A 56826-nucleotide genomic window follows, 5' to 3' on the forward strand; every position below is an offset into this window, starting at 1 on the left:
CCAGGAGCGCGACTGGCTCTTCCCCAGCTACCGCGACACCCTCGCCGCCGTCGCCCGCGGCCTCGACCCCGTCCAGGCCCTGACTCTGCTGCGCGGCGACTGGCACACCGGGTACGACCCGCGCGAGCACCGCATCGCGCCCCTGTGCACGCCGCTCGCGACCCAGCTGCCGCACGCCGTGGGTCTCGCGCACGCCGCCCGCCTCAAGGGCGACGACGTGGTGGCGCTCGCCATGGTCGGCGACGGCGGCACCAGCGAGGGCGACTTCCACGAGGCGCTGAACTTCGCGGCCGTGTGGCAGGCGCCGGTCGTCTTCCTCGTCCAGAACAACGGCTTCGCCATCTCCGTGCCGCTGGCCAAGCAGACCGCGGCGCCGTCCCTGGCCCACAAGGCCGTCGGGTACGGGATGCCGGGCCGCCTGGTCGACGGGAACGACGCGGTGGCGGTGCACGAGGTCCTCTCCGACGCCGTGACCCGCGCGCGTGGGGGTGGTGGTCCGACGCTGGTCGAGGCCATCACGTACCGGATGGACGCGCACACGAACGCCGACGACGCGACCCGCTACCGCAGTGACGCCGAGGTCGAGGCGTGGCGCGCGCACGACCCGGTCCTGCTCCTGGAGCGGGAGCTCACCGGGCGGGGCCTGATCGACGAGGCCGGTGTCCGGGCGGTGCGCGAGGACGCCGAGAAGATGGCGGCCGCGCTGCGCGAGCGCATGAACCAGGACCCGGCGCTCGACCCGATGGACCTGTTCACCGACGTGTACGCCGAGCGGACCCCGCAACTGCACGAACAAGCCGAGCAGTTGCGCGCCGAGCTCGATGCCGAGGCGGAGGCCGAAGGCTTCCCGGAAGGGGGCCGGGCATGACCACCGTCGCCGACCGGCGGGCCGCGAAGCCCGCCACCATGGCGCAGGCCCTCGGGCGAGCGCTGCGGGACTCCATGGCCGAGGACCCGACCGTGCACGTCATGGGCGAGGACGTGGGCACGCTCGGCGGTGTCTTCCGCATCACCGACGGGCTCGCCAAGGAGTTCGGCGAGGACCGCTGCACGGACACGCCGCTCGCGGAGGCCGGCATTCTCGGCACCGCCGTCGGCATGGCGATGTACGGGCTGCGGCCGGTCGTGGAGATGCAGTTCGACGCGTTCGCCTACCCCGCCTTCGAGCAGCTGATCTCGCACGTCGCACGGATGCGCAACCGCACGCGCGGTGCCGTGCCCATGCCCATCACCGTGCGCGTGCCCTACGGCGGCGGCATCGGCGGCGTCGAGCACCACAGCGACTCCTCCGAGGCGTACTACATGGCGACGCCGGGCCTGACCGTCGTCACGCCCGCCACCGTCGCGGACGCGTACGGGCTGCTGCGGCAGTCGATCGCCTCCGACGACCCGGTGGTGTTCCTGGAGCCCAAGCGGCTGTACTGGGCGAAGGATTCCTGGAACCCCGAGCAGCCGGCGCACGTTGAGCCCATAGGTACGGCAGTGGTGCGCCGCCCCGGGACCAGTGCCACGCTCATCACGTACGGACCGTCCGTGCCCGTCTGCCTGGAGGCGGCCGAGGCGGCCCGCGCGGAGGGCTGGGACCTCGAAGTGGTCGATCTGCGCTCGCTGGTGCCGTTCGACGACGCGACGGTCGCCGCGTCCGTGCGCCGCACCGGGCGCGCGGTCGTCGTGCACGAGTCGGGCGGCTTCGGCGGCCCGGGCGGGGAGATCGCCGCGCGCGTGACCGAGCGGTGCTTCCATCATCTGGAGGCGCCGGTGCTGCGGGTGGCCGGGTTCGACATTCCGTACCCGCCGCCGATGCTGGAGAGGCACCATCTCCCGGGTGTGGACCGGGTGCTGGACGCGGTCGCACGGCTCCAGTGGGACCAGTGAGGGGAGCGGGGCTGATGGCGCAGGTTCTGGAGTTCAAGCTGCCCGACCTCGGGGAGGGGCTCACCGAGGCGGAGATCGTGCGGTGGCTGGTGTCGGTCGGTGACGTGGTCGCCGTCGACCAGCCGGTCGTCGAGGTGGAGACCGCCAAGGCGATGGTCGAGGTGCCGTGTCCCTACGGTGGTGTGGTCACGGCCCGCTTCGGAGACGAGGGGTCGGAACTGCCGGTCGGCGCGCCCCTGTTGACCGTGGCGGTCGGGGCCACGGAGCCCCCGGCGGACGGCGCCGCGCCCAAGGAGTCCGGCACTGGGTCCGACACGGGGTCAGGCACGAGGTCCGACACGGGGGCAGGCACGGAGTCCGGCACGAAGCCCGTCACCGAGTCCGAGGGCTCGGGGAACGTGCTGGTGGGATACGGGACCGCGGCCCCGCCGGCTCGGCGCAGGCGCGTACGGACCGGCTCCGCCGGGGATTTTGGTGGCGCCGGGCAGGTGTCGCCCGCGCGTCCCGCACCTGTGGGTTCGGCGTCGACCGGCGCGCCGTCCCCGGCCTCGTCGCGCACGCAGCCGTCACCCCCGGCCCCGTCGCGCACGCAGCCGTCACCCGCGGACCGGTCCTCCCTGCGCCCCTCACCGTCCCGCCCGTCCCCCGCGCGTCCGGCGCCCGCGGCACCCGAGCCGGTGCGCCCCGACGGCCCCGTCGCCGTCATCTCCCCGCTCGTGCGCAAGCTGGCCCGTGAATCCGGCCTCGACCTGCGGGAGTTGACCGGGTCGGGCCCCGACGGGCTCATCCTGCGCTCGGACGTGGAGCGTGCCATGAAGGCCCGTGCCGAAGCGTCCGCCGCGACGGCCCTGCCCCCGGCCCCCGTCGCAGCCGCCCCGGCCGCGGCCCCCGCCTCCGCGCCGCAGGGGCACCGGACCCCTCTGCGCGGTATCCGCGGCGCCGTCGCCGACAAGCTCTCCCGCAGCCGTCGCGAGATTCCCGACGCGACCTGCTGGGTGGACGCCGACGCCACGGAACTCATGCACGCGCGCGTGGCGATGAATTCCGCCACCGGTCCGTCCGCCGGGCCGAAGATCTCCGTCCTGGCGCTGCTCGCCCGCATCTGCACGGCGGCCCTCGCCCGCTACCCGGAGCTCAACGCCACGGTGGACGTGGAGCGCCGCGAGATCGTGCGGTTCGACGAGGTGCACCTGGGCTTCGCCGCGCAGACCGAGCGCGGCCTCGTCGTGCCGGTCGTCCGCGACGCCCACGCGCGCGGGGCCGAGTCGCTGAGCGCCGAGTTCGCGCGGCTCACCGAGGCGGCACGGACCGGCACGCTGACGCCCGGGGAACTCACGGGCGGCACCTTCACGTTGAACAACTACGGGGTGTTCGGGGTCGACGGATCCACGCCGATCATCAATCACCCCGAGGCGGCCATGCTCGGCGTCGGCCGGATCACTCCCAAGCCATGGGTGCACGACGGGGAGCTGGCGGTCCGTCAGGTGGTCCAGCTGTCGCTCACCTTCGACCACCGGGTGTGCGACGGCGGCACGGCGGGCGGCTTCCTGCGTTACGTCGCGGACTGCGTGGAGCGGCCGGCGGTGCTGTTGCGCACGCTCTGACCGGCCACAGGGCGGGTCTTGACCGGCCACAGGTCGGGCCCGATCGGCCACAGGGCGCGCCCTGACAGGCCGTCCCGTCGTCGTGCACGCTCTGCTCACAGGATCCGCCACCCCCGGCCCCGCGCCGCGGGGGTGGCAATGATCGCCCCTGCGCCCATACTCGGGGGATGACCGAAGCCCCCGGGCCCCACCCCGCCGACCCCGCGCGCGACGACCCGGTGCACGGCGACGCGTACGACGCCGTCGTCCTCGCAGGAGGCGCCGCGCGGCGGCTCGGCGGTGCGGACAAGCCCGGGGTGCGGATCGGTGGCCGCGCGCTGCTCGACCGGGTGCTCACGGCCTGTGCCGGGGCCCGCGCCACCGTCGTGGTCGCCGGGCCGCGCCCGACCGCGCGCCCGGTCTCCTGGGCGCGCGAGGAGCCGCCGGGCGGCGGACCGCTCGCCGCGCTGGACGCGGGAGTCGGGGCCCTCGGCCCGGGAGCGGAGAGCGTCGTCGTGCTCTCCGCCGATCTGCCGTTCCTGGGGGAGCGCACCGTCCACCTGCTGCGCGACGCGCTCGCCGCGCGGGACACCGACGGCGTGCTGCTCACGGACGCCGACGGACGCGACCAGCCGCTCGTCGCCATGTACCGGGCGGCCGCCCTGCGCCGGGTCCTGGCCGCCCTGCGCACCGAGCACGGGGCGCTCACCGGTCTGCCGCTGCGGCTGCTGGTCCGGAATCTGGAGCTCGCCCGCATCACCGACCCCGTCGCGTCCTTCGACTGCGACACCTGGGACGACATCGCCGCCGCCCGGTCACGTATCAGGGAGCATGGTCACGTGTTGGATGAATGGATCTCCGCAGCCAAGGACGAACTGGGCCTCGACCTGGACGTCGACACCGGCGTCCTGCTCGACCTCGCCCGCGACGCCGCGCACGGGGTCGCCCGCCCCGCGGCACCCCTGACGACGTTCCTCGTCGGCTACGCGGCGGCGCAGGCGGGCGGCGGCCCCGAAGCGGTCGCCGCCGCCGCCGCGAAGGCCGCCGCGCTGGCCGACAGGTGGGCGCAGGAGGCCGAGTCCGCGACGAAGCCGGGTGACGCCGCGCCGGACGCGGGACGAGACGCGCAATGAGCGGCCCCGACGGGCGGGCGGCCCCGGCCGACTCCATGGACGGCGACGTCGACGAGGCGCTCGCCCTGGCCAACGACAACCGGGGCGGCCCCCCGGCCGGCCGCGGCGGCGCCCCCGCCCCCGCCCCCGGCACGCAGCAGACCCCCGCGTCCCGGCCCGCGGCCCCGCCTGCTGAGCACCACCGGGCGACGGCCTGGCCCGAGGCCCGGCGCATCGCGCACGAGGCCGGCCGCCGCGCCGCGCGGCACCGGGCCCGCGGCGGCGAGGGCCCCGCGCCCGCCACGGATGCGCAACTTCCGTTTCCCGAAGGCCTGCTGACCGGTGTGACGCAGCCCGCCCCGCCACCCGGCGGCGCCGCCCGCGTCCCGCTGGACCGGGCTCTCGGCCTCGTCCTCGCCGCGCCCCTGACCGCCCTGACCGACCTGCCCTCCTTCGACACGTCCGCGATGGACGGCTGGGTCGTGGCCGGACCGGGCCCCTGGGACGTACGGGACGAGGGGATCCTCGCGGGGCACGCGCTGTCCGCCCCGCTGGCCGACGGCGAGGCCGCGACGATCGCGACCGGCGCGCGCGTCCCCGCCGACGCCACCGCCGTGATCCGCAGTGAGCACGGGCACCTCGACGACAAGGGCCGCCTGCACCCGCTGCGCGACGTCGCGCACGGCCAGGACATCCGGCCGCGCGGTCAGGAGTGCCGCAGCGGCGACCTGCTGCTGCCCGCGGGCGGCCTGGTCACCCCGGCCGTCCTCGGTCTCGCGGCCGCCGCCGGCTACGACGAGCTGGTCGTCGTGCCCAGGCCGCGGGCCGAAGTGCTCGTCCTGGGCGACGAGTTGCTGACCTCGGGCCTCCCCCGCGACGGCCTCATCCGCGACGCGCTCGGCCCGATGCTGCCGCACTGGTTGCGCGCGCTGGGCGTCGAGGTGACCGCCGTACGCAGGATCGGTGACGACGCGAAGGCGCTGCTCAAGGCCGTCCGCGCGTCGAAGGCCGACCTCGTCGTGACCACCGGCGGCACCGCGTCGGGCCCCGTCGACCACGTCCATCCCACGCTGCGCGCCCTCGACGCCGAGCTGCTCGTGGACGGGGTCAAGGTGCGTCCCGGCCACCCGATGCTGCTCGCCCGTCTCCACGACGGACAGCACCTCGTCGGGCTGCCCGGCAATCCGCTCGCCGCCGTCTCCGGGCTGCTCACGCTCGCCGAGCCGCTGCTGCGGGCGCTCTCGGGCCGGGCCGGGGACGAGGAGCCGTACGGCGCCCCCCTGCACAGCCCCGTGCACGGCCACCCGCACGACACCCGGCTCGTCCCCGTCGTGCTGCGCGAGGACAGCGGCAGCGGGCACGACTGGGCGGTGCCGCTGCACTACAACGGCCCGGCCATGCTGCGCGGGATCGCCGCCGCCGACGGGCTCGCGGTCGTGCCGCCCGGTGGCGCCCGGGAGGGGCAGGAGGTCGAGATCCTCGATCTGCCCTGGTCCTGGGGCCCGGCGACCGGCGGATCGCTCGGCGTCCTCAACTCCCCGGCGAAGGCGGCGGGAAGCGCAGCCAGGAACCCCACCGCCGGCCAGGCACCCCCGGACCGCACGGCTCAGGACCCGCACGACACCATGGGGCACACGACGCAGCACGACGCGACGTGGCACGGCACGACGCAGCACGACATGACACAGAACGGCGTGGCGCATCACGGCACGACGCAGAACGACACGACGCGGAACGTCATGGCACAGAACCTCATGCGCAACGCACCGGGCAACTCCCCGGGCGACGAAGGGTGTTTCACGTGAAACTGGCCGGCCATGACGCCATGGCGCGCCACGCGGACGAGAAGACGACGACCTACCGGGTGAAGCTGCCCCGGCAGATCGTCGAGCGTCCGCTGCGCCAGGTCGCCCGCCGGGTCCTGATGGCCCTCGCCGTGCTCGTCGTGACCGCGCTCCTCGTGTGGTTCGACCGGGCCGGCTACAACGACAACTCCGACGGCAGCGTCGATCTCCTCGACGCCTTCTACTACGCGACCGTCACCCTCTCCACCACGGGATACGGCGACATCACGCCGGTCAGCGACGGGGCGCGGCTCACCAATATCTTCGTCATCACGCCGCTGCGTGTGCTCTTCCTGATCATCCTGGTCGGCACCACGCTCGAAGTCCTCACCGAACGGACCCGGGAGGAATGGCGCCTGAACCGCTGGAGGTCCAACTTGCGTGACCACACTGTCGTCATCGGCTTCGGGACCAAGGGCCGTAGCGCGGTGGAGACCGTCTGCGCGACCGGTCTGAAGCCCGAGCAGGTCGTGGTGGTCGACCCCAGCAACAAGGTCATCGAGGCGGCCAACAGCCTCGGCTACGCGGGCGTGATGGGCGACGCGACCCGTAGCGACGTCCTCTCGCGCGCCGAGGTGCAGCGCGCCCGCAAGATCATCATCGCCACCCAGCGGGACGACACGGCGGTCCTGGTGACGCTCACCGCACGGCAGTTGAACCGCAGCGCGAAGATCGTGGCCGCGGTGCGCGAGGAGGAGAACGCGCCGCTGCTGCGGCAGTCCGGCGCCGACGCCGTGATCACCAGCGCCAGCGCGGCGGGCCGCCTGCTCGGCCTGTCGGTGCTCAGCCCGCACGCGGGCATGGTGATGGAGGACCTCATCCAGAAGGGCAGCGGCCTCGACCTGGTCGAGCGGCCGGTGATAAAGGCCGAGGTCGGCCTGAAGCCGAAGGAGACGGAGGACCTGGTCGTCAGCGTCGTGCGCGGACACCGGGTGCTCGGCTACGACGACCGGGCCATCGGCACGCTCCAGCTGACGGACCGGCTCATCACCATCGTGCGGGTCACGTCGACGACGCGGGTCGCCCCGGACTCGAAGCCGCTGCCGATGGACTGAGCCCGCGGCCGGTGATCCGCACCCTGGTCCGCCGGGGCCGGCGGAGTAGCCTCGCGGCCATGTATGCGATCACGATCCCGGAACCCGGTGGACCCGAGGCGCTCGTCTGGACGGAGGTCCCCGACCCCGTACCCGGCGAGGGCGAGGTCCTGGTCGAGGTGGTCTCCAGCGCCGTCAACCGTGCCGATCTGCTCCAGCGCCAGGGCTTCTACAGCCCGCCGCCCGGCAGCTCCCCCTACCCCGGCCTGGAGTGCGCGGGCCGGATCGTCGAGCTGGGCCCCGGTGTGGCCGGCTGGTCCGTGGGCGACGAGGTGTGCGCGCTGCTCGTCGGCGGCGGGTACGCCGAGAAGGTGGCCGTCCCGGCCGGGCAGCTGCTGCCGGTCCCGCAGGGCATCGACCTGGCCCGGGCCGCCGCGCTGCCCGAGGTGACCTGCACCGTCTGGTCGAACGTCTTCATGATCGCCCATCTGCGTCCGGGCGAGACGTTCCTCGTGCACGGCGGCTCCAGCGGCATCGGCACCATGGCGATCCAGCTCGCGAAGGCCGTCGGCGCCAAGGTCGCCGTCACCGCGGGCACCAAGGAGAAGCTCGACTTCTGCGCCGAGCTGGGCGCGGACATCCTGATCAACTACCGCGAGCAGGACTTCGTCGAGGAGATCAGGTCGGCCACGGACGGGGCCGGCGCCGACGTCATCCTCGACAACATGGGCGCCAAGTACCTGAACCGCAACGTCGACGCCCTCGCCACGAACGGCCGCCTGGCCATCATCGGCATGCAGGGCGGCATCAAGGGCGAGCTGAACATCGCCACGCTGCTCGGCAAGCGCGGCGCCATCACCGCCACCACGCTGCGGGCCCGCCCGCTCGCGGAGAAGGCGGCGGTCGTCGCCGCGGTGCGCGAGCACGTGTGGCCGCTGATCGAGGGCGGGCACGTGCGGCCGATCGTGGACCAGGAGCTGCCGATGAGCGACGCCGCGCAGGGGCACCGGGTCCTGGAGGAGAGCGGCCACATCGGCAAGGTGCTGCTCACCCGTCCGTAGGAGTCAGCGGCGCAGCCGCAGCGCCAGGAAGCCGATGCCGAGCCCGGTCAGCAGCAGCCCCGCCCCCAGCGGCAGCACGTTCACGAAGGTCACCGTCCCGCGCGCGATCACGGTCTGCCGCGCGGTGGGGGGCCGCTCGGGGCGCGGCGGCGGAGCCGTGGAGGCGGACGGCTCGGCCTGCGGGGGCGGCAGGGGCGCCTCGCTGAAGGTCGGGACGGGCAGCGGCCGTCCCGGCGGTGTCCGGCCCACGCCCGCCCGGCTGCCGGCGAGCGAGCCGTGCGGCGAGGGCTCGGCGGCGTACCCCGGCGGGGCCGGGGCGAGCAGGACGAGCAGCACGAGCGGGAGCACGCTCACCAGAAGCCCGGCCGCCCACCGAAGCCGTCGCATGCCCGTCCCCTTCCCGCTGCTTCCGCTTCCACCCGATGCCTGCGATAAGCCTCACATAGGCCAATAAAACGGGCACGCCGGATTTCGGGCCCGCCAACACGGTGGATCAGCCCGCAACGGGGGCACCACCGAGGTGTGACAGCCCGGTACGAGAGAATGGCGGCATGGAGATGCCGAGGAACGAACGGTCGCCGGAGAACCCGCAGATCTTGGTCGTGGGCCAGGACGGAATGGCCCTGGGCGGCGGAGACGACGAATCCCGCGAGGTCCCGGTGACGGAGATGGTGGAACAGCCCGCCAAGGTGATGCGTATCGGCAGCATGATCAAGCAGCTGCTGGAAGAAGTGCGCGTGGCGCCCCTGGACGAGGCGAGCCGGCAGCGGCTCAAGGAGATCCACGCCAGCTCGGTCAAGGAGCTCGAGGACGGGCTCGCGCCCGAACTCGTCGAGGAACTGGAGCGGCTCTCCCTGCCCTTCACGGACGACGCGACGCCGACCGACGCCGAACTGCGCATCGCGCAGGCCCAGTTGGTGGGCTGGCTGGAGGGGCTCTTCCACGGGATCCAGACGACGCTGTTCGCCCAGCAGATGGCGGCGCGCGCCCAGCTGGAGCAGATGCGCCGCGCGCTGCCGCCGGGCGTCGGCGGCGGCGAGGACGAGGAGGACCCGCGGACCGTCGGCCGCTCGGGCGGCCCGTACCTGTAGGGACGGACGCACGAGAAGGGCCCGGCCCGCGCGAGCAGCGCGGGCCGGGCCCTTCTCGTGCGTGGCGGCGGGGCCGGTCAGCTGGCCGGATTGCCCGTGGACACCTGGAGCTGGATCTTCACGTTGTCCGGGTCGATCTCGGTGCCCGCGGCGGGACTCTGGTTCATCACCGAGCCCTCGCCGTACGTGTTCTCGTCGACGGAGACCTCCGTGGCGATCCACCCGGCGGCCCGGAAGCAGGCCTTCACCGAGTTGATGTTCTTCAGGTAGAAGTCCGGGACCTTGATCTTCTCCTCGTCGTCGGAGCCCTGGTACGGCTCCGTGCACTGGTCCGTCTCGATGGTCTTCGTCAGGTCGGGGCCCTTGTGCCCGGCGACCGCGGAGGTGGACGGCTTGTCCGTGCCGCCGCCCTTGTCATCGCCCTTGCCGTTCAGCGTCAGGGCCGTGACCAGGCCGCCGATGGCGACGAGCGCGACGACGATCGAGCCGATGATCACCGCCTTGTTGCGGTTGCCGCCGCCCGAGCCCTGCACGCTCGTGGTCTGCGGGGACAGGTTGTACGGCGGCGGGGTCTGCTGGGCCTGCTGTGCGTACGGGGACGCGGGCGGCGGCGTCTGGTAGCCGCCCTGCATGTTCTGCTGCGGGTAGCCGTACCCGGCCTGCGACTGCGGGGCCGGGGTCCCGTACGGGTTCGGCGGGGGAGTCGGCTGGTACGGCGTCTGGACCGGGCCCGGCGCCGGCGCCCCGCTCTGGTCGATCGGCGGGAAGACGGCGGAGCCCACGCCCGCGCCGCTCGACGTCTGCGCACCCGGCACGATGCTCGGCGCGACGGAGGCCGAACCGGCGAGCGACTGGGCCACCCGCAGGCACTCGTCGCGCATCGACTCCGCGCTCGGGAAGCGCTCGTTCGGGTTCTTCTTCAGCGCGCGGGCGACGAGTGCGTCGACGGCCGGCGGCAGCGAGCGGTTGATCGAGGACGGAGCCACCGGCTCCTCCTGGACGTGCGCATACGCTATGGCCAGCGGTGAGTCCGCTTCGAACGGCAGCCGCCCGGTGACCAGTTGGAAGAGCATGATGCCGACCGAGTAGAGGTCGGAGCGGGCGTCCACGCCGCGGCCGAGCGCCTGCTCGGGCGACAGGTACTGCGGGGTGCCGACGACCATGCCGGTCTGCGTCATCGACGTGACGCCGGACTGCATGGCGCGGGCGATGCCGAAGTCCATGACCTTGACGACGTTCCGCTTCGTCATCATCACGTTGCCCGGCTTGATGTCACGGTGCACCAGGCCCATCTCGTGGCTGATCTCCAGCGCCGCGAGCACATCGGCCGTGATCTTCAGGGCCTTGTCGACCGGCATGGCGCCGTGGGTCCGCACGTCCTCGTCGAGCACGGAGCCGAGCGGCTGGCCCTCCACGTACTCCATGACGATGTACGGGGTGATGGTCCCGTCGAGCTCGTCCTCACCGGAGTCGAAGACCGAGACGATGTTCGTGTGCGTGAGCTTGGCCACCGACATCGCCTCGCGCTGGAACCGCTGGCGGAAGGCGTCTTCCCGCCCGAGTTCCGTGTGCAAAGTCTTGATGGCGACGGCGCGGTCCAGCCGGGTGTCGTGCGCGAGGTGCACGGAGGCCATGCCGCCCTGACCGAGCAGGTCGCGCAGTTGATACCGTCCGCCCGCCACGGCACGTCCCGCGTACCGGCCCCCGGCGCCGCCGTCTTGGCTCATCTTCTACGTCCCCCATAGCGCCCCGCGTCGGCGCGGCCGGTGATCGAATTCAGCTATTCCCGGCCAAGTCTGCCCGAGGGCACCCGGACGTCAAGTTCGATGCCCGATCCGTGACCGTACGGGCAAGAAGCGTCGCGCAAGCGTTACAGGAAACGGTCATGAACCCGGTGCAGAAATTGCGCGCACGATTTGCAAGGCGTGCACGGCAACGGGTTTGATGTCCGGTCCATCTCGGAACGGAGCCGCCTCGGAAGCCTGTAGCGTGGCCCGACGGAGACCGTAATTCACAACCGCGCGTACTCCGATGCAGGAATCCGGCAGCACGGACAGAAACGACGGCGAGGACTGATGGCACAGCAGCAGCGCGCTCAGGGCCCGTCCGACCCCGAGGCGACTGGCGGCGGTATGTCAGATGCGCCGGAGATGTGGGGTAACGGCGGGCTCGTCGGAGACGGCCGGTACCGGCTGACGCACAGACTCGGCCGGGGCGGCATGGCCGAGGTGTTCGCGGCCGAGGACGTACGTCTCGGGCGCACCGTCGCCGTCAAGCTGCTCCGCTCCGACCTCGCAGAGGACCCGGTCTCCAAGGCCCGCTTCACACGCGAGGCACAGTCGGTCGCCGGCCTGAACCACCACGCGGTCGTCGCGGTCTACGACTCGGGCGAGGACTACGTGAACGGCTCCACCGTTCCGTACATCGTCATGGAGCTCGTCGAGGGCCGCACCATCCGCGACCTCCTCATCAACGCCGAGGCGCCGGGCCCCGAGCAGGCCCTGATCATCGTCTCCGGCGTCCTGGAAGCGCTCGCGTACTCGCACCAGCACGGCATCGTGCACCGTGACATCAAGCCCGCGAACGTCATCATCACCAACACCGGCGCGGTGAAGGTGATGGACTTCGGCATCGCCCGCGCCCTGCACGGCGCGCAGTCCACGATGACGCAGACCGGCATGGTCATGGGCACACCCCAGTACCTGTCGCCGGAGCAGGCCCTCGGCAAGGCCGTCGACCACCGCTCCGACCTGTACGCGACCGGCTGCCTGCTCTACGAACTCCTCGCGCTGCGGCCCCCGTTCACCGGTGAGACGCCGCTGTCCGTCGTGTACCAGCACGTCCAGGACGTTCCGGTGCCGCCGTCCGAGGTCTCGGACGCGACGCCGCCGGAGCTGGACGGCCTCGTCATGCGCTCGCTCGCCAAGGACCCGGACGACCGGTTCCAGACGGCCGAGGAGATGCGCGGCCTCGTCCAGTACGGCCTGCAGATGCTGTACGAGCAGGGCGGCCACACCGGCACGTGGAACACCGGCCCCGTCGACATGCACGAGGGCGGCAGCACCCCGGCGATGGGCATGGCCGGCACCGCGGCGCTGCCGCACCCCGGGGACCACGGCACGGCCGCGCAGCCGATGCTGCGCCCGCCGGGCGGCGACGACGGCGGCTTCGACGGCCACGGGAACCGCGGCGGCGGCCGCGGCAAGATGTGGGTCTTCGCCGTGCTCGCGGTCATCGCGATCGCGGCGGGCGTCGCCCTGGCCCTCAACCTGAGCGACAACGGCGGCGGTGGCGGGGGCGGCACGAAGAAGTCGCCGTCCGCCAGCCAGTCCGAGAAGACGGACGAGCCGAGCGAGTCGTCGGAAGACACCGCGACCGAGGGCGAGACGCAGGATCCGGGCGAGGGCACGGGCGGGCAGAGCCAGTACACCCCGTCGTACACGCCCAGCACGGGCAACGAGACGCCGTCGCAGTCGGCGACGGACGAGCCCACGGACGACCCGACGGACGAGCCCACGGACGACCCGACGGACGAGCCGACCGACGACCCGACGGACGAGCCCACCGGGGACCCGACGGGCCCGACGGGGAGCCCCGTCGGCGGCAACACCGGTCAGCCCGCCACCGACGGCGGAGCCAACGGCGGCTGAGCCGGACAGGCCCTAGCCGCGCCGCACCCGGTCCCGCGGCGCCCGCTGCGCCGATCCGCCCCGCAGTTCGTGCACGGTCACGAACTGCGGGTCCACACGCAGGTACACCGGGTCGAAGAGCTCGTCGTCCGCGAAATGCGGGGTGGGCCCGAAAAGTTCCAGTTCGGCGGTGGTCGGCTCGACCTGCTCGCAGGTGCCGACGCACTGCACCGACCACTGGCCGTCGTCCCCGGTGGTGGGCCCGGCGGCCGGGTTGCCCAGGTTGTCCGCCCCGTACGCGACCACGCTGCCGACGCAGGCCAGGTGGTAGCCGTAGCCACGGTGCAGACGCAGCAGGAGCCGTCCGTTCGCCACGACGTGGCGGGCGGAGGCGAGGAAGGGCAGAGCGCGCATGCTCGTCGCGACCCGGCCGTAGTTCACACGGGCGAGCAGCTCGAAGCCGCGCTCTTGGTCCTGCGGCTGCATCTCGGAGGGCATGTCACCACTCTCCGATGCCGACAGGGTGCCGGGAAAGGGGATCCCGCCCCCAGCACGGGGGACGTAGGTCCCGTGTCGGCGGGCACCCGGGTGAACCGTCAGTGCTGCTTCTCGGCCTGCATGCGCGCCACGTAGGCGGCTGCCTGCGAGCGGCGCTCCATGCCGAGCTTGGACAGCAGGCTGGAGACGTAGTTCTTGATCGTCTTCTCGGCGAGATGGAGGCGCTCGCCGATCACGCGGTTGGTCAGGCCCTCGCCGATCAGGTCGAGGATCTTGCGCTCCTGCTCGGTCAGGCCGGAGAGCCGGTCGTCCTCCTTGCTGCGGCCGCCGTCGCGCAGCCGCTCCAGGACCCGGGCGGTGGCCACGGGGTCCAGCAGCGACTTGCCCGCGGCCACGTCCCGTACGGCCGTGAGCAGCTCATTGCCGCGGATCGCCTTCAGTACATAGCCGGAGGCGCCGGCCATGATCGCGTCGAAGAGCGCCTCGTCGTCCGCGAACGAGGTCAGCATGAGGCACTTGATCGACTCGTCCTGGGAGCGGATCTCGCGGCAGACCTCGACGCCGCTGCCGTCCGGCAGGCGCACGTCGAGCACGGCGACATCGGGCCTGGTCGCGGGGATGCGGACCAGGGCGTCGGCCGCCGTACCGGCCTCGCCGACCACCTCGATGTCGTCCTCCATCGAGAGCAGCTCGTGGACCCCGCGGCGCACCACTTCATGGTCGTCGAGGAGAAATACCGTAATTTTTCCGTCTTCGCGCACGGATTCAGTCTCACACACCGGCTCTTCCCGCGCCCTAGGTGACCGGGATAACGTGCCGGTGTTCCGGCCCCCTGCCAGGCTGTGACCAGTGATCAGTCGCACGGCTGTGACCTGCGGCGCTCCGTCCTTCGTGCGACTACTAGGAAATCCAATCAACGAACTACTTGGAAATCCAAGCAAAATCGCAGGTCAGATGGGGTTTCGCAGATGTGTGACCCACTGGGTAACGTGCTGGGTGAAGGGTGCTTGCCGGAGCACAGGTTTTCGTTCTTTCTAGTCACGCCTGAACCCGGCTCCCCCGCACCCACCCCGTGCGTGGACGGGTCAGGCGAGCCGAGCCGACTGGCCATCCGGCAATCCCGGGGGCCGGACCGACGGAGGAGCACACGTGACCGTAGACAGTGCTGACAGCACTGCCGCCGCGCAGAAGGCACAGTCGCCGCGCAAGCGGGCCGCCACGAAGAAGTCTGCGAAGAAGTCCCCCGGCAGGCCCGCCGCGGCCGGCCGGCCCGAGCTGGTGCAGCTGCTGACGCCCGAGGGCAAGCGGGTCAGGTCCAAGGAGACCGCGGTCTACGACGCCTACGTCGACGCGATCACCGACGACGAGCTGCGCGGCCTGTACCGCGACATGGTCCTCACCCGCCGCTTCGACGCCGAGGCCACCGCCCTGCAGCGCCAGGGCGAGCTGGGCCTGTGGGCGTCGCTGCTCGGCCAGGAGGCGGCCCAGATCGGCTCCGGGCGGGCCACCCGCGAGGACGACTACGTCTTCCCGACCTACCGCGAGCACGGCGTCGCCTGGTGCCGCGGGGTCGACCCGACGAATCTGCTCGGCATGTTCCGCGGTGTGAACCACGGCGGCTGGGACCCGAACAGCAACAACTTCCACCTGTACACGATCGTCATCGGCTCGCAGACGCTGCACGCCACCGGTTACGCGATGGGCGTGGCCAAGGACGGCGCGGACAGCGCGGTGATCGCGTACTTCGGTGACGGTGCCTCCAGCCAGGGCGACGTCCTGGAGTCCTTCAACTTCGGGGCGGTCTACAACGCCCCGGTGGTGTTCTTCTGCCAGAACAACCAGTGGGCGATCTCCGAGCCCACCGAGCGCCAGATGCGGGTGCCGCTGTACCAGCGTGCGCAGGGCTTCGGCTTCCCGGGCGTGCGGGTGGACGGCAACGACGTGCTCGCCTGCCTCGCCGTGACCCGGTGGGCGCTGGACCGGGCGCGCAGTGGCGAGGGCCCGACCCTGGTCGAGGCGTTCACGTACCGGATGGGCGCCCACACCACCTCCGACGACCCGTCGAAGTACCGGGCCGACGAGGAGCGTGTCGCCTGGGAGGCGAAGGACCCGATCCTGCGCCTGCGCACGTACCTGGAGTCGCAGACCGACACCGGCGAGGCGTTCTTCGCGGAGCTCGACGCGGAGAGCGAGGCGCTCGGCAAGCGGGTGCGCGAGGTCGTGCGGGCCATGCCGGACCCGGGACACCTGGCGATCTTCGAGAACGTGTACGCGGACGGGCATGCGCTCGTCGACGAGGAGCGCGCGCAGTTCGTCGCCTACCAGGCGTCGTTCGCGGACGGGGAGGTCTGACGGTCATGGCGGTACAGAAGCTTCCGATCGCCAAGGCGATCAACGAGTCGTTGCGCACCGCGCTGGACAACGACCCGAAGGTCCTCGTCATGGGCGAGGACGTCGGCAAGCTCGGCGGCGTCTTCCGGGTCACCGACGGGCTGCAGAAGGACTTCGGCGAGGACCGGGTCGTCGACACCCCGCTCGCCGAGTCCGGCATCGTCGGCACCGCGATCGGCCTGGCGCTGCGCGGTTACCGGCCGGTCGTGGAGATCCAGTTCGACGGCTTCGTCTTCCCCGCGTACGACCAGATCGTCACGCAGCTCGCGAAGATGCACGCCCGTGCGCTGGGCAAGGTCAAGACGCCGGTCGTCATCCGGATCCCGTACGGCGGCGGCATCGGCGCGGTCGAGCACCACTCGGAGTCGCCGGAGGCGCTGTTCGCGCACGTGCCGGGTCTGAAGGTGGTCTCCCCGTCGAACTCCTCGGACGCGTACTGGATGCTCCAGCAGGCCATCCAGAGCGACGACCCGGTGATCTTCTTCGAGCCGAAGCGGCGCTACTGGGACAAGGGCGAGGTCGACACCGAGGCCGTCCCCGGCGACCTGCACAAGGCCGTCGTGGCGCGTGAGGGCACCGACCTGACGCTCGTCGCGTACGGGCCGATGGTGAAGGTCTGCCTGGAGGCGGCCGCGGCCGCGCAGGAGGAGGGCAAGTCGCTGGAGGTACTCGACCTGCGCTCGATCTCGCCGATCGACTTCGACGCGGTGCAGCGGTCGGTGGAGAAGACCCGGCACCTGGTCGTCGCGCACGAGGCCCCGGTCTTCCTCGGCTCCGGCGCGGAGATCGCGGCGCGGATCACCGAGCGGTGCTTCTACCACCTGGAGGCGCCCGTGCTGCGGGTCGGCGGCTATCACGCGCCGTATCCGCCGGCGCGTCTGGAAGAGGAGTACCTGCCGGGCCTGGACCGGGTGCTCGACGCCGTCGACCGCTCGCTGGCGTACTGAGAGGGCTGGGAGTCATGGCGCGCGAATTCAAGATGCCCGACGTGGGCGAGGGCCTGACCGAGGCCGAGATCCTCAAGTGGTACGTGCAGCCCGGCGACGCCGTCGAGGACGGGCAGGTCGTGTGCGAGGTGGAGACGGCGAAGGCGGCCGTCGAGCTGCCGATCCCGTACGACGGTGTGGTCAAGGAGCTGCTGTTCCCCGAGGGCACGACCGTCGACGTCGGCCAGGTGATCATCTCGGTGGAGGTGGCGGGGGACGCGCCCGCGCCCGAGCCGGAGCCCGTGGCCGAGGCCGCACCCGAGGCCGCACCCGAGACCGAGGCCGCCGAGCCGCAGGGGCGTCAGCCGGTGCTCGTCGGCTACGGCGTCGCCGAGTCGTCGACCAAGCGGCGGGCCCGCAAGGGCGCCGACACCCCGGCCAACGGCACGGCCGCGCCCGCGGTGGAGCGTCCGCTGGCCAAGCCGCCGGTGCGCAAGCTCGCCAAGGACCTCGGGGTCGACCTCGCCACCGTGATCCCGTCGAGCCCCGACGGGATCATCACGCGTGAGGACGTGCACGCGGCGGTGGCGCCCGCGCCGGCCCCCGAGGTCCCGGCACAGGCCCCGGCGCCGGTGCCCGCGGCCCCCGCGCCGGTGGCGGCCGCGGCGTCGTACGACGGCGTCCGCGAGACCCGGATCCCGGTGAAGGGCGTCCGCAAGGCGACGGCCCAGGCGATGATCGGCTCGGCGTTCACGGCGCCGCACGTCACCGAGTTCGTGACGGTCGACGTGACGCGGACGATGAAGCTCGTCGAGGAGCTCAAGGCCGACAAGGACATGCAGGGGCTGCGGGTCAATCCGCTGCTGCTCATCTCCAAGGCGCTGCTCGTCGCGATCAAGCGCAATCCGGAGATCAGCGCGTCCTGGGACGAAGCCAACCAGGAGATCGTCCAGAAGCACTACGTGAACCTGGGCATCGCCGCGGCCACGCCCCGCGGGCTGATCGTGCCGAACATCAAGGACGCGCACGCCAAGACGCTGCCCGAACTGGCGTCCGCGCTGGGCGAGTTGGTGTCCACGGCGCGCGAGGGCAGAACGTCCCCGGCCGCGATGCAGGGCGGCACGGTCACCATCACGAACGTCGGCGTCTTCGGCGTCGACACCGGTACGCCCATCCTGAACCCGGGTGAGTCGGCGATCCTCGCCGTCGGGGCCATCAAGCTCCAGCCCTGGGTCCACAAGGGCAAGGTGAAGCCGCGTCAGGTGACGACGCTGGCCCTGTCCTTCGACCACCGCCTGGTGGACGGGGAGCTGGGCTCCAAGGTGCTGGCGGACGTGGCGGCGGTGCTGGAGCGGCCGAAGCGGCTCATCACCTGGAGCTGATCGTCTCGTGGCCGACTGCGCGGCCGGCCGTGGCCGGCCGCGCAGCTCTCCGCGCCTCTGAGGGGGCGCCCCGTTCCGGGCGCCCCCCGAAGGTCACTTCTTGAAGCCGTAGTCCATGAGCTTCTTGGCGTCCGACGTGCGGGCGCTGACCGACGTCGACTTCAGGACCGTGCCGATGACGGTCTTGCCGCTGCGGGTCGCCGCGAAGACCAGGCAGTAGCCGGCCTCGGGGCCGGAGCCGGTCTTCACGCCGATGGCGCCGGAGTACGAGCCCAGCAGGGTGTTGGTGTTGGACCACGACATGTAGCGGTAGCCGCCGGACTTCGTCGTGACCTTCTGCTTCGTGGACTTCGTCTTCACGACCGAACGGAACGTGGAGTTCTTCATCGCCGACGACGCGATCTTGGTGAGGTCGCGCGGCGTCGAGTAGTTCTTGCCCTTGCCGATGCCGTCGAACGAGTCGAAGTGGGTGTTCTTCAGACCCAGGGACGTGGCGGCCTTGTTCATCTTGCCGATGAAGGACTTCACGCGGGCGTCGCGGGTCGAGCCCGAGCCGAACTTGTCCGCGAGCGCGTACGCGGCGTCGCAGCCCGACGGCAGCATCAGGCCGTACAGGAGCTGGCGGACGGTCACCTTGTCGCCGACGATCAGGCGGGCCGACGAGGCGTTGTTCTTGACGATGTAGTCGCTGTACGCCTTCTGGATCGTGACCTTCGAATCCAGGTTGAGGTTCGACTGGGCCAGCACCACCTTGGCGGTCATGATCTTGGTGGTGGATCCGGTGGATCTGCGGGTGTCCGCGGCTTTGGTGAACAGGCTCGTGCCGGTGCCGTTGTTCATCACATAGCCGCCGGCGGCGGCGATCGTGGGCTTGGCCGGCGCCGTGGCGGCCTGTGCGGAGGTGGTCAGGGCTCCGCTGGTGAGCACGGTTCCCGCGACGAGAACGGCGATGCCCGTTATGCGCTTATTCAAGTTGAACGCTCCAAGTGCCCCTAATGCGCCGCCCTTTGGGCGGGACGCGCACTACTGAGACACCTGAAACGGGCGGGGGGTTGCACGGCGGTGGCGCAAAAGTTGCGCACAGGTGGCAGCGCGCGTCCCGCATGGTGGACGCGGTCCGGCTTGCGTACGTGTTGTATCTATGATGTGCGCATGCCCGCGACCGTCACCGAAAAACGTCCTCCCGCCGCCGACCGTGTCTACGACCATGTGAAGCGCGGTGTGCTCGAACGCCGCTACGAGGGTGGGACGTTGCTCACCGAGGGCGAGCTCGCCGAGGCCGTCGGGGTGTCCCGCACCCCGGTGCGCGAGGCGCTGCTCAAGCTGGAGGTCGAGGGGCTGCTGCGGCTCTACCCGAAGAAGGGCGCCCTGGTGCTGCCCGTCTCGGCGCAGGAGATCGCGGACGTCGTGGAGACCCGGCTGCTCGTCGAGGAGCACGCGGTGCGCAAGGCCGTCCCGGCGCAGCCGCGCCTCTTGGAGCGCCTGGAGGAACTGCTGGACCAGCAGCGCACCCAGGCCGCCGCCGGACTGTTCGTGGAGGCCGCCGCCACCGACCGCTGCTTCCACGCGGAGATCGTCCGCAGCGGCGGCAACGAGATCCTGTCCCGCCTCTACGACCAGCTGCGCGACCGGCAGTTGAGGATGGGCGTCGCCGTGATGCATTCCCACCCGGACCGCATCGCCAAGACCCTCGCCGAGCACGGCGAGCTCCTCGACGCGCTGCGCGCCGGGGACGAGACGGCCGCCGTCGCCGTCGTGCGGCGGCACGTGGGCTGGTTCCAGAACCTGGCGCGGGGTGACGTGCGATGAGCTCCGTGTCCTCCGGTGCCTCCGGGTCCGGTGCGATGTCTCTGCCCGGCGATCCGCCCGGCGGCCGTCGGGCGATCGCCGTGTGGGGCATCGGCGTCTCCGTCTACTTCGTCGCCGTCATCTTCCGTACGTCGCTGGGTGTGGCGGGGCTCGACGCCGTCGAGCGGTTCCACATCAACGCGTCCGCGCTGTCGACGTTCTCGATCCTCCAGCTGCTCGTGTACGCGGGCATGCAGATACCCGTCGGCCTGATGGTCGACCGGCTCGGCACGAAGAAGGTGCTGACGTTCGGCGTGGTCCTGTTCACCGTCGGACAGCTGGGCTTCGCGTTCTCGTCGTCGTACGGGATGGCGCTGGTCTCGCGCGCGCTGCTCGGCTGCGGTGACGCCATGACCTTCATCAGCGTGCTGCGGCTGGGCACCCGCTGGTTCCCGGCGCGGCGCGGGCCGCTGGTCGCGCAGCTCGCCGGGCTCGTCGGCATGGCGGGCAACCTCATCTCGACGCTGGTCATCGCGCGGCTGCTGCACGGGATCGGCTGGGAGGCCGCGTTCGCCGGCAGCGCGCTCGCGGGCGTCGTCGTCCTCGTCCTGATGCTGCTGTTCCTGAAGGACCACCCCGAGGGGTTCGAGCCGGCGCCGATGCCCGCCACGCACAAGGGTGCCGCCTATGTGCGCGGGCAGATCGCGGCGGCCTGGCGGGAGCCGGGGACGCGGCTCGGGCTGTGGGTGCACTTCACGACGCAGTTCCCGGCGATGGTGTTCCTGCTGCTGTGGGGGCTGCCGTTCCTCGTCGAGGCGCAGGGCCTGTCGCGGGGGACCGCGGGTGAACTGCTGACCCTCGTGGTGCTGGCCAACATGGTGGTGGGCCTGGTGTACGGGCAGATCGTGGCCCGGCACCACGCGGCGCGGCTGCCGTTGGCGCTCGGCACGGTCGGGGTGACGGCCCTGCTGTGGGCGGCGCCGATCGTCTGGCCGGGGCGGGCGCCGATGTGGCTGCTCGTGGTGATGTGCGTGGTGCTCGGGGCGTGCGGGCCCGCGTCGATGATCGGGTTCGACTTCGCGCGGCCGGCGAATCCGCCGGAGCGGCAGGGGACCGGGTCGGGGATCGTGAACATGGGCGGGTTCGTCGCCTCGATGACGACGCTGCTGGCGGTGGGGGTGCTGCTCGATGCGACCGGGGACGACTACCGGGTGGCGTTCTCGGCGGTGTTCGTGCTGCAGGCGCTCGGGGTGAGTCAGATTCTGCGGTTGCGGAAGCGGGCGGCTCGGGCCGAGCGGGAGCGGCTGGTCGCTTCCCGGGTCACTTCCGTGCACGTGCCTGCTTGAGCCGTGCCGGGGTGGCCGCTTCTCTTGGTGCGCGTCCGGTGCCGGGGCTGTTTTGCCGGGCTGGGGTGGCGGCCCTCTTTGATGCCTGCTCGGCGCTGGGGACCGCCTAGCCGGGTTCTGGTGACCGCCCCTCGTGGTGCCTGACCGGCGCTGGGGGGCCGCCTTGCCCACCCTGCCGCCCCAGGCGGCAGATTGCCCAAGGCGGGGGCGGCGGCGGGGCGGGCTGGTTTGCCTGGCGGCAGATTGCCCGAGGCGGCGGTGGGTTTGCTGGGCGGCGGGGTGCCCGAGGCGGCGGCGGGGCGGGTGCTGGGAGGGGTTACGGGGTGATGGCGAGGGCCGCGATGATGGTCGTGGCCAGGTCGGTGTCGCCCTCCGTCTTGACGCGGTCCGCCGCCGATTCCGGGGTGATGCGGCCGCAGGACAGACGTACGTACGTCTCCCAGTCCATGGCCAGCGTCGCCGCCGGGCCGAGGGAGGGCGAGCCGTCGATCGTGCCCTTGCCGTCCGCGTCGACGCGGACCGTGCGCAGGAACTCGACGGGGCCGTGCACATCGATGACGACCGCCGAGTTCGCGGGAGCGCCCGCGTCCTTCGCGACGATCTTGGGCAGGGCCGCGAGCAGCAGGTCGCGTGTGACGAGGGCGCCCGGGGAGTCGAGGTTGCCCGGCCTGCCGAGGGACCAGCGCAGGTCCTGCTCGTGCACCCAGATGTCGAACGCCCGCCTGCGCATGGCGAATTCGAGGGTCTCCTCGACGGCGCGCGGGCCGCGCACCATGGTCGACGGCTCGCGGCTCTCGTTCCGCAGCTGACGCGAGCGCCGGATGATCGTGTACTCCAGCTCGGAGACCATCTCCGGCGCCGTGTGGTGGCGGCGGACGTCGACCTGGATCTCCTGGTAGCGCTGCGCCTCGGTCTGGACGTGGTAAAGGTCGCGCGGCAGCGTGTGGATGGGACGCGGGTCGCCGAGCATCTCGCAGTCCTGGCCGATGACATGGCTGACGATGTCGCGCACGGACCAGCCGGGGCAGGGCGTCGCGCGGTTCCACTCACCCTCCACGAGCGGCGTGACCAGCTCGGATATCGCTTCCACGGAGTGGGTCCAGGCGTCGGCGTAGGACTGAAGGCTGGGGTGGAGACTCACGGAAGGGGACCCCTCGAGCGGTTGTACGCGGGCGTTTAAGTAGACGGCGGGCGCGGGCGGTGGGTGTCTTGGGACGCTAAGTTACGCTGCCCGTAGGCACCCCGGCAGTGCTTTCGTGTGACGATCGTAGGCCCGTGTTGACGGCTCGAATGCCAGGACGGTGGTAGTGTGCGCGCCTCCCTCATCCAGATCGCTGTAAACGAGGACGAATCGGTCAACACGCGGCGTGAGCGCGTCAGTTCACTGGTACGTGATCAAGCCGGTTCCGCCGATCTCGTCGTGCTGCCCGAGCTGTGGACGACCGGCGCTTTCGCGTACGAACTGTTCGCCGACGAGGCCGAGCCGCTGGAGGGTCCGACCTTCGAGGCGATGGCCAAGGCGGCGAGCGACGCGGGTGTGTGGCTGCACGCCGGGTCGATCCCCGAGCGGGACCCGGACGGCCCCCTCTGCAACACCTCGCTCCTCTTCTCCCCCGACGGCGAACTCGCCGCCGCCTACCGCAAGATCCACCGCTTCGGCTTCGACAAGGGCGAGGCCGTGCTGATGAGCGCGGGCGAGGAACTGGTGACGCTGCGGCTGCCGGAGACGGTGCTCGGCGTCAGCACCTGCTACGACCTGCGCTTCCCCGAGCTGTACCGGGGCCTCGTCGACCGGGGCGCCGAGACCCTGGTCGTCTCGGCCGGCTGGCCCGAGCGGCGCCGCTCCCACTGGACGCTGCTCGCGCAGGCCCGGGCCGTGGAGAACCAGGCGTACGTGCTGGCCTGCGCGACCGCCGGGACGCACGCCGGAGTGCCGCAGGCGGGGCACAGCATCGTGGTCGACCCGTGGGGCGAGGTGCTCGCCGAGGCGGGGTCCGGGGAAGAGGTGCTGCGGGTGGAGTTCGACCCGGCGAGGGTCGCCGCCACCCGGGAGCAGTTCCCGGCGCTGAAGGACCGGATGCTGGGAGTGGACGCACCGCCCCGGCGCTGAGCTGCCGGGGCGGTCACCCGGGGGCCTCGGGCCCGAGGCCCACAGGGCCTAGTCCACGACCCCCCGTTCCTTCTCCGCGAGATGGATGACGCAGACCGCGACGGCGATCAGCAGGGCCGGATCGGCGTCCTCGCGGACCACGTTCACGCCGTACGTCTCGCGCACGCGCAGCCAGCGGCGGGAGATCTCGGCGAGGAGTTCGCCGTCGTACTCGACGGCGAACTCGCGGTCCAGGATCTTTCCGCTGACGTCCAGTTCGGTGCCGTCGACCAGCTCCACGCGGTAGTGGTTGCGCAGCAGCGACAGGCGCTTGCGCTTGATCTTGGCGAGCTGCTCGTCGCCGCGCTCGATCACCATCGTGTCGCGCAGCGCGAACATCTTCTCGTGGATGTCGATGAGGACGCGGCCGTCGGGCCCCTTCAGCTCGAAGGTGTCCCGCAGCCGCATCGCCTTGCCGTCGACGAGGAACGCCTTGTGGCCGTTCTCGTCCTCGATCCAGTAGTCCTCGCCCACGGCGAAGAGTCGTTCTCGAACTTCGTAGCGCATACGTCGAAGAGTGCCCCCGAGCCGCCGGGCGGACCCTCCTTCGCTCCAGCCGGGTGAAAACGGCCCGAAGTCGGTGCGCACACGTCCTGCCGGGTGAGTGGATGCGGTGAACCGTCACGCACCGTGCCCGGAGGTCACACCCCGTGAAGCCACGCCGACTGCTCGCCGCAGCCCTCGCGGCCCTGCCCCTGCTGCTCGCCCACCCCGCGACCGCCGCGCCCCGCGACCCCGTCCCGCGCTACCACGAGTACGTCGCGCTCGGCGACTCGTGGAGCGCCGACGTCACCCCGGTCGGCATCCGCACCGACCAGGTACCCAGCGGCTGCGCCCAGTCGGCGTGGAACTATCCGCGCCAGGTCGCCGCCGCCCTGAAGGTGCCGGCCTTCAAGGACGCCACGTGCGGCGCCGCGACCTCGGACCACCTGCGGGCCGCGCAGGACGTGACGTACGTGCCCGGTCTGCTCGACGGGGTCAACCAGCCGCAGCTCGACCGGGTCTCGAAGACCACCGACCTGGTCACCTTCGGCTTCGGCGGCAACGACATCGGCCTCGCGAGCGCCGCCCTCGGCTGCTTCAGTCTGCTGCCGGACCTCACGCCGCTGTCCGGCCCGAAGCTGCCCGCGCCGCTCGGCGGGAACTGCCGGTCCGGCTGGGTGGGCCCCGACGGGCGCGATCTGATGACGCGGCGGATCGAGGACGCCGAGCCGAAGCTCGTCCGCGCCGTCGAGGCCGTGCGGGCGGCCGCCGCCCCGGGCGCGACCGTGCTCGTCGTCGACTACCTCGCGGGAGTCCCCGTCGACCGCGGCTGCTACCCCTACGTCCAGGCGCACGACGGCGACCTCATGTGGCTCGGCGCGAAGCTCAAGGAGCTGAACGCGATGCTGGAGCGGGCCGCCGCGCGGGCGGGCGCCCGCTTCGTCGACACCTACCGCGGCAGCGTCGGACACGACGTGTGCCAGGCGCCGGGAACCAAATGGGTCGAGGGCTTCGTGCCGCTGACCACCGACCCGCCGGGCCTCGCCGTGCCGCTGCACCCGAACCGGCTCGGCGCCGACCACCAGGCACGGAGCGTCCTCAACACGCTTGAGTGACAAGAGAGTTCAGTGATACGTGCAACCATCACTGATATGTGGGTGTCCTAAGAGGTGGACGTGACCTTACGACCGAAGGAACACCCCATGTCTCGCGCACGAAGCTCCGCCGCCCGCAGGAGCCGTCTCACCGCACCTCTGATCGCCGCGGCCCTGGTCGCCGCCGGCGCCACCGCCGTCTCGCTCGCCCCCGCGCAGGCGCAGGCCGCGACCAAGGGCAAGGCCGACGCGGCCGACGACTTCGACGGGGACGGTTACGCCGACCTCGTCACCGGAGCGGCCGGGGGAACCGTCTCCGGCGCGTCGCAGGCCGGCTACGTCGCCGTCACGTACGGCTCGCCGACCGGCCTGAGCGCGACGAACAAGAAGCTCATCAGCCGCTCGACCAGCGGCGTGCCCGGCTCGGCCGCCGCCAAGGAGGGCTTCGGCACCTACGTCACCAAGGGGGACCTCGACGGTGACGGCTACAGCGACCTCGTCATAGGCAGCGCCAAGGCGACGACGGGCGCCGTCATCCTGTGGGGCTCGCCCTCCGGACTGACCGGCGGCACGAACATCGCCACGTACGGGAAGTCGCCCCAGATCGGCGACTTCGACGGCGACGGCAAGGCCGACCTGGCGCTGCTCGCCGCGATGGGCAGCTACGGCGACGACCCCGAGCACGAGGGCGCCGCCCTGTGGAAGGGACCGGTCTCCCGGGCCGGCGCCCCGGCCCAGAAGCTGAACTTCATGGACAAGTCCGAGTGGTGGGGCTACGGCCAGGACGGCGCGACCTGCGTCGACGACCAGTCCGGCTGCGTCGACGGCCCCGACTCGACCACCGGCCCCGTGGTCTTCAAGGCGGTCGGCGACCTCAACGGCGACGGCCGCGACGACCTCGCCCTGCGCTCCTACAACGGCGACGGCATGTGGAACAACACCGTCCTGTACGGCAGTGCCTCGGGCTTCAAGCGCGGCTGGGCCCCGGAGACCCAGGGCGAGCTGGCCACCGGTGACGTGAACGGCGACGGCATCGACGACCTGGTCGTCGGCTCCGACCCCGAGGACTCCGACATCGGCGACACGATGCAGAAGGTCACCCTCGCGTTCGGCACGAAGGACGGCCTGAAGGGCGACCGCACCCAGGAGTTCGACCAGAGCCTGCCCGGCTTCTACGGCGCCCAGGAGGACGGCGACCACCTCGGCTCCTGCGTCTCCGTCGCCGATGTCACGGGCGACGGCAAGGCCGAGGTCGCGCTCGGCATCTCGGGCGAGGACTTCAGCGGCACGACCGACGCCGGATCGTTCGCGCTGCTGCACGGCACCGACTCCGGGGTCACCGGGACCGGCTCGCAGGTCCTCAACCAGAACTCGGCGGACGTGCCCGGCGTCGCCGAGTCCGGTGACCTGTTCGGCTCCGGCTGCCGGCTGCTCGACGTGAACGGCGACGGCCACCGCGACCTGGCCGTCTCCGCCACCGGGGAGAACGCGTCCGAGGGCGCCGTGTGGGCCTTCCCCGGCACCGGGACCGGCATCACCGCGACCGGCTCGACCGCCTTCAACCCGACCGACCTGGCCGCCCCGGTCACCAAGGCGCTGCTGGGCAACCCGCTCCGCTAGCGCCCGACCGGGTTGCGACCCGTATGCAGTAACCCGGCGCGCAGTCCGGCCCGTGCGACCGTCTCCTAGGGGCATGACCAGGGACGACGAACTGGCCGCACTGCGCGCCCGGGTGGGCGAACTGGAGGCGGCCGCCGCGCGGCCGCCACGGCACCGCACCCGCAGCACGTTCGCCGTCGTCCTCATCGTGCTCGCCGCGCTCCTCACCCCGCTGAGCGCCGTCGCCGTATGGGCGGACGCACAGGTCAGGGACACCGACCGGTACGTCGCCACGATGGCGCCGCTCGCCTCCGACCCGGACGTGCAGGACGCCGTCGCGAACCGGGTCACCACCGCGGTCATGGACCGCATCGACGTCCAGGACCTGCTGACCGGCGTCGCCCCCGACGACCGGCCCCGCCTGGAGAAGGCGCTCGGCGCGGCCAGCGGCCCCATCAACAGCGGCCTCACCTCGTTCGTGCACGCCGCCGCCCAGCGGTTCGTGACGAGCCCCGCCTTCGCCACCGTCTGGAAACAGGCCAACCGGACCGCGCACGCGGCCGTCGACAAGGCGCTCACCGGCGACGGCGGCGGCACCGTCAAGGTCGAGGACGGCATGGTCACCCTCGACCTCGCGCCGGTCGTCGACAAGGTCAAAGAGGCGCTCGTCGACGACGGACTCACCGTCGCCGCGAAGATCCCCGAAGTGCACACCGACATCACGCTCATGCAGTCCACGGGCGCCCTCGCCAAGGCGAAGAAGGGCCTGCGCCTGCTCCAGCTGCTGTCCTGGGTGCTGCCGCTGCTCGTCGTGCTGCTCGTCGTCGGCGGGGTACTGCTCGCCACCCGCCGGCGCCGCGCCCTGGTCACCGCGGCCCTCGCGGTCGCCGCCGGAGCGCTGGTGCTCGGCCTCGCGCTGTGGCTCGGCCGCGCCTTCTACCTCGACGCACTGCCCCCGGCCGTCGACCGCGCCGCGGCCGGCTCCGTCTACGACGCCCTCGTCCGCTTCCTGCGCACCGGCGTACGCGTCGTCGCCGTCCTCGGCGTGGTCGTCGCCCTCGCGGCCTGGACCGGCGGCCCCGGCCGCTGGGCGAGCGCGGTGCGCGGCGCGTGGACCGGGGGCATCGGCTCGGTGCGCGAGGCCACCGGAGCGGGCACCTTCGGGCCCGTCGGCCCCTGGGTGCACCGGATGCGTACGTGGCTGAACTGGACGGTCGCCGCGGTCGCCGCGGCCGTGCTGCTCGCCTGGGACTACCCGACGGGCGCCGTCGTCGCCTGGATCGCGGTGTGCGCGGTGTGCGCGCTCGCCGTCATCGAGTTCCTGGACGCCCCGGCGCTGCCGGATCCGGCGCCGGAGTCCGCAGCCGACGGGCCACCGGCCGCTCGTGCGCGATGACGTACCCGGCGGCGATCCCCGCACACACGACCGTGAAGAGCACGATCAGCCACGACAGCGCGGTGAACACCATTCCCAGCGGCCCGAACTGGGCCAGCGACCGGTCCAGCGTGCGCGGGATGTAGACCCGGGACGCCACGCTCAGACCGACCACGCCGACAGCGGTGAGCAGCGCGCCCGGCAGCAGCGGCAGCCACCGCACCCGCCCGCCGAGCAGCAGGTGCTGGGTCCACCACCACAGCGCCGTGCAGGTGAGCAGCCACAACGGCAGCCCCAGCCACAGGCCGGTGCCGAACCCGTCGCGCAGCAGCCCCTGGGCGACCAGCGCCACCAGCCACCCGGCGAGCCAGGCGAGCCAGCGCCAGGCGACCAGCGAGAACTGGGCGGGCGGCAGATGCCAGGCCCGCTCGCACATCCGCTGCAACGCGCGGCTGCACGCCGTCGCCGAGACCAGCAGGACCAGGACGCCGACGACGCCGGTGGCGTTGCGGGTGGCCGCGTCCCCGGCCGCGTACACCTGTCTGACCTGGTCCAGGGACGCGCCGTCCAGGCCGAGCGTGCCGCGCAGCGAGGACAGGATCTGGTCGCGCACGGCGGAGGGGGCGAACGCGGCCGCGACGAACACCACCGGCAGCGCCGTCAGGAACGTCTGGGCGGCGAGCCGCGTCGCCGAGTCGAGCAGGTTCACGGCGACGATCTGCCGGGTCATCCGCGGGACGAACGGCATGTGCTCCTGCACGGCCCGGGCCCGGTCGGTGGCCCAGCGCGTCGCCCGGGCCAGAGTGCTGGTCTCGCTCATGGCGGCAACCCAAGCGCATCCGCCGCCCCGCCCGGCGGCGACCGGGCGGTGCGGTGGCCCGTACGGGGAGACCGGCGCGGCACGGCACGCTTTACGGCGTAATCACCGGCGGCTCGGCCGCGCGGGCCCCGAACCTCGCGCGGTACGCCGAAGGGCTCAGCCCCGTCGCCCGCTTCAGGTGCGCCCGCAGATTCGCCCCGCTGCCCAGACCGCTGAGCTCCGCCACCACGTCGAGCCGGGCCTCACCGCGCTCGATGAGCCGGCAGGCCAGCGCGATCCGCTCGCCCAGCAGCCACGCCAGCGGCGTCGTGCCCAGCTCGGCGCGGAAGCGGCGGTGCAGCGTGGCCGGGCTGACGGCGGCGCGGGCGGCCAGATCGGACACCGCGATCGGCTCGTCGAGGCGCTCCTGCGCCCAGGCCAGGAGCGGCGCCAGCGAGGCGTCCGGCACGACCGGCACGGGCCGCTCCACGAACTGCCTCTGCCCGCCGTCGCGATGGGCCGCGAAGACCAGACGCCGCGCGACGGAGCCCGCGACCTCGGCGCCGTGGTCCCGGCGGACCAGATGCAGGCTCAGATCGAGGGCGGCGGCGCTGCCCGCCGCGGTCAGTACATCGCCCTCGTCCACGAACAGCACGTCCGGTTCCAGCAGCACCTGCGGGTGCACCGCCCGGAACTCCTCCGCCCAGCGCCAGTGCGTGGTGGCGCGCCGCCCGTCCAGCAGCCCGGCCTCGGCGAGCGCGAACGCCCCGGTGCAGAAGCCGGCGATCCGCGCCCCGCGCGCATGGCTCCGCCGGATCGCGGCGAGCACGGGTTCGGCCCGCGGCACGACGTTGTCCGGGCGCCCCGGCACGATCAGGGTGTCGGCGCTGTCGGCCGCGTCGAGCCCCGCGGCCGTGCCCAGCGTGAAGAAGCCGTGGTTCATCCGGATCTCTGGCACCGGGGCGCACAGCGTCAGCTCGTACAGCGGCGCGGCCCGGCCCAGCTCGGGCCGCGGCAGCCCGAACACCTCGGTGGCGACCCCCACCTCGAAGGGGTTCACGCCCTCGTCGATGAGGACGACGACGCGGTGCACCGGCTGCTGCGCTTGCGAGGATCCTTGCGGCATACGCGATTCCTAGCACTCGTACGGCGCGGCGGGCGCCCCGAGGATGACGGCATGGAACCCGTCGCGCTCACCGAGGCCCTGGCCACCTTCGACGCCGTGTGGAGCCCCCGCATCGTCACCACCGTCAACGACTACGACGTCCGCCTCGCCAAGGCGGAGGGCGAGCACGTGTGGCACGTCCACGAGGACACCGACGAGTTCTTCCTCGTCGTCACCGGCGAGCTGACGATCGCCCTGCGCGAGAAGGACGGCGAACGCGACGTGGTCCTGCCCCCAGGCTCCGTCCTCACGGTCCCCCGCGGCACCTGGCACAAGCCGTCCGCGGCCCCCGGCACCGCGATCCTCCTCCTGGAACCGGCCGGCACGCCCACGACGGGCGACGCCCACGACCCCGTACCGGACCACGTGGACTCGACGACCGGGCACGCGTGGCACCCTTGAATCATGAACGACTCCGCGCCCGCCCCAGCCCGCCGTGCCCGTGTCCGCGCCCCCGAACTGGTCGGGAAGGGCGGCTGGCTGAACACAGGCGGCAAGGAGTACACCCTCGCCGACCTGCGAGGACGCATCGTCATCCTCGACTTCTGGACCTTTTGCTGCATCAATTGCCTGCACGTCCTCGACGAGCTGCGCGAGCTGGAGGAGCAGCACCGGGACACCGTCGTGATCATCGGGGTGCACTCGCCGAAGTTCGTGCACGAGGCCGAGCACGCGGCGGTCGTCGATGCCGTCGAGCGGTACGGGGTGGAGCACCCGGTGCTCGACGACCCCGAGCTCGCGACGTGGAAGCAGTACGCGGTGCGGGCCTGGCCGACGCTCGTCGTGATCGACCCCGAGGGGTACGTCGTCGCGCAGCACGCCGGTGAGGGCCACGCGCACGCGATCGCGAAGCTGGTCGAGGAGCTGGAGGCCGAGCACGAGGCGAAGGGCACGCTGCATCGCGGCGAGGGTCCCTACGTCGCGCCCGAGCCGGTCGCCACCGATCTGCGGTTCCCCGGCAAGGCGCTGCTGCTGCCGTCCGGGAACTTCCTGGTCAGCGACACCACCCGGCATCAGCTCGTGGAGCTGGCGGCCGACGGGGAGAGCGTCGTGCGGCGGATCGGTGACGGGGAGCGCGGCTTCGGCCCGGACTCCTTCAACGAGCCGCAGGGCCTCGCGCTGCTCGACGAGCGCACCGTCGTCGTCGCCGACACCGTGAACCACGCGCTGCGCGCCGTGGACCTGGCGAGCGGCGCGGTCACCACGCTCGCGGGCACCGGCCGGCAGTGGTGGCAGGGCACGCCGACCAGCGGACCGGCCCTGGAGATCGACCTGTCGTCGCCGTGGGACGTGGCCGTCTTCGGCGGCAAGGTGTGGATCGCGATGGCCGGTGTGCACCAGCTGTGGACGTACGACCCCGAGGCGGGGACCGTCGAGGTCGCGGCCGGGACGACCAACGAGGGCCTGGTCGACGGGCCCGGCGCCGAGGCCTGGTTCGCGCAGCCCTCCGGGCTCGCCGCCACCGAGGACCGGCTGTGGGTCGCCGACTCGGAGACCAGCGCGCTGCGGTACGTCGACCTGGACGGGCACGTCCACACGGCCGTCGGCACCGGCCTGTTCGACTTCGGGCACCGGGACGGCGACGCCGGACAGGCGCTGTTCCAGCACCCGTTGGGTGTCACGGCCCTGCCGGACGGCTCGGTCGCGGTCTCGGACACGTACAACCACGCGCTGCGCCGCTTCGACCCGGCGACCGGCCAGGTGACCACCCTCGCCACCGATCTGCGGGAGCCGAGCGACGCCGTGCTGGCAGGCGGCTCCGGTGACATCGTCGTCGTCGAGTCCGCCCGGCACCGGCTGACGCGGCTGCGGCTGCCCGAGGAGGCCGTGCGCGTCGAGTCCGTCGCCCACCGCACGCAGCGCGCCGCCACCGAAGTGGCGGGCGGCAAGCTGCAGTTGGACGTCATCTTCCAGGCGCCGGCCGGGCAGAAGCTCGACACCCGCTACGGCCCCTCGACCCGGCTGCTGGTCTCCGCGACGCCGCCCGAGCTGCTCGCGGCCGGTGACGGCGCGGGCACCGACCTGGCCCGTGAGCTGGTCCTGAACCCGGATGTCACCGAGGGCGTCCTGCACGTCTCCGCGATGGCGGCCTCGTGCGACGACGACCCGGCCAACGAGTACCCGGCGTGCCATGTGCACCAGCAGGACTGGGGTGTCCCGGTCCGGGTCGCCGAGGGCGGGGCGGACCGGCTGCCGCTGGTGCTGGCCGGCCTGGACGGCTGACCGGGCCCGAGGGCGCGTCAGTTCGCGTACGGCATCCGGGTGTTCCAGGAGAGCACCTCGATGCCGTCGGCGCGCTTGCCCGCGTACTCGACCTCGCCGGGCGTCTTCAGCGTGACGAAGGCGCCGGAGGCGTCGGCGTCGTTCCGCACCAGGGACAGCCGGACCGACGTGAAGTAGTCGTCCTCGGCCTTGGTCTCCTGGTAGACGGGGAGCGCGGAGTAGACCGTGCCGCCGGCCGGGACGAGCAGGGGCTGCGCGGGCCGTACGTCGTCCTTGGCCACGGGGACGTCACCGTTGGCGTCGCCCGGGGTGACGACCGGGAACTTCTGCACGGTGCAGGCGCCGCCGGAGGTGTTGACCGCGGTGATCAGCAGGTGGTCGCCCTGCTGCTCCGGGTTCTTGCGCTTGAGCGTGTAGGCGAGCGAGGTCACCGCGCACTCCGGCGCCGCCTTCGCGGCGGTCCCGCCCGCGGCGCCCTTGCCGGTGGAACTGCTCTTGGCGGCGTCCGCCTTGGACGCGCCGCCCGCCTGCTGCGTACCCGTGGACTTCTCGGCGGCCGAGCCGGTGTCCGCGCCGGCGCTCGTGTTCGTGGTCGCCGCGGCGCCCTCGTCCTTGGTCCCCGTGGCGTCGCCGCCGGAGCAGGCGGTCATCGTCAGGCCGAGGACGACGGCGGCGGTGGCGAGGACGGTCGTGCGGGTGATGGTGCGGGTCATGGTGGTGCTCCCCCGGTTCGGTGCGCCCGCCAGGTCCGGCGGGCCGCTGTGAGTCCTACGGTGCCCGCCGCGGTCGCCGTCCGGTCGCCCTCGCGTTAGCGCGCCGTCGCCGTTTGGCTGTCGGCCCGCTCCAGCTGCGCTTTCGCCTGCCGCGCGCCCTCCTCGTAACCTCGCCGCAGCGCGTCCTCGTGGGCCCGGCGCAGACAGCCGCGGGCCTCCTCGGCGCGGCCGAGGGCGAGCAGTGCGGCGCCGCGCGAGACCCGCAGCAGGATCTGGCGCAGCGGGGCGAGACCTTCCGTGGCGGCGCCGGGCAGCGACAGCCCCCGTTCCGTGCAGACGAGCACGGCCGGGTGGTCGTCGAGGGCGAGCAGCCGACGGGCCCGGTGTTCCAGGGCGAGCAGTTCGGTCAGTACGTCGCCGGCGGCGCGGGCCAGTTCGGCGGCGCGGGTCAGATGGGCGAGGGCCTCGGGGCCCGGCGCCCCGGCCCGGTCCAGGGCGGCGGCGAGGTTGACCAGGGCGGTGGCCTCGCTGGACGGGTCGCCCGCGCGGGCGGCGAGCGCCGGGGCGCGCTCCAGATGGTCCATGGCCTGCGCGAGCCGCCCCTCCTCGGTGAGGACCCAGCCGTACAGGGCGCGCACCCGCGCCTCCGCGTCCGGGTCGCCGAGCCGTACGGCCGCGGCCAGGCCCTGGGCGAGCAGCGGCAGCCAGTCGTCGCGTACGTATCCGACGATGGACGGCCACTGCAGCACGACGAGCCGCCAGGCCCGGTCGTCGAGGCCCGCGGCGAGGGCGGCGCCGGCGGCGGCCGCGAGGTTCTCGCGCTGCGCCGCGAACCAGCCGAGCGCGCTCGCCCGGTCGGGCAGTGGTGGTCCGCCCAGGTCGGGGCGGGCGTCCGGCGGCGGTGCGCAGCAGGGCCGGTCGTCGGGTTCGGCGACGGCGGCGGCGCGCAGCGCGGTGCGGACGTAGTGGTCGAGGAGGCGGACGAGGGGCTCGTCGGCGGGTTCGGCCGGTTCGGGTCCGGTGTCACCGCGGGCGGGGCCGCGCGCGTACAGGCGGACCAGGTCGTGCATCCCGTACCGGCCGGGTGTCCGCTCGGTGACGAGGTGGGCGGCCGCGAGGCGGTCCAGGGCCGTGGCGGCGTCGGCGGGCGGTGTCGCGGTGAGGGCGGCGGCCGCGTACCGGTCGAGGTCGGGGCCGGGGAGGGTGCCGAGCCGGCCGAAGAGCTGTCGGGCGTCGGCGGGCAGGGCGCGCAGGGTGAGCCGGAGCGCGGCGGCGACTCCGGTGTCGTCGATGTCGAGGAGCGCCAGCCGGCGCTGTTCGTCGGCCAGTTCGCCGGCGAGGTCGCTCAGTGGCCGGTCCGGCCGGGCGTTGATGCGGGCGGCCACGACGCGCAGCGCCAGCGGGAGGCCCGCGCAGAGCTCGGCGAGCCGGGCCGCGGCGGCCGGTTCGGCGGCGAGCCGGTCCTCGGCGCCGGTGGCGGCGAGCAGCGCGGCCGACGCGGGGCCGTCGAGGACGCCGACCTCGACGGTCCGGGCGAGTTCGCTGACCGCGAGACCGTCCAGGCGCAGCCGTGAGGTGACCAGGGCGACGCTGCCGGGGCCGGCCGGGAGCAGCGGGCGGACCTGGGCGGCGGTGCGGGCGTTGTCGAGGACGACGAGGGGGCGGCGGTGTTCCGTCCGGGTCCGGTACGCGGCGGCCAACGCGCCTTGTGTGTCGGGCAGTTCGCGGCCCGGGACGCCGAGCGCGATCAGGAACTCGCGGAGCACGTCGGCGGTCTCGGGGCCGGTGTCGGCGGGGTCGTCGCCGAAGCCGCGCAGATCGGCGAAGAGGACTCCGTCGTAGTGCTCGCGCGCGGTGTGCGCCCAGTGCAGGGCCGCCGCGGTCTTGCCGACGCCGGCGGGCCCGGTGATGACGACGACGGCGTGCTCGCGGTGGGCGGCTTCGTCGATCGCGGCCAGCTCCATGTCGCGTCCGACGAACCCGCGCGGCGGCCGCGGCAGCAGGTCGGGGCCGGCCGCCTGCGGGGGCGTGGGGTCCGGCGCGGGCGCGGGCGGCGGGGCGCCGTCCCCGGCGAGGATCTCCGCGTACGCGGCGCGCAGTGCGGCCCCGGGGTCGACGCCCAGCTCGTCGGCGAGGAGCGTGCGGGTGCGGTGGTACTGGTCGATGGCGTCGGACTGGCGGCCCGCGCGGTACAGGGCCCGCATCAGGGCCGCGGCCAGCGACTCCCGCATGGGATGGGCGACGGCCTCCGCGTGCAGCAGCGACGCGGCCCGCGCGTGGTCGCCGAACTCCCCGTAGGTGCGGGCCAGTTGTTCGACCGCCGAGATCCGCGCCTCCTCCAGGCCGTCCGCCGCGACCCGCAGCGGACCGCCCGTGGCGACGCCGACGAGCGCGGGCCCGTGCCACAGCGCGAGCGCCTCCCGCAGCAGGGCCGCCGCGTCGTCGGGGGTGCGCTGGTCGCGGGCGAGCCGGACGAGTTCCTCGAAGCGGTGCGCGTCGAGCAGCGACTCGGGCATCTCCAGGACGTACGCGTCGCCGCGGGTCACGAGCCGGACGCCCCACTCGTCGGCGCCGCCCTGCGCGAGCAGCGCCCGCAGCCGCGACACATGGCCCTGCGCCACGGTCCTGGCCCGGGCCGGCGGGCCTTCCGGCCACAGCGCGTCGATCAGCTGGTCCAGGGGCACCGCCGTGTTGGGCCGCAGCAGCAGCGCCGCGAGGAGGCTGCGCCGCTTGGCGGGACCGAGGGGGAGCTCCCCGCTCTCCGTGGCCACGGCGACCGCGCCGAGCAGCCGGAACTCCACGACAGTGCTCCCCCCCATATGCCCCGAGAACGCGATGCGCTCAGGGTACGTGGAGGGAGCTACCGGCAAGTACGGGCCAGGGGCCGTGGCTCCTGGCCCGACCGGCGGACCTACAGGCGACGGTCCCGCTCGTCGACCACGGTCGTCTGGTTCGGCGGCACGACCATGCGCCTGCGCCGCCCGATGCTGCGGAACGCGAAGACACCGATCAGCCCGACGATCATCAGGATCCAGCCGACGACGTCGAGGTTGACCCCCTTCATGTGCCAGTCGGTCGCGAAGGTGAGGATCGCCCCGACGGCGACCAGGATGATGCAACCTCCCAAGCTCATGAGGTCTGCCTCCCCATCAGTTGTGTGACGCGCGAGTACGAGTACGAGAGCCCCGGGTACCCGGGGCTCTCGACGTCACACAGGGGCAGGGCCCGGGATTCAGCCCTCCAGGAACGCGGTGAGCGCGTTCGCCAGCAGGAACGGGTCGTCCGCGCCGCACAGTTCACGGGCGCTGTGCATGGACAGGATCGCCGCGCCGATGTCGACGGTCTTGATGCCGTGCCGGGCCGCGGTGATCGGGCCGATGGTCGTCCCGCAGGGCATCGCGTTGTTCGACACGAACGACTGGAACGGCACGCCCGCCTTCTCGCACGCCGCCGCGAACACGGCCCGGCCCGCGCCGTCCGTCGCGTAGCGGTTGTTGACGTTGACCTTGAGGATCGGGCCGCCGTTGGCCCGCGGGTGGTGCGTGGGGTCGTGGCGCTCGGAGTAGTTCGGGTGCACGGCGTGCCCGGTGTCCGAGGACAGGCACACGGTCCCGGCGAAGGCCCGGGCCCGGTCCTCGTACGAGCCGCCGCGCGCGAACACCGAACGCTCCAGGACGCTCCCGAGCAGCGGCCCGTCCGCGCCGGTGTCGGACTGCGACCCGTTCTCCTCGTGGTCGAAGGCGGCGAGCACCGGGATGTACGGGAGGCCTCCCTCCTCGTCGCGTCTGCTGACCTCGGCGAGCGCGGCCGTGCAGGCGTGCACGGACAGCAGGTTGTCCATCCGCGGGCCGGCCACGAGCTCCTTGTCACGGCCCAGGTAGGCCGGCGGCTCGACGGAGTACGTCATCAGGTCCCAGCCGGTGATCGAGCGGCGCTCGAGGCCGTACTCGTCCTCGACGAAGGCCAGCAGGTCGCCCTCGTGCACATCGCCGCCCAGGCCCCAGATCGGCTGCATGTGCCGCTGCTTGTCCAGCTTCAGGCCGTCCGCGGTGACGGAGCGGTCCAGGTGGATGGCGAGCTGCGGCACGCGCAGCAGGGGCCGGTCGATGTCGATGAGCCGGTCGCTGCCGTCGCGCAGCGAGATCCGTCCGGCCAGGCCCAGGTCCCGGTCGAGCCAGGAGTTGAGCAGCGGGCCGCCGTAGATCTCCACGGCGATCTGGCGCCAGCCGTTGCTGCCCATGTCGGGCTGCGGCTTCACGCGCAGGTTCGGGGAGTCGGTGTGCGCGCCGACGATGCGGAACGGGGTGTGCGGGTGCGCTCCGCGCGGCACGTACCAGGCGATGACGGCGCCGCCGCGCGTCACGAACTTCCCCCCGCTGGTGCCGTCCCAGGCGTCGGTCTCCGCGACCTGCTTGAACCCCGCCTCCTCGAGCCGCGCCGCCACGGTCGCCACGGCGTGGTACGGCGTGGGGCTCGCCGCCAGGAAGGTCATCAGGTCGTCGGTGTGCCCACGATCGAAGGGGCCGGAGGGAGTGCGCATGCGGCCAGAGTAGTGCGGCTTCCAAGGGGCCTGCCTGCGGCGGCCCGGCGCCTGATCGTCCGCCGTCTCCCGTCTCGTCGGCGGGTGCCGGCCGGTGGGGGCGAGAAGCCCCGCCGGGGCGCGGCCGCCGACGAAGCAGTCACCCGGCGGACGCGCACGCGCAAAGAGGCCCGTCGCCCCCGAGCGGGGACGACGGGCCTCGGGCACGATCCGGCTCGGCGGAGCCTAGAACGCCGCCTCGTCCAGCTCCATCACGTCCAGCCCCGACTCGCTCGTGGCCTGGGCGAGCTTGCGCGCACCGATGACACCCGGCAGGACATTCGCCGCGAAGAACTTCGCCGCCGCGATCTTGCCCTGGTAGAACGCCACGTCCTTGCCGGCCGCACCCGCGGCGAGCTTCTCCGCGGCGACGGCAGCGCCCTTGAGGAGCAGGTAGCCGACGACCACGTCACCGGACGCCATGAGCAGGCGCGTGGTGTTCAGGCCCACCTTGTAGATGGCCTTGACGTCCTGCTCCGTGGCGGCCAGGTCCGTCAGCATGACGCCGACGATGGCCTCCAGCTCGACGGCCGCCTTGGCGAGGGCGTCGCGGGCCGCGCCCAGCTCCTCGCCGCCGGTCTCGACCGCGAGGAACTTCTTGATCTCCTCGGCCAGACCGTTCAGCGCGGCGCCCTGGTTGCGGACGATCTTCCGGAAGAAGAAGTCCTGGCCCTGGATCGCCGTGGTGCCCTCGTAGAGCGTGTCGATCTTGGAGTCGCGGATGTACTGCTCGATCGGGTACTCCTGCAGGAAGCCGGAGCCGCCGAAGGTCTGCAGCGACTGCGCCAGCTGCTCGTAGCCCTTCTCCGAGCCGTAGCCCTTCACGATCGGGAGCAGCAGGTCGTTCAGCGCGTGCTCGGCCGAGGCGTCCTCGCCCGCGGCCTCCTTGACCTGGATCGCGTCCTGCACGGAGGCGGTGTAGAGCACCAGGGTGCGCATGCCCTCCGCGTACGCCTTCTGCGTGAGCAGCGAGCGGCGTACGTCCGGGTGGTGCGTGATGGTGACCTTGGGCGCCGTCTTGTCCATGAACTTGGCCAGGTCGGGACCCTGGACGCGCTCCTTGGCGTACTCCAGCGCGTTCAGGTACCCGGTGGACAGCGTGGAGATCGCCTTCGTGCCGACCATCATGCGGGCGAACTCGATGATGCGGAACATCTGGCGGATGCCGTCGTGCTTGTCGCCGATCAGCCAGCCCTTGGCGGGGTGCTGGTCGCCGAACGTCATCTCGCAGGTGTTGGACGCCTTGAGGCCCATCTTGTGCTCGACGTTGGTCGCGTACACGCCGTTGCGCTCGCCCAGCTCGCCGGTCTCCCAGTCGAACTCGAACTTCGGCACGAGGAAGAGCGAGAGGCCCTTGGTGCCGGGGCCGTGGCCCTCGGGGCGGGCCAGCACGTAGTGGAGGATGTTCTCCGACATGTCGTGCTCACCGGACGTGATGAACCGCTTCACGCCCTCGATGTGCCACGAGCCGTCGTCCTGCTGGACGGCCTTGGTGCGGCCGGCGCCCACGTCCGAACCGGCGTCCGGCTCGGTCAGCACCATCGTCGAGCCCCACTGCTTCTCGACGGCGATCTCGGCGGCCTTCTTCTGCTGCTCGTTGCCCTCCTCGAAGAGGATGCCGGCGAAGGCCGGGCCCGAGGAGTACATCCAGACCGCCGGGTTGGCGCCCAGGATCAGCTCGGCGTGGGCCCAGATCAGGGAGCGCGGCGCGGTGGTGCCGCCGATCTCCTCGGGCAGGCCCAGGCGCCAGTACTCGGCGTCCATGAAGGCCTTGTAGGACTTCTTGAAGGACTCCGGGACCGGCGCCGTGTTGGTCTCCGGGTCGAAGACCGGCGGGTTGCGGTCGGCGTCGGCGAAGGACTCGGCCAGATCGTTCTCGGAGAGGCGGGCGACCTCTTCGAGGATGCTCTTGGCGGTGTCGACATCCATGTCCCCGAACGGGCCCGTGCCGTACAGCTTGTCGCGGTCGAGCACCTCGAAGAGGTTGAACTCGATGTCGCGGAGATTCGACTTGTAGTGCCCCATGGCGACGGCTCCGTAAAGGCTTGGGAGGTAGACCCGCTGCGGGGGCCCTTTCGTGTCGGGCTCCGGGATCGTCCTCGTACGCGTACCAACTAGTAGCTAACAGGATGCTACCCGTCGGTAATAAGAATCAACCCCCAGTGGGCCAAGTGTGACGAAGGCACCCCCGCACCGCCCTCGCCGCTCTGCCCGAGGCTCCTCTCACGCCCCTGCATCGCGCAAGAACCCCGTCAGCAACTTCCCCCATTCCTGCGGCCGTTCGGCGAACGGGAGGTGCCCCGTGGCGATCTCCGCCAGCCGGGAGCCGGGGATCGACGAGGCCAGCTCCCGGTGCAGGGCCGGGGGCACCAGGCGGTCGCCCGTCGTCGTGATCACCAGGGTCGGGGCCGTGATCCGGGCCAGGTCGGCGCGTACGTCCACCCGGGTGACCAGGTCCACGTGGTCCGCGGTGCCGGGCGGGACCGACGTGCCCACCTCCTTCAGGAGGGCCGCCAGCTGTCCGTCGTCCAGGGAGCGCAGCGCCTCCTCGCTCAGGGCGCGCGGCACCACGAAGCGGGCCAGCGGTTCCGGGGCGCCGGACACGGCGAGGGCGTGCCACAGCTCGGCGCCGAGCCGCAGGTCGTGGTCGGGCCGGGCGAAGGCGGCGGTGAGCAGCAGGGCGGTCACCCGCTCGGGATGCCGGGCCGCGACGCGCACCGCCACCGCTCCGCCCAGCGAGTACCCGGACACGGCGAAGCGGTCGAGGCCCTCGGCGTCGGCCGCGGCCACCAGCTGGTCGGCCAGGTCGTCCAGCCGGAGCGGGGACGCGGAGCGCGGCGTCGCGCCCGTGCCCGGGTAGTCGACGCCGACCACCGTGTGCGCGGCGCTCAGCATCTCCAGGACCGGGCCGTAGTTCGCCTCCACCGAGCCGCCCGCGCCGTGCGCCACGAGCAGGCCGGGGCCCGACCCCCGCACCGTGCGCGCGTGCGGGGCCGCTGCGTCGATCGCCTCGCCTGACATGGCCGTCCTCCCCCCCCTGGAGCGCGCGAAACCCTCGCACCCCATTTATGTATCGATGACTACAGAAAGACCGTAGCAGCCCCCGCCCTCATTTCTCTACTGTCCATTACAGAAATAATCCGGGCCCGCCGCCGCCCCGGCCCTCGGTACTCTTGCGCCCATGTACGGATACGAGCAGCACGCCGGAGGGGCCGCTGCCGGGCAGCAGTACGCGCCGCCGCAGCAGGGCGGGTACGGGCAGCAGGCGCCGCCGCTGTACCCGGAGCCGTCGCCGCCCTCGCTCCCCGACGCGGTCCGCGCGTTCACCACCGGCTCGATGTCCGCCGAGGACTTCCAGCAGATCTTCGCGTCGTCGAAGGTCTACTGCCCGCGCGGCGACAACCCGGGCTTCCTCGCCCTGCACAACACCCAGCAGCCGGTGATCCCCATGTTCACCACGCTCAAGGAACTGCGCCGGTACGCGGGCAAGGAGTCCAAGTACTTCGTGATCACCGGCGCCGAGGTGATCGACCTGCTGCCCACCGGGTACGGCTTCGTCCTCGACATGGAGGGCGAGCACCGGATGGTCTTCGACGCGAAGGCGGTCGAGCAGATGGTCGACTTCGCGATGCGCCGCATGTACGGCTGACACCCCGATCGACGACGGTGCGAAGGACGCCCGGAGGGAATTCCCTCCGGGCGTTCGTCGTTCCAGGTGGCAGAAAGTTCTACGTTCAACTAAAGTCGAGGCACGAGGACGCCAAGGAGGTCCCCAAAATGCCCGCTGTGACCGTCGAGAACCCGCTGACCCTGCCCCGTGTGGCCGCGCCGGCGGACGCCGTGGCCCGCCCGGTGCTGGCCGTGACGACCGCGCCCAGCGGATTCGAAGGGGAGGGCTTCCCGGTACGCCGCGCGTTCGCCGGGATCAACTACAAGTACCTCGACCCGTTCATCATGATGGACCAGATGGGCGAGGTGGAGTACGCCCCCGGAGAGCCCAAGGGCACGCCCTGGCACCCGCACCGCGGCTTCGAGACCGTGACGTACATCATCGACGGCACCTTCATCCACCAGGACTCGCACGGCGGTGGCGGCACCATCACCAACGGCGACACCCAGTGGATGACGGCGGGTTCCGGCCTGCTGCACATCGAGGCGCCGCCGGAGTCGCTCGTCATGTCCGGCGGCCTCTTCCACGGCCTGCAGCTGTGGGTGAACCTGCCGGCGAAGGACAAGATGCAGGACCCGCGCTACCAGGACATCCGCGGCGGCCAGGTCAAGCTGCTCACCACCGAGGACGGCGGCGCGCTGCTCCGCGTCATCGCCGGTGAGTTCGACGGCCACGAGGGCCCCGGCATCACGCACACGCCGATCACGATGGTGCACGCCACCGTCCGCCCCGGCGCCGAGGCGACCCTGCCCTGGCGCGAGGACTACAACGGTCTCGTGTACGTGCTCGCCGGCCGCGGCACCGTGGGCGCCGACCGGCGTCCGGTCCACATGGGCCAGACCGCGGTCTTCGGCGCGGGCTCGTCCCTGACGGTGCGGGCCGACGAGTCGCAGGACTCGAACACCCCGGACCTCGAAGTGGTCATCCTGGGCGGTCAGCCGATCCGTGAGCCCATGGCGCACTACGGCCCGTTCGTGATGAACACCAAGGCCGAACTCCAGCAGGCCTTCGACGACTTCCAGGCCGGCCGCCTGGGCGTCATCCCCTCCGCCGAGCGTCTGCCGCACACGTAAGCCCACGTGAGCACAGCGCTCCCCGAACGTGACGGCCCGCCGACTCTGCACCCGGCGGGCCGTCACCTGTATGCGGCCCCTCGTCCGTCCGGCCGCCCCTCCTTTGCATGACGCCTCGTCACCCGGCCGGACCGGTCCGGCGGGTGGGGGCGGCCCGGCCATGATCGGCTGGGCGGGTGCAGACCCGTCAGCAGCTCCTTCCCGAACCCGCCCGCCGCATCGGTGCCTGGTGCGCGGTGGCGCTGCTCGTCACCGGTGTCGCCGCGGTCGGCATCTGGCTGTGCACCGAGCTCAAGACCGCCGTGGTCCCGGTGCTGCTCGCCCTGCTCGGCACCGCGCTGCTGCGCCCCGTCTACCTCGCCCTGCGCCGCGCCAAGGTGCAGCAGTCGCTCGCGTCGGGCCTGACCTGCGCGCTGATCCTGATCGTCGTCGGCGGCGCCGGGTACATCGTCGTCGCGGCCCTGATCGACACCGGCGACCAGATCCTGGCCTCCCTGAAACAGGCCGCCAAGGACCTCTCCGAACGGTTCGGCACCGGCGCGCTCGACCTCGACCACCTCGCCGACAACGCCCAGGAACTGCTCAAGAAGTACGGCGGCGACGCGGCGTCCGGCGTGATCAGCGGGCTCAGCGTGGCCGGTGAGATCGTCGCCATGGCGGTCCTCGCGCTGCTGCTGTGCTTCTTCTTCCTGCGGGACGCCGGACGCTTCCGCCAGGCCCTGCGGCAGGCGGCTCCCGGCCCCGCGGGCGAGACCCTGGAGGCCATCGCGCGCCGGGCCTTCGCCGCGATCTCCGGCTTCATGCGCGGCACCACCCTGATCGCCCTCATCGACGCGACCTGCATCGGCGTCGGACTGCTCATCCTGCGGGTGCCCGGCGCGGTGGGACTCGCCGCGCTCGTCTTCGTCGGCGCCTACATCCCCTACCTCGGGGCCTTCATCTCCGGCGCGGTCGCCGTGCTCGTCGCCCTCGCCGACCGGGGGTTCATCATCGCCGTCTGGGCACTGGGCGTGGTCCTCGCGGTGCAGGTGCTCGAAGGGCACGTGCTCCAGCCGATGATCCAGTCGCGCACCGTGCAGATGCACCCGGCGGTGGTGCTGCTCGCCATCACGGCGGGAGCCTCCGTCGCCGGGATCCTCGGCATGCTGCTCGCGGTGCCGCTGACGGCCGCCGCGTTCGGCATCATCAACGAACTGCGCGGCCGCTACGGGGCCGGGTCCGCCGTTTCACGTGAAACGGCGTCGGGCTCGGCCGACGGCTCGTAGAACTCGAACCAGATGCTCTTGCCCTCGCCCTGAGGATCGACGCCCCACCGCTCGGCGAGCAGCTCCATCAGCACCAGACCCCGCCCGGACGAGGCGAGTTCACCGGGCCGGCGCCTGTGCGGCAGATCGTCCGAGGCGTCCGCCACCTCGACCCGCATCCGGCGCGGTCCCTCGCCGCCGCTGGCGACCTCGGCGACCATCAGGGCGTCGCCGTCGGTGTGCACCAGGACGTTCGTGACCATCTCCGAGATGAGCAGCACCGCCGAGTCGACCTGGTCCTCGTCCGCCCAGTCGTGCAGCAGCTCCCGCAGCTGCTGACGGGCGGCCGCGATCCGCTCCGGCTCGGCCTGGGCGATCGTCATCGCCGTGCGGCGGGCGGTGGTGGGTCCGGTCGACAGCGTCGTGCGCCGCAGCAGCAGCAGCGCTATGTCGTCCTCGCGGCGGTCGGCCAGCGGGCCGGTGGTGTAGTGCGAGGAGGGGCCGTGCACCGTCTGGACGAGGGCGTCGGCCAGCTCCTCCAGCTCCTTCGCGGCGTCCGACTCCAGCGTCGTGCGCACCCGCGACCAGCCGGTGTCGAGATCGTGCCCGCCCGTCTCGATCAGACCGTCCGTGCACAGCAGCAGTGTCTCGCCGGGCTCCAGGACGAGCCGGGTCGTGGGGTAGTCGGCGTCCGGGTCGACACCGAGCGGCAGCCCGCCGGCCGTGGGCCGGGTCATGACCGTGCCGTCGGCCATGCGTATCGCCGGGTCGGGATGCCCGGCGCGGGCGATCTCCAGCACCCCGGTCGCCGGGTCGGCCTCCACGTACAGGCAGGTCGCGAAGCGCGGATCGTCCGTGCTTCCTTCGGCCCCGCCGGTCCCCCCGTGGACGGTGTCGCCGATGCCGTGCAGGAAGCGCGAGGCGCGGGACAGGACGGCGTCGGGACGGTGCCCCTCCGACGCGTAGGCGCGCAGGGCGATACGGAGCTGCCCCATCAGGCCCGCCGCGCGCACGTCGTGGCCCTGGACGTCGCCGATGACCAGGGCGATGTGGCCGTTGGGCAGCGGGATCATGTCGTACCAGTCGCCGCCGACCTGGAGGCCGCCGCCGGTCGGCACATAGCGGGCCGCGATGCTCATGCCGGGGATCTCGGGGCCGAGATTCGGCAGCATCGACTGCTGCAGGCCGTCCGTCAGCTCCCGCTCGGACTCGGTGACCACGGCCCGCGACAGCGCCTGCGCCAGCATCCGCGCCACCGTCGTCAGGACCGAGCGCTCGTCGGGCGTGAAGGACACCGGGTAGGCGAAGCCCGCCATCCACGCGCCGATCGTGCGGCCCGCGACGATGAGCGGCAGGAACGCCCACGACTGGCGCTTGAACCGGGCCGCCAGCGGCCAGGCCGCCGGATAGCGGGTGCGGTACTCGTCCGGTGACGACAGATAGACCGCGCGCCCGTTGCGTACGACCTCGGCCGCCGGATAGTCCGTGGCCAGGTCCATGTCCGTGAAGGGGCCCTCGGCGCCCGCCTGCTGGCCGTGGTGGCCGATGACGTTGAGCCGGTCGCCCGCGACGCCGAACACCGCGAGGCCCTCCGGCGAGAACCCAGGCATCGACAGGCCCGCCGCGACCCGCAGCACCTCCTCCGTCGAACCGGCCTCCGCCAGCGCCCGGCCCGCGTCCAGCAGGAACGCCTCGCGCGAGCGCCGCCAGTCGCCGGTGACCGGCGAGCGGGAGGCGGCGCCCGGCGACGGCTCGCTGACCTCCTGGAGCGTGCCGATCAGCTCGAACGAGTCCGGGGAGTCACCGTGGACCACCGGCTTGGAGCGGCTGCGCACCGTACGGATGACCCGGCCCTGCTCGTCCATGATCCGCAGCCGGGCCTCGGCGAGGGTGCCCTCCGCGACGGCGAGCTGCACGATGCCGTCTATCTCGTTCCAGTCGACCGGGTGGAAACGGGCCCTGACCCCGGACTCCGTCAGCGTCAGCTGCTCCCCGGGCGGCACGGACAGCCCGAGGAGCCGGGCGGCCTCGGTGTCGAAGGTGACGAGGCCCGCCCGGTTGTCCCACCGCCACAGTCCGGTCGCGAGAGCGGCGAGGACGTCCTCCACCGGAGGGAGGGGCTCACCAGTGCGCATGGCCCCACTCTAAGAAGAGGTGATCGTGGACGGCCACCTCGACTGTTCGGAAAGCGATCTTGAGGCGGCCGGTACCCTTGGGGAGATCCGGGTTGTCTCCCCGGGAACCCCGAACGCAAAGGCTGGATGAACGACGATGCATCGGTACAGGTCCCACACCTGCGGCGAGCTCCGCGCCTCTGACGTCGACACCGACGTCCGGCTGAGCGGCTGGCTGCACAATCGCCGAGACCTGGGCGGCATCCTCTTCATCGATCTGCGCGACCACTACGGCATCACGCAGCTCGTCGCCCGTCCCGGTACCAAGGCCGCCGAGGTCCTCGACAAGCTGACGAAGGAGACGGTCGTCCGCGTCGACGGCAAGGTCGTCTCCCGCGGCGCGGACAACGTCAACCCGGAGCTGCCCACCGGCGAGATCGAGATCGAGGCCGCCGAGGTCGAGGTGCTCGGCGCCGCCCAGCAGCTGCCGTTCCAGATCAACCAGGACGACGGGGTCGGCGAGGAGCGCCGCCTGGAGTACCGCTTCCTGGACCTGCGCCGCGAGCGCATGCACAAGAACATCATGCTGCGCAGCGCCGTGATCGCCTCGATCCGCTCGAAGATGGTCGCCCTCGGCTTCAACGAGATGGCGACGCCGATCCTCACCGCGACCTCCCCCGAGGGCGCCCGTGACTTCGTCGTCCCGTCCCGCCTGAACCCGGGCAAGTTCTACGCGCTGCCGCAGGCCCCGCAGCAGTTCAAGCAGCTGCTGATGATCTCCGGCTTCGACCGCTACTTCCAGATCGCGCCGTGCTTCCGCGACGAGGACGCGCGCGCGGACCGTTCGCCGGGCGAGTTCTACCAGCTCGACGTCGAGATGAGCTTCGTCGAGCAGGAAGACGTCTTCCAGCCGATCGAGAAGCTCATGACGGAGCTGTTCACGGAGTTCGGCGGCGGCCGCGAGGTCACCAGCCCGTTCCCGCGCATCCCGTTCCGCGAGTCGATGCTCAAGTACGGCAACGACAAGCCGGACCTGCGCGCCCAGCTGGAGCTCGTCGACATCACCGACGTGTTCGAGGGCTCGGAGTTCAAGGCGTTCGCCGGCAAGCACGTGCGTGCGCTGCCGGTGCCGGACACCGCGTCGCAGTCCCGCAAGTTCTTCGACGGCCTGGGCGACTACGCGGTCGAGCAGGGCGCGAAGGGCCTGGCCTGGATCCGCGTCGGCGAGGACGGCACGTTCGCGGGCCCGATCGCCAAGTTCCTCACCGAGGAGAACGTCAAGGTCCTCACCGAGCGCCTCGGCCTGAAGGCCGGGCACGCCGTGTTCTTCGGCGCCGGCGAGTTCGACGAGGTCTCCAAGATCATGGGCGCCGTCCGTGTCGAGGCCGCCAAGCGCGCCGGGCACTTCGAAGAGGGCGTCTTCCGCTTCTGCTGGATCGTCGACTTCCCGATGTACGAGAAGGACGAGGAGACCGGCAAGATCGACTTCTCCCACAACCCGTTCTCCATGCCGCAGGGCGGTATGCAGGACCTGGAGGAGAAGGACCCGCTGGACATCCTGGCCTGGCAGTACGACATCGTCTGCAACGGCATCGAGCTGTCCTCCGGCGCGATCCGGAACCACGAGCCCGACATCATGCTCAAGGCCTTCGAGATCGCCGGCTACGACCGCGACACCGTCGAGCACGAGTTCGCGGGCATGCTCCGCGCGTTCCGCTTCGGCGCCCCGCCGCACGGCGGGATCGCCCCGGGCGTCGACCGTATCGTCATGCTCCTCGCCGACGAGCCGAACATCCGGGAGACCATCGGCTTCCCGCTGAACGGCAACGCGCAGGACCTGATGATGGGCGCGCCCACCGAGCTGGACGAGTCGCGCCTGCGCGAGCTCAACATCCAGCTGCGCAAGCCGGTGGAGAAGAAGTAACCCTGCACCTGGAAGGGCCCGGAACCGCTCGTGGTTCCGGGCCCTTCGCCGTACCGGCGGCTGTGCGGGGTCACTTTCCGTGATCGACCTGTCATTGTCGGAGGGGGCACTTAATGTGAAGACAGCACCTGATCCGCGATGACGTAGGTGGGGAGGCCGTCATGAGTCTCGTAGAGGAGCGGTCCGCCGTGGTCCTTGACCAGGACGAGTTCGAGCAGCTGGCGCGCGATGCCATACGGACGAATGAGTCACTGCGCCTGGAGTTCATCGACGGAAAGCTGGGGGCCAAGGCCGTGCCGGACGGCGATCACGACACGATCATCGAGTGGCTGACACGGCTGTGCATGCAGGCCGACCCGGGGCGCTGGCTCTACCCGGAACGGGGGCTGCGAGTGGAGACGTATCGGAAGGGCAATGCCCGGCCCGACGGCACTCTCGCTCCGAGCGGCACCTTCGCGGGCCAGGGCGAGTGGGCCAGCGCGGACGGGGTCGTCATGGTCGTCGAGGTCACGTCCAACGACCGTGACACCAATCAGCGCGACCGTGTCGAGAAGCCTCGTGCCTATGCCGAGACCGGCATCCCGGTCTACCTGCTGATCGACCGGGAAACCGGCGAGGTGAAGGTGCACTCCCAGCCCGACGGAGTCCGCTACGAGCAGGTGGTGACGGTGCCGTTCGGTAAGTCGGTCACCCTGCCCGATCCGGTCGGCATCGAGCTCGATACGGCGCCGCTGAAGGACTGGGCGAGCTGAGCGACGGCACGTGGAAGGCCCCGGAACCGCGATCGGTTCCGGGGCCTTCCACGTCAGGGCGTCAGGAGGCCGGCTCGCCGCCGAAGCGCTCCTTGTAGGACTCCAGGTCCTCGTCGGTGATCTTGGCGAAGAGGACCGGGGGGACGGTGAACGCGGTGCCCGCGGGGACCTTCGTCAGGGACTTCGCCTCGTCGGCCGTCACCCACGTCGCGGTGTCGTCCGTGAGGGTGAACGCGGCGCGCATGGCGGCGGCGGACGCCGGGATGAACGGCTCGGAGACCACCGAGTAGAGGTGGATCAGGTTCATCGCCGTTCGCAGGGTCAGCGCGGCGCCGTCCTTGTCCGTCTTGATCTCCAGCCAGGGGGCCTTCTCCTCCAGGTAGGAGTTGCCCGCGGACCACAGGGCGCGCAGCGCGGCCGCGGCCTTGCGGAACTGGAGGGCCTCCATCTGCTCCTCGTACTCGGCGAGGAGGCGGGAGATCTCGGCGCCCAGGTTCGCCTCCGCCTCGCCGGGCTCGCCGCCCGCCGGGACGTCGTCGCCGAAGCGCTTGCGGGAGAAGGACAGGACGCGGTTCACGAAGTTGCCGAGGGTGTCGGCCAGGTCCTTGTTCACCGTCGCCGTGAAGTGCTCCCACGTGAACGACGAGTCGTCCGACTCCGGGGCGTTGGCGATGAGGAAGTAGCGCCAGTAGTCGGCCGGCAGGATCGCGAGCGCCTGGTCGGTGAAGACACCGCGCTTCTGCGACGTGGAGAACTTGCCGCCGTAGTACGTCAGCCAGTTGAAGGCCTTGAGATAGTCGACCTTCTTCCACGGCTCACGGACGCCCATCTCCGTCGCCGGGAACATGACGGAGTGGAACGGCACGTTGTCCTTCGCCATGAACTCCGTGTACCGGACGTCGGCGGCGCCCTCGGGCTCGTACCACCACGACTTCCAGTCGCGGTTCGCCGGGTCCTGGTCGGCCCACTCCTTCGTCGACCCGATGTACTCGATCGGGGCGTCGAACCAGACGTAGAAGACCTTGCCCTCGGCGGCCAGCTCCGGCCAGGTGTCGGCCGGGACCGGGACGCCCCAGTCCAGGTCGCGGGTGATCGCCCGGTCGTTCAGGCCCTCGGTCAGCCACTTGCGGGCGATGGACGAGGACAGCTGCGGCCACTCGTCGGCGACCTCGTCGATCCAGGTCTCGACCTCGCCCTGGAGCTTCGACTGGAGCAGGAAGAGGTGCTTGGTCTCGCGGATCTCCAGCTCCGTGGAGCCGGAGATCGCGGAGCGCGGGTCGATCAGGTCGGTCGGGTCCAGGACACGGGTGCAGTTCTCGCACTGGTCGCCGCGGGCCTTGTCGTAGCCGCAGTGCGGGCAGGTGCCCTCGACGTAGCGGTCCGGCAGGAAGCGGCCGTCGGCGGGCGAGTACACCTGGCGGATGGCCCGCTCCTCGATGAACCCGTTCTCGTTCAGCTTGCGGGCGAAGTGCTGGGTCAGCTCCGCGTTCTGCTCCGACGAGCTGCGGCCGAAGTGGTCGAAGGCCAGCTGGAAGCCGTCGTAGACCGCCTTCTGCGCGTCGTGCGCCTGCGCGCAGAACTCGGCGACCGGGAGGCCCTGCTCCTTCGCGGCCAGCTCGGCCGGGGTGCCGTGCTCGTCCGTGGCGCAGATGTACAGCACGTCGTGGCCGCGCTGGCGCAGGTAGCGGGCGTAGACGTCGGCCGGGAGCATGGACCCCACCATGTTGCCCAGGTGCTTGATCCCGTTGATGTACGGAAGGGCGCTGGTGATGAGGTGTCGAGCCATCGGGGGCTGCTCCCAAGTCGAGACGAGGCGTTGCGCGGAGTGACGAATTTCGTCCGCGGAATCTAGAAATCGTATCCGACATGGGGTGGCCGCCCGCGCGGTGTTTACTGCGCGGACGGCCGGGATGGGACGGGACGCCGGTTACGGGCGCCAGGCCGCCAGTACGCCGTCGTACAGCTCGGCGTCGGTCAGCTCGCGCGGGGCCGGGCCCGCGTGGAAGAAGGCGGCGTTGTCCGCCTTCAGCTTGCGCAGGTAGTCGAAGCCCTTGGCGTCGTGCTCGCCGAACGCGACGAACTGGAAGAACAGGGGCAGGTGCGCGGCCGCGGCCAGCGCCTCGTTCGCCGGGCGCTGGACGTCCGGCGGGCCGTCCGTCTGGAAGACGACCAGCGCCGGGGCGGCCGGGTCGTCGCTCTTCTCGTGCTGCGCCACGACCTCCTCGATGGCGCGGTGGTAGCTGGTGCGGCCCATCCGGCCGGCCGCCGCGTGCCACTCGTCGACCTTGTTCTCGTACGCGTCCAGGGCGAGGTCGCCGGTGGCGTCGATGTCGGTCGAGAAGAACACCGTGTGGACGGTCGGGGTCCCGCGCTCGTCGAGGTGGGCGGCGAGGGCGAGGGTCTGCTCGGCCAGGGCGCTCACCGAGCCGTCCTTGAAGTACGGGCGCATGGACCCGGAGCGGTCGACCACGAGGTACACCGTGGCGCGGGCCCCGGTGAGCCCCTGCTTCTTCAGGGCGGTCCCGGCGGCCTTGTACGCGGCGGTGAGGCCCGGGGCGCGGGTCTTCACCTTGGCGGCGGTGTGAGCGGGGCGCGCCGCGGGTTTGGCCGGTTCTTCGCCGGTGGGGCTGTCTTCGGTGCGGGGGGTCGTGGCGGGGGTCTTGTCGGCGCCCTTGTCCTCGGTGCCCGGGGTTGTGGTTTCGCCGGCGCTGTCGTCGGCGGCCCTGTCCTCGGTGCTCGGGGTGGTGGTGCTGGCTGCGACGGGGGTGCCGCCCTCGTCCTCGGTGCCCGGCGCCGGGGGCTGTGCCCACCCGTCCCGCCCAGCGGGACGATTGCCCACAGCGGGGGCTGCCTCGTCCGCGGCGGGCTCCGCCGGAGCCGGGGCTTCCGCCTTCGCCGGGCTCTTGGCCTTGGCCGCCTTCGCCCGAGCCTTGGGCTTCGCCGGGGTCTCGACCTCGGCCGGGGTCTCGACCTCGGCCGGAATCCCCGCCGCCGGGGTCTCCGCCTCAGCCGGGGTCTCCGCCTCAGCCGGGGCCTCGACCTTGGCCGGAGCTGCGGTGTCGGTCGGCGCATCGACCGTCACCGGGGTTTCTACCTCGGCCGGAGCTTCCTTTGCCATCGGGGCATCGACCTCAGCCGGGGTCTCTACCTTGGCCGGAGCCTCCGCCGCCGGGGTCTCCGCCTCGGCCGGAGTCTCTACCTTGGCCGGAACCTCCGCCGTCGGGGTCTCCGCCTCGGCCGGAACCTCCTCCGCCGCCGGAGCCTCGACCTCGGCCGGAACCTCCTCCGTCACCGGAGCCTCGACCTCGGCCGGAGTCTTCTCCGGGGCGGGGGCCACTCGTTCCGTGCCGAGTGGCTGGGCCGGCTTCGGTACCGCGACGTTGTCGAAGGCCGCGGACACCAGGTCGTCGGCTGCCCCCGTCGACGGTCCGGGCACCTTCGGCTTCTCCGTGGACGCGGCCGGCTCCGGCGACGGTGCCGGCAGCGTGACCTCCGGTTCCGCCACGGCGGCGGACTCCGTGTCCCTCTTCCGGGACCGCCCGAACGCGTTCCGCAGCAGATCCAGAATGCCCATGTGCGCAACCTTCCGCATGAGTTGGTCCCCAAAGTCCCTGGAACCCCTGGCCAGGGCGGACACGTAAGGTTAGCCGCCACGGACCGTGATCTTGGGAAGGGTCGGTCCGATCGGCCGAGCGCGCAACTGCCGCCCTCCCCGGACAGGTTCACTCCCCGTTCACGCGCCGTCCCCCCGCACGCACCCGCACCCCCCTAGCGTCGCGCCCGACACGAATCGCAAAGGGGAGGAAAAGCGTGCGCAAAATGCTGCCGCTGGTCACGGTCAACGGGGGTCACGCCGGGGGGCGTTCGGCACTGACATGCCGGTTCCGGTGCGGTGACGCCTGTTTCCAGGAGGTGCCCAACACCAGCGACAACGAGTACGTCGGCGACGTGATCGCCGGCGCGCTCAGCCGCCGTTCGATGCTGCGCACCGCCGCCGTGGTGACCGTCGCGGCCGCCGCCGGTTCGGCGGTCGTCGGGACGGGCGCGCCGAGCGCCCGGGCCGCCACCGGTGGCGCCGCCGCCCCGGCCTCGTACGAGAGAGGTGAACGCGGGGCGCGCGGGCTGCGGTTCGCGCCGGTCGCGCCGAACACCGCCGACACGGTCACCGTTCCGCGCGGGCACGCCCAGAACGTCGTCATCCGCTGGGGCGAGCCGATCCTGCGCGGGGCGCCCGCCTTCGACCCGGAGAAGCAGAGCGGCCGGGCGCAGGCCGGGCAGTTCGGGTACAACAACGACTTCCTGAGCCTGCTGCCGCTGCGCGGGGAGCGCGGGCGCCAGGTCCTCGTCGCCAATCACGAGTACACGGACGAGGTGTTGATGTTCCGGGGGTACGACCCCGCGAACCCCACCCGTGAGCAGGTCGAGGTGGCCTGGGCCGCGCACGGGCTGTCCGTCGTCGTGGTCGAGGAGAGCCGCAGGAGCGGTGCCCTGAACGCCGTCTCCCGGCACCACCTCAACCGCCGTCTCACCGCGACCAGCCCGTTCCGTCTGTCCGGGCCGGTCGCGGGCAGCGCGCTCGTCCGTACGAAGGCGGACCCGCGCGGCACCACCGTCCTCGGCACGCTCAACAACTGCTCGGGCGGCACCACCCCGTGGGGCACCACGCTGCACGGCGAGGAGAACTTCAACCAGTACTTCGCGAACGCCCAGGACGTGACCGACCCGACCGTCGCCGCCCGCCTCAAGCGGTACGGCGTCGGCGGCGGCGCCTCTGAGCGGAAGTGGGAGCGGTTCGACGAGCGCTTCGACCTGACCCAGGAGCCGAACGAGGTCAACCGGTTCGGCTGGGTCGTCGAGCTCGACCCGTACGACCCGGACTCGACGCCCCGTAAGCGCACCGCCCTCGGCCGCTTCAAGCACGAGGCCGCGCAGCCGCGGCTGACCGCCGACGGCCGGCCCGTCGTGTACATGGGGGACGACGAGCGCTTCGACTACTTCTACAAGTTCGTGAGCAGCAAGCGTGTCGCCAAGGGCGGCTCGCGGGCCGCGCACGAGCACAACCTCACCCTTCTCGACGAGGGCACGCTGTACGTCGCCAAGCTGACCGGGAACTCCCCGGCGGGCGAGATCGACGGCTCCGGGAAGCTGCCCTCCGACGGGGAGTTCGACGGCGGCGGTACGTGGATCCCGCTGGCCACCGCCTACGCGCACGGCCGCGCCGTGTCGCACGTCGAGGGCATGAGCGCCGACGAGGTGTACCTCTTCACGCGGTTCGCCGGTGACAAGGTGGGCGCCACCAAGATGGACCGGCCCGAGGACATCGAGCCGTCGCCGCGCACCGGCAAGGTGTACGTCGCACTCACCAACAACACGGACCGCGGCAAGGCGGGCAAGGCCGGCGCGGACGAGGCCAACCCGCGCAACCTCAACAAGCACGGGCAGATCCTGGAGCTGACCGAGCACCGCGACCGGGCCGAGGCGACGTCCTTCGGCTGGTCGCTGTTCCTCGTGGCCGGTGACCCGGAGGACCCGGCCACGTACTTCGCGGGCTTCCCGAAGGACCGGGTCAGCCCCATCTCCTGCCCGGACAACGTGGCCTTCGACCCGCACGGCAACCTGTGGATCTCGACGGACGGCAACCAACTCGGGTCGCACGACGGCCTGTTCGGGGTCGCCACCCGTGGTGAGCGGCGCGGTGAGCTGAAGCAGTTCCTGACCATGCCGACCGGGGCCGAGACCTGTGGTCCGCTGGTGCAGGACCGGCGTGTGATCGTCGCCGTGCAGCACCCGGGCGAGGTCGACGGCGCCTCCGTGGAGAAGCCCGCGAGCGCCTGGCCGGACGGGCCGGGCCGGATCGTGCGGCCCGCGGTGGTGTCCGTGTGGCGTGAGGACGGCCGCGACATCGGCGTCTGACTCCCGGCAGATACGGAAAAGGCTGTCGGGGCGTCCCCCGAGGGCGCCCCGACAGCCTTTCCGTACGGTCTCGTTACGTCAGTTGTTGTGCTTGCGGCGGTAGACGGTGAAGCCCAGGCCGGCCGCGCCGAGCGCCGCCGCACCGGCGCCCGCGGCGATCAGCGGGGTCTGGTCGGAGCCGGAGGTGTGCGCCGCGACGTTCTCCGCGCCCGCCTTCACGCCGCCCTGCGGGAGCGTGCGGTCGCCGCCCGTGTGCGGGACGACCGGGGCGGTCTTCTTGTCCTGCTGCCCGTGCTGCCCGTGCTGCCCGTGCTGGTTGTGCTTGCCGGAGCCGTCGAGCCACGAGGTGACCGTGCCGTTCGACTTCAGGGCGACGTGCAGACCGTTGTGCTGCCCGTACGCCGTCCTGTCCTTGGCGTCGAGGGTGTCGAGCTTCTTGCCGTGGGCGTAGATGTCGGCCTGGTAGTGGCACGGGTCCAGCTTGTAGACCTTGGCGACCGAGACCCCGTCGGCCAGCTCGACCGTCTTCACGTAGTGCCGCTTGGCGTCCGGCACCGGCTTCGGGTGGCCGTCGGTCCAGGACTTCAGCGTGCCGTCCGGGTCGAGGACGATGTGCAGGCCGTTGTTCATGGCCTTCGCCGTCTTGCCGTTCGCGTCGACCGTGCCGAGCTTGGTGCTGCCGTCGTAGATGTCGGCCTGGTAGTGGTGGGCGCCCAGCTTGTAGATCTTCGCCGTGGAGCCGTCGGCCAGCTTGACCGTCTTCACGTACACGCGCTTGTGGTCGGGCTTCGGCTTGGGCGCCGGGGCCTTCTTCGACGTGATGGTGCCGTCGGCGGACAGCGTGAACGTGCGGTTGCCGATCTTGGTGCTGGCGTCGTCGATGTACGCCTTGAGGTGGCCCTTGACCGTGCCGTTCTGCGAGATCTCGGCCCTGGCGGACCGCGCCGAGGCGTTGACGTCGACCTTCGCGGACCAGCCGTCGCCCAGGTTCGTGGTGCCCTTCGACTCCCAGCCGCCCGGGACCGGCGGGTCGGTCTTGTCGCCGCTGCCGTCCTGGTCGGCGGTGAGCTGACCGCTCGGGGTGAGCTGGAAGACGTAGCCGCCGGTGGTGGTCTTCGCGGCGGAGCCGTTCGCCTTGAGGGTGGTGACGAGGGCGCCGCCCTTGAATATGTCGGCCTCGGCGCCGTTGCTGCCGACCGTGTAGACCTTGGCGGAGAAGCCCTCGGCCAGGTCCACCGAGTTGATCAGCTTCCGGGCGTTCTGGTCCTGGTCCTGGTCGGGGTCCTGCTTGCCCTGGTTCTGGTCCGTGGTGTCCGTGGTCCCCTGGTTGCCCTGGTCGTCGGTGCCGTCCGTGCCGTCCGTGCCGTTCTGGGTGCCGTTCTGGTCCTGGTCGCCGGCGGTGACCGGCTGGGGCGCGGGCGTGGTGTCCGCGAAGGCGGCCGTGGCCGGGACGGCCAGGGCGGCGATGGCGCCTGTGGTGATCGCGGCGGTGCGGAAGGTACGTCGGGTGGCGCGCATGGTGCTTCCCTCGAGGATCGGTCCGGCCTGACGGCCAGTGGTCGTACAGAAGATTTGTCCGTTTCTGCGCCCCTTTGCGGTGGCGACGGATATGAAGTTAGAGCCGCCGTGTGTGCGTGGCCCGTACGTCGTGTAACAGCCGTGCCCACAGCCGGTCGCACTCCTGTAAATGGGTCAAAACCCCAGGTCAGGCCGGGTCCTGGACCTTCGTCCCGAATGTTGAGGGGCCTAGGTCGGTGCCCTGCAGGGAGAGCCGCTCCTGGTAGGCGGGGGCCTGGCGCGCCGCCTCTCCGTACGCGGCGCGCAGATCCGGCAGCACCGCGTCGAGCAGCGCCTCGGTGCGGGCCGCCAGCAGCAGCCGGACGCCCACGGGGTCGCCGTGCAGCGGCCGGATCGCCATGTCGGCGCGGGAGCGGGAGGTGGGCTGGCACAGGGCGACGACCTCGCCGGTCGCGACGAGGGACGCCGCGGTGAGGTAGTCGCCGTGCAGGACGCGCGGGTCGATGCCCGCGGAGCGCAGGGCGCGCAGCAGCCCGTCCCACTCGCCGTCCACGGTCGGGTCGACCATCCACCGGTCGCCGGCCAGGTCGGTGAGCCGGACGACGCTGCGCCGGGCCGCGGGATGGTCCGTGGCGAGCGAGACGAACTGCGGTTCGCGTTCCACGAGGACCCGGCAGACCAGGCCCGGCGGCATCCGCAGCGGGCTGCCCTCGACCTCGTGCACGAACGCCACGTCGAGCCCGCCCTCCGCGACCTGCCGCAGCAGCGCGTGCGCGGAGACGTCCACGCGCAGGGTCGGTTCCGTGCCGAGGGCGGCGGTGCTGGTCCGCAGCCGGCGCAGCCAGCCCGGCAGGGCGCGGCTCGCGGTGGACCCGATGC

46 protein-coding genes (2 of these 46 running past the window's edge) are annotated in these 56826 nt (G+C 72.0%); 26 read left to right on the top strand and 20 right to left on the bottom strand.

The features are described from left to right. The 7 genes from pdhA (ACVHNB_RS00290) to ACVHNB_RS00320 all read left to right on the top strand — a co-directional run. On the top strand, positions 1–868 hold the 3' portion of the coding sequence (pdhA, locus tag ACVHNB_RS00290) for a pyruvate dehydrogenase (acetyl-transferring) E1 component subunit alpha (RefSeq protein ID WP_456227158.1). It extends 296 nt beyond the left edge of the window; the window shows 868 of its 1164 coding nt (coding positions 297–1164); its start codon lies off the left edge, out of view; its stop codon occupies positions 866–868. Continuing rightward, the gene (locus ACVHNB_RS00295) at positions 865–1875 is read left to right on the top strand and encodes an alpha-ketoacid dehydrogenase subunit beta (RefSeq protein WP_456227159.1); all 1011 of its coding nucleotides are present in this window, start codon (positions 865–867) and stop codon (positions 1873–1875) included. Before pdhA (ACVHNB_RS00290) ends, ACVHNB_RS00295 begins: the two co-directional genes overlap by 4 nt. 14 nt (positions 1876–1889) lie before the next feature. Next, positions 1890–3479 (top strand): 2-oxo acid dehydrogenase subunit E2, encoded by a 1590-nt coding sequence (locus tag ACVHNB_RS00300; RefSeq protein WP_456227160.1) that lies wholly within the window; start codon positions 1890–1892, stop codon positions 3477–3479. Between the two features lie 167 nt (positions 3480–3646). Next, a complete protein-coding gene (locus ACVHNB_RS00305; RefSeq protein WP_456227161.1) occupies positions 3647–4591 on the top strand; it encodes an NTP transferase domain-containing protein in 945 nt (314 codons plus the stop codon). After that, on the top strand, positions 4588–6375 hold the full coding sequence (locus ACVHNB_RS00310; protein ID WP_456227162.1) for a molybdopterin molybdotransferase MoeA: 1788 nt from the start codon (positions 4588–4590) through the stop codon (positions 6373–6375). Before ACVHNB_RS00305 ends, ACVHNB_RS00310 begins: the two co-directional genes overlap by 4 nt. Next, a complete protein-coding gene (locus ACVHNB_RS00315) occupies positions 6372–7469 on the top strand; it encodes a potassium channel family protein (RefSeq protein WP_428953517.1) in 1098 nt (365 codons plus the stop codon). The genes ACVHNB_RS00310 and ACVHNB_RS00315 overlap by 4 nt, the downstream gene beginning before the upstream one ends. Before the next feature lie 59 nt (positions 7470–7528). Further along, complete coding sequence (locus ACVHNB_RS00320) at positions 7529–8509, top strand: NAD(P)H-quinone oxidoreductase (RefSeq protein ID WP_428953516.1); 981 nt, start codon at positions 7529–7531, stop codon at positions 8507–8509. A 3-nt stretch (positions 8510–8512) separates the two neighbouring features. On the opposite strand, the gene ACVHNB_RS00325 is transcribed toward ACVHNB_RS00320, so the two are convergent. Then, positions 8513–8896 carry a hypothetical protein gene (locus ACVHNB_RS00325; RefSeq protein ID WP_428953515.1) on the bottom strand — a complete coding sequence of 128 codons (384 nt, stop codon included), beginning with the start codon at positions 8894–8896 and terminating at the stop codon, positions 8513–8515. A 164-nt stretch (positions 8897–9060) separates the two neighbouring features. Between ACVHNB_RS00325 and ACVHNB_RS00330 the strand changes: the two genes are divergently transcribed. Beyond that, positions 9061–9600: a bacterial proteasome activator family protein gene (locus ACVHNB_RS00330; protein ID WP_428953514.1), complete on the top strand. Its 540-nt coding sequence runs from the start codon at positions 9061–9063 to the stop codon at positions 9598–9600. A gap of 77 nt (positions 9601–9677) precedes the next feature. Here the strand turns inward: ACVHNB_RS00330 and ACVHNB_RS00335 are convergent, their stop codons facing one another. After that, complete coding sequence (locus ACVHNB_RS00335) at positions 9678–11327, bottom strand: protein kinase domain-containing protein (protein ID WP_428953513.1); 1650 nt, start codon at positions 11325–11327, stop codon at positions 9678–9680. Positions 11328–11675: 348 nt separating this feature from the next. On the opposite strand from ACVHNB_RS00335, the gene ACVHNB_RS00340 reads away from it, so the two are divergent. Then, positions 11676–13250: a protein kinase domain-containing protein gene (locus ACVHNB_RS00340; RefSeq protein WP_456227163.1), complete on the top strand. Its 1575-nt coding sequence runs from the start codon at positions 11676–11678 to the stop codon at positions 13248–13250. Between the two features lie 12 nt (positions 13251–13262). On the opposite strand, the gene ACVHNB_RS00345 is transcribed toward ACVHNB_RS00340, so the two are convergent. Together ACVHNB_RS00345 and ACVHNB_RS00350 are read right to left on the bottom strand one after the other, a co-directional pair. Continuing rightward, a complete protein-coding gene (locus ACVHNB_RS00345; RefSeq protein ID WP_428953511.1) occupies positions 13263–13727 on the bottom strand; it encodes a pyridoxamine 5'-phosphate oxidase family protein in 465 nt (154 codons plus the stop codon). 98 nt (positions 13728–13825) lie between these two features. After that, complete coding sequence (locus ACVHNB_RS00350; protein ID WP_428953510.1) at positions 13826–14488, bottom strand: response regulator; 663 nt, start codon at positions 14486–14488, stop codon at positions 13826–13828. Positions 14489–14876: 388 nt separating this feature from the next. Between ACVHNB_RS00350 and pdhA (ACVHNB_RS00355) the strand changes: the two genes are divergently transcribed. The 3 genes from pdhA (ACVHNB_RS00355) to ACVHNB_RS00365 are packed head-to-tail and all read left to right on the top strand — an operon-like array spanning position 14877 to position 18426. Further along, positions 14877–16079 (top strand): pyruvate dehydrogenase (acetyl-transferring) E1 component subunit alpha, encoded by a 1203-nt coding sequence (pdhA, locus tag ACVHNB_RS00355; RefSeq protein WP_428953509.1) that lies wholly within the window; start codon positions 14877–14879, stop codon positions 16077–16079. A gap of 5 nt (positions 16080–16084) precedes the next feature. After that, a complete protein-coding gene (locus ACVHNB_RS00360; RefSeq protein ID WP_428953508.1) occupies positions 16085–17065 on the top strand; it encodes an alpha-ketoacid dehydrogenase subunit beta in 981 nt (326 codons plus the stop codon). 14 nt (positions 17066–17079) lie between these two features. Further along, entirely contained in the window at positions 17080–18426 is a 1347-nt protein-coding gene (locus ACVHNB_RS00365; protein ID WP_428953507.1) for a dihydrolipoamide acetyltransferase family protein, read from the top strand. Positions 18427–18519: 93 nt separating this feature from the next. Here the strand turns inward: ACVHNB_RS00365 and ACVHNB_RS00370 are convergent, their stop codons facing one another. Beyond that, complete coding sequence (locus tag ACVHNB_RS00370) at positions 18520–19377, bottom strand: D-alanyl-D-alanine carboxypeptidase family protein (RefSeq protein WP_428957606.1); 858 nt, start codon at positions 19375–19377, stop codon at positions 18520–18522. 201 nt (positions 19378–19578) lie between these two features. Here ACVHNB_RS00370 and ACVHNB_RS00375 point away from each other — a divergent pair, with 201 nt between their 5' ends. Both ACVHNB_RS00375 and ACVHNB_RS00380 read left to right on the top strand, forming a co-directional pair. Then, positions 19579–20235: a GntR family transcriptional regulator gene (locus ACVHNB_RS00375; protein WP_428953506.1), complete on the top strand. Its 657-nt coding sequence runs from the start codon at positions 19579–19581 to the stop codon at positions 20233–20235. Then, positions 20232–21560, top strand: a complete 1329-nt coding sequence (locus ACVHNB_RS00380) for an MFS transporter (RefSeq protein WP_456227164.1) — start codon at positions 20232–20234, stop codon at positions 21558–21560. Before ACVHNB_RS00375 ends, ACVHNB_RS00380 begins: the two co-directional genes overlap by 4 nt. A gap of 316 nt (positions 21561–21876) precedes the next feature. Here ACVHNB_RS00380 and ACVHNB_RS00385 read toward each other — a convergent pair whose 3' ends face one another. Next, on the bottom strand, positions 21877–22701 hold the full coding sequence (locus ACVHNB_RS00385) for a maleylpyruvate isomerase family mycothiol-dependent enzyme (RefSeq protein ID WP_428953504.1): 825 nt from the start codon (positions 22699–22701) through the stop codon (positions 21877–21879). Between the two features lie 168 nt (positions 22702–22869). On the opposite strand from ACVHNB_RS00385, the gene ACVHNB_RS00390 reads away from it, so the two are divergent. After that, on the top strand, positions 22870–23670 hold the full coding sequence (locus ACVHNB_RS00390; RefSeq protein ID WP_428953503.1) for a carbon-nitrogen family hydrolase: 801 nt from the start codon (positions 22870–22872) through the stop codon (positions 23668–23670). Positions 23671–23718: 48 nt separating this feature from the next. Here ACVHNB_RS00390 and ACVHNB_RS00395 read toward each other — a convergent pair whose 3' ends face one another. Continuing rightward, a complete protein-coding gene (locus ACVHNB_RS00395; protein WP_428953502.1) occupies positions 23719–24216 on the bottom strand; it encodes an LURP-one-related/scramblase family protein in 498 nt (165 codons plus the stop codon). Between the two features lie 143 nt (positions 24217–24359). On the opposite strand from ACVHNB_RS00395, the gene ACVHNB_RS00400 reads away from it, so the two are divergent. From ACVHNB_RS00400 to ACVHNB_RS00410, 3 genes are all read left to right on the top strand, one after another. Further along, complete coding sequence (locus ACVHNB_RS00400; protein WP_456227165.1) at positions 24360–25307, top strand: GDSL-type esterase/lipase family protein; 948 nt, start codon at positions 24360–24362, stop codon at positions 25305–25307. 87 nt (positions 25308–25394) lie between these two features. After that, positions 25395–26906: an FG-GAP repeat domain-containing protein gene (locus tag ACVHNB_RS00405; RefSeq protein ID WP_456227166.1), complete on the top strand. Its 1512-nt coding sequence runs from the start codon at positions 25395–25397 to the stop codon at positions 26904–26906. A gap of 73 nt (positions 26907–26979) precedes the next feature. Continuing rightward, positions 26980–28281, top strand: a complete 1302-nt coding sequence (locus ACVHNB_RS00410; protein WP_428953499.1) for a hypothetical protein — start codon at positions 26980–26982, stop codon at positions 28279–28281. On the opposite strand, the gene ACVHNB_RS00415 is transcribed toward ACVHNB_RS00410, so the two are convergent. Together ACVHNB_RS00415 and ACVHNB_RS00420 are read right to left on the bottom strand one after the other, a co-directional pair. Then, the gene (locus ACVHNB_RS00415; protein ID WP_428953498.1) at positions 28196–29080 is read right to left on the bottom strand and encodes a YhjD/YihY/BrkB family envelope integrity protein; all 885 of its coding nucleotides are present in this window, start codon (positions 29078–29080) and stop codon (positions 28196–28198) included. The genes ACVHNB_RS00410 and ACVHNB_RS00415 overlap by 86 nt on opposite strands. Before the next feature lie 91 nt (positions 29081–29171). After that, entirely contained in the window at positions 29172–30185 is a 1014-nt protein-coding gene (locus ACVHNB_RS00420) for a helix-turn-helix domain-containing protein (protein WP_456227167.1), read from the bottom strand. Positions 30186–30236: 51 nt separating this feature from the next. Here ACVHNB_RS00420 and ACVHNB_RS00425 point away from each other — a divergent pair, with 51 nt between their 5' ends. After that, on the top strand, positions 30237–30626 hold the full coding sequence (locus ACVHNB_RS00425; protein WP_456227168.1) for a cupin domain-containing protein: 390 nt from the start codon (positions 30237–30239) through the stop codon (positions 30624–30626). A 3-nt stretch (positions 30627–30629) separates the two neighbouring features. Further along, positions 30630–32447 carry an NHL domain-containing thioredoxin family protein gene (locus ACVHNB_RS00430; protein ID WP_456227169.1) on the top strand — a complete coding sequence of 606 codons (1818 nt, stop codon included), beginning with the start codon at positions 30630–30632 and terminating at the stop codon, positions 32445–32447. A gap of 17 nt (positions 32448–32464) precedes the next feature. On the opposite strand, the gene ACVHNB_RS00435 is transcribed toward ACVHNB_RS00430, so the two are convergent. The 6 genes from ACVHNB_RS00435 to ACVHNB_RS00460 all read right to left on the bottom strand — a co-directional run bounded on the left by ACVHNB_RS00435 (position 32465) and on the right by ACVHNB_RS00460 (position 40760). Then, the gene (locus ACVHNB_RS00435) at positions 32465–33160 is read right to left on the bottom strand and encodes a DUF4232 domain-containing protein (protein WP_428953494.1); all 696 of its coding nucleotides are present in this window, start codon (positions 33158–33160) and stop codon (positions 32465–32467) included. A gap of 95 nt (positions 33161–33255) precedes the next feature. After that, positions 33256–35961, bottom strand: a complete 2706-nt coding sequence (locus tag ACVHNB_RS00440; protein ID WP_456227170.1) for a BTAD domain-containing putative transcriptional regulator — start codon at positions 35959–35961, stop codon at positions 33256–33258. 110 nt (positions 35962–36071) lie between these two features. Continuing rightward, positions 36072–36293: a DUF6458 family protein gene (locus ACVHNB_RS00445; protein WP_428953492.1), complete on the bottom strand. Its 222-nt coding sequence runs from the start codon at positions 36291–36293 to the stop codon at positions 36072–36074. Positions 36294–36392: 99 nt separating this feature from the next. Next, positions 36393–37700 (bottom strand): M18 family aminopeptidase, encoded by a 1308-nt coding sequence (locus ACVHNB_RS00450; protein ID WP_456227171.1) that lies wholly within the window; start codon positions 37698–37700, stop codon positions 36393–36395. A 225-nt stretch (positions 37701–37925) separates the two neighbouring features. Next, complete coding sequence (locus tag ACVHNB_RS00455; RefSeq protein ID WP_428953490.1) at positions 37926–39764, bottom strand: acyl-CoA dehydrogenase; 1839 nt, start codon at positions 39762–39764, stop codon at positions 37926–37928. Between the two features lie 198 nt (positions 39765–39962). Then, positions 39963–40760 carry an alpha/beta fold hydrolase gene (locus ACVHNB_RS00460; protein WP_456227172.1) on the bottom strand — a complete coding sequence of 266 codons (798 nt, stop codon included), beginning with the start codon at positions 40758–40760 and terminating at the stop codon, positions 39963–39965. A gap of 160 nt (positions 40761–40920) precedes the next feature. Here ACVHNB_RS00460 and ACVHNB_RS00465 point away from each other — a divergent pair, with 160 nt between their 5' ends. From ACVHNB_RS00465 to ACVHNB_RS00475, 3 genes are all read left to right on the top strand, one after another. Continuing rightward, positions 40921–41388: an SseB family protein gene (locus ACVHNB_RS00465; protein WP_428953488.1), complete on the top strand. Its 468-nt coding sequence runs from the start codon at positions 40921–40923 to the stop codon at positions 41386–41388. Between the two features lie 128 nt (positions 41389–41516). Further along, positions 41517–42482 carry a pirin family protein gene (locus ACVHNB_RS00470; protein ID WP_428953487.1) on the top strand — a complete coding sequence of 322 codons (966 nt, stop codon included), beginning with the start codon at positions 41517–41519 and terminating at the stop codon, positions 42480–42482. Between the two features lie 176 nt (positions 42483–42658). Beyond that, entirely contained in the window at positions 42659–43747 is a 1089-nt protein-coding gene (locus tag ACVHNB_RS00475) for an AI-2E family transporter (RefSeq protein ID WP_428953486.1), read from the top strand. Here ACVHNB_RS00475 and ACVHNB_RS00480 read toward each other — a convergent pair. Then, positions 43687–45861 carry an ATP-binding SpoIIE family protein phosphatase gene (locus ACVHNB_RS00480; protein ID WP_456227173.1) on the bottom strand — a complete coding sequence of 725 codons (2175 nt, stop codon included), beginning with the start codon at positions 45859–45861 and terminating at the stop codon, positions 43687–43689. The genes ACVHNB_RS00475 and ACVHNB_RS00480 overlap by 61 nt on opposite strands. A 136-nt stretch (positions 45862–45997) precedes the next feature. Here ACVHNB_RS00480 and aspS point away from each other — a divergent pair, with 136 nt between their 5' ends. After that, positions 45998–47764, top strand: coding sequence for an aspartate--tRNA ligase (gene aspS, locus ACVHNB_RS00485; protein WP_428953484.1), 1767 nt, complete (start codon positions 45998–46000; stop codon positions 47762–47764). 161 nt (positions 47765–47925) lie between these two features. Continuing rightward, positions 47926–48516 (top strand): Uma2 family endonuclease, encoded by a 591-nt coding sequence (locus tag ACVHNB_RS00490; RefSeq protein WP_456227174.1) that lies wholly within the window; start codon positions 47926–47928, stop codon positions 48514–48516. 61 nt (positions 48517–48577) lie between these two features. Here the strand turns inward: ACVHNB_RS00490 and metG are convergent, their stop codons facing one another. Together metG and ACVHNB_RS00500 are read right to left on the bottom strand one after the other, a co-directional pair. After that, positions 48578–50302 carry a methionine--tRNA ligase gene (gene metG, locus ACVHNB_RS00495; RefSeq protein ID WP_428953482.1) on the bottom strand — a complete coding sequence of 575 codons (1725 nt, stop codon included), beginning with the start codon at positions 50300–50302 and terminating at the stop codon, positions 48578–48580. Positions 50303–50443: 141 nt separating this feature from the next. Beyond that, positions 50444–52090 (bottom strand): VWA domain-containing protein, encoded by a 1647-nt coding sequence (locus tag ACVHNB_RS00500; RefSeq protein WP_456227175.1) that lies wholly within the window; start codon positions 52088–52090, stop codon positions 50444–50446. Between the two features lie 236 nt (positions 52091–52326). On the opposite strand from ACVHNB_RS00500, the gene ACVHNB_RS00505 reads away from it, so the two are divergent. Continuing rightward, entirely contained in the window at positions 52327–54429 is a 2103-nt protein-coding gene (locus tag ACVHNB_RS00505) for a PhoX family protein (RefSeq protein WP_456227176.1), read from the top strand. 78 nt (positions 54430–54507) lie between these two features. Here ACVHNB_RS00505 and ACVHNB_RS00510 read toward each other — a convergent pair whose 3' ends face one another. After that, the gene (locus ACVHNB_RS00510; RefSeq protein ID WP_456227177.1) at positions 54508–55947 is read right to left on the bottom strand and encodes a hypothetical protein; all 1440 of its coding nucleotides are present in this window, start codon (positions 55945–55947) and stop codon (positions 54508–54510) included. A gap of 187 nt (positions 55948–56134) precedes the next feature. Next, on the bottom strand, positions 56135–56826 hold the 3' portion of the coding sequence (locus tag ACVHNB_RS00515; protein ID WP_428953478.1) for a LysR family transcriptional regulator. Its footprint extends 295 nt past the window's final position; the window shows 692 of its 987 coding nt (coding positions 296–987); its start codon lies beyond the right edge, outside the window; its stop codon occupies positions 56135–56137.

Source organism: Streptomyces sp. YJ-C3 (assembly GCF_053891275.1).

Bases quoted from the DNA above. Each gene is read 5' to 3' on its own strand.
- ACVHNB_RS00480 (WP_456227173.1), bottom strand. From the start codon at position 45,861: ATGCGCACTGGTGAGCCCCTCCCTCCGGTGGAGGACGTCCTCGCCGCT.
- ACVHNB_RS00320 (WP_428953516.1), top strand. From the start codon at position 7,529: ATGTATGCGATCACGATCCCGGAACCCGGTGGACCCGAGGCGCTCGTC.
- ACVHNB_RS00450 (WP_456227171.1), bottom strand. From the start codon at position 37,700: ATGCGCACTCCCTCCGGCCCCTTCGATCGTGGGCACACCGACGACCTG.
- ACVHNB_RS00360 (WP_428953508.1), top strand. From the start codon at position 16,085: ATGGCGGTACAGAAGCTTCCGATCGCCAAGGCGATCAACGAGTCGTTG.
- ACVHNB_RS00345 (WP_428953511.1), bottom strand. From the start codon at position 13,727: ATGCCCTCCGAGATGCAGCCGCAGGACCAAGAGCGCGGCTTCGAGCTG.
- ACVHNB_RS00435 (WP_428953494.1), bottom strand. From the start codon at position 33,160: ATGACCCGCACCATCACCCGCACGACCGTCCTCGCCACCGCCGCCGTC.
- ACVHNB_RS00445 (WP_428953492.1), bottom strand. From the start codon at position 36,293: ATGAGCTTGGGAGGTTGCATCATCCTGGTCGCCGTCGGGGCGATCCTC.
- ACVHNB_RS00335 (WP_428953513.1), bottom strand. From the start codon at position 11,327: ATGAGCCAAGACGGCGGCGCCGGGGGCCGGTACGCGGGACGTGCCGTG.
- ACVHNB_RS00415 (WP_428953498.1), bottom strand. From the start codon at position 29,080: ATGAGCGAGACCAGCACTCTGGCCCGGGCGACGCGCTGGGCCACCGAC.
- aspS (WP_428953484.1), top strand. From the start codon at position 45,998: ATGCATCGGTACAGGTCCCACACCTGCGGCGAGCTCCGCGCCTCTGAC.
- ACVHNB_RS00420 (WP_456227167.1), bottom strand. From the start codon at position 30,185: ATGCCGCAAGGATCCTCGCAAGCGCAGCAGCCGGTGCACCGCGTCGTC.
- ACVHNB_RS00300 (WP_456227160.1), top strand. From the start codon at position 1,890: ATGGCGCAGGTTCTGGAGTTCAAGCTGCCCGACCTCGGGGAGGGGCTC.
- ACVHNB_RS00305 (WP_456227161.1), top strand. From the start codon at position 3,647: ATGACCGAAGCCCCCGGGCCCCACCCCGCCGACCCCGCGCGCGACGAC.
- ACVHNB_RS00340 (WP_456227163.1), top strand. From the start codon at position 11,676: ATGGCACAGCAGCAGCGCGCTCAGGGCCCGTCCGACCCCGAGGCGACT.
- ACVHNB_RS00410 (WP_428953499.1), top strand. From the start codon at position 26,980: ATGACCAGGGACGACGAACTGGCCGCACTGCGCGCCCGGGTGGGCGAA.
- ACVHNB_RS00395 (WP_428953502.1), bottom strand. From the start codon at position 24,216: ATGCGCTACGAAGTTCGAGAACGACTCTTCGCCGTGGGCGAGGACTAC.
- ACVHNB_RS00375 (WP_428953506.1), top strand. From the start codon at position 19,579: ATGCCCGCGACCGTCACCGAAAAACGTCCTCCCGCCGCCGACCGTGTC.
- ACVHNB_RS00465 (WP_428953488.1), top strand. From the start codon at position 40,921: ATGTACGGATACGAGCAGCACGCCGGAGGGGCCGCTGCCGGGCAGCAG.
- ACVHNB_RS00310 (WP_456227162.1), top strand. From the start codon at position 4,588: ATGAGCGGCCCCGACGGGCGGGCGGCCCCGGCCGACTCCATGGACGGC.
- ACVHNB_RS00365 (WP_428953507.1), top strand. From the start codon at position 17,080: ATGGCGCGCGAATTCAAGATGCCCGACGTGGGCGAGGGCCTGACCGAG.
- ACVHNB_RS00500 (WP_456227175.1), bottom strand. From the start codon at position 52,090: ATGGGCATTCTGGATCTGCTGCGGAACGCGTTCGGGCGGTCCCGGAAG.
- ACVHNB_RS00295 (WP_456227159.1), top strand. From the start codon at position 865: ATGACCACCGTCGCCGACCGGCGGGCCGCGAAGCCCGCCACCATGGCG.
- ACVHNB_RS00425 (WP_456227168.1), top strand. From the start codon at position 30,237: ATGGAACCCGTCGCGCTCACCGAGGCCCTGGCCACCTTCGACGCCGTG.
- ACVHNB_RS00455 (WP_428953490.1), bottom strand. From the start codon at position 39,764: ATGGGGCACTACAAGTCGAATCTCCGCGACATCGAGTTCAACCTCTTC.
- ACVHNB_RS00380 (WP_456227164.1), top strand. From the start codon at position 20,232: ATGAGCTCCGTGTCCTCCGGTGCCTCCGGGTCCGGTGCGATGTCTCTG.
- ACVHNB_RS00470 (WP_428953487.1), top strand. From the start codon at position 41,517: ATGCCCGCTGTGACCGTCGAGAACCCGCTGACCCTGCCCCGTGTGGCC.
- ACVHNB_RS00430 (WP_456227169.1), top strand. From the start codon at position 30,630: ATGAACGACTCCGCGCCCGCCCCAGCCCGCCGTGCCCGTGTCCGCGCC.
- ACVHNB_RS00460 (WP_456227172.1), bottom strand. From the start codon at position 40,760: ATGTCAGGCGAGGCGATCGACGCAGCGGCCCCGCACGCGCGCACGGTG.
- ACVHNB_RS00325 (WP_428953515.1), bottom strand. From the start codon at position 8,896: ATGCGACGGCTTCGGTGGGCGGCCGGGCTTCTGGTGAGCGTGCTCCCG.
- ACVHNB_RS00405 (WP_456227166.1), top strand. From the start codon at position 25,395: ATGTCTCGCGCACGAAGCTCCGCCGCCCGCAGGAGCCGTCTCACCGCA.
- ACVHNB_RS00510 (WP_456227177.1), bottom strand. From the start codon at position 55,947: ATGCGCGCCACCCGACGTACCTTCCGCACCGCCGCGATCACCACAGGC.
- metG (WP_428953482.1), bottom strand. From the start codon at position 50,302: ATGGCTCGACACCTCATCACCAGCGCCCTTCCGTACATCAACGGGATC.
- ACVHNB_RS00330 (WP_428953514.1), top strand. From the start codon at position 9,061: ATGGAGATGCCGAGGAACGAACGGTCGCCGGAGAACCCGCAGATCTTG.
- ACVHNB_RS00490 (WP_456227174.1), top strand. From the start codon at position 47,926: ATGAGTCTCGTAGAGGAGCGGTCCGCCGTGGTCCTTGACCAGGACGAG.